The 44,625-nt window shown below is 70.1% G+C and carries 35 protein-coding genes and 3 pseudogenes; 16 read left to right on the top strand and 22 right to left on the bottom strand.

All coding sequences use genetic code 11. The features are described 5' to 3' along the window. The coding region (locus ABZV38_RS28345; RefSeq protein ID WP_356331268.1) for a Sir2 family NAD-dependent protein deacetylase at positions 1–360 on the bottom strand (360 nt) is incomplete at its 3' end. Positions 361–463: 103 nt separating this feature from the next. On the opposite strand from ABZV38_RS28345, the pseudogene ABZV38_RS28340 reads away from it, so the two are divergent. Further along, positions 464–624, top strand: a pseudogene (locus tag ABZV38_RS28340) (DUF2191 domain-containing protein); the annotation flags it as partial. 33 nt (positions 625–657) lie between these two features. Here ABZV38_RS28340 and ABZV38_RS28335 read toward each other — a convergent pair. Then, entirely contained in the window at positions 658–1,152 is a 495-nt protein-coding gene (locus tag ABZV38_RS28335; RefSeq protein WP_356331273.1) for an NUDIX hydrolase, read from the bottom strand. A 153-nt stretch (positions 1,153–1,305) separates the two neighbouring features. Here ABZV38_RS28335 and ABZV38_RS28330 point away from each other — a divergent pair, with 153 nt between their 5' ends. Continuing rightward, positions 1,306–2,421: a glycerate kinase gene (locus ABZV38_RS28330; RefSeq protein ID WP_356331272.1), complete on the top strand. Its 1,116-nt coding sequence runs from the start codon at positions 1,306–1,308 to the stop codon at positions 2,419–2,421. Between the two features lie 110 nt (positions 2,422–2,531). On the opposite strand, the pseudogene ABZV38_RS28325 reads toward ABZV38_RS28330, so the two are convergent. Further along, positions 2,532–2,966: pseudogene (locus ABZV38_RS28325) on the bottom strand (discoidin domain-containing protein); the annotation flags it as partial. Positions 2,967–3,105: 139 nt separating this feature from the next. Between ABZV38_RS28325 and ABZV38_RS28320 the strand changes: the two are divergent. Next, positions 3,106–5,529, top strand: a complete 2,424-nt coding sequence (locus ABZV38_RS28320; RefSeq protein ID WP_356331271.1) for a SpoIIE family protein phosphatase — start codon at positions 3,106–3,108, stop codon at positions 5,527–5,529. A 50-nt stretch (positions 5,530–5,579) separates the two neighbouring features. Here the strand turns inward: ABZV38_RS28320 and ABZV38_RS28315 are convergent, their stop codons facing one another. The 12 genes from ABZV38_RS28315 to ABZV38_RS28260 all read right to left on the bottom strand — a co-directional run bounded on the left by ABZV38_RS28315 (position 5,580) and on the right by ABZV38_RS28260 (position 18,344). After that, positions 5,580–5,765 (bottom strand): hypothetical protein, encoded by a 186-nt coding sequence (locus ABZV38_RS28315; protein WP_356331267.1) that lies wholly within the window; start codon positions 5,763–5,765, stop codon positions 5,580–5,582. A gap of 55 nt (positions 5,766–5,820) precedes the next feature. Next, entirely contained in the window at positions 5,821–6,237 is a 417-nt protein-coding gene (locus ABZV38_RS28310; protein ID WP_356331266.1) for a VOC family protein, read from the bottom strand. Positions 6,238–6,494: 257 nt separating this feature from the next. Continuing rightward, a complete protein-coding gene (gene pssA / locus ABZV38_RS28305) occupies positions 6,495–7,313 on the bottom strand; it encodes a CDP-diacylglycerol--serine O-phosphatidyltransferase (protein ID WP_356331270.1) in 819 nt (272 codons plus the stop codon). 22 nt (positions 7,314–7,335) lie between these two features. Beyond that, positions 7,336–7,983, bottom strand: a complete 648-nt coding sequence (locus ABZV38_RS28300; RefSeq protein ID WP_356331265.1) for a phosphatidylserine decarboxylase — start codon at positions 7,981–7,983, stop codon at positions 7,336–7,338. A gap of 181 nt (positions 7,984–8,164) precedes the next feature. Then, positions 8,165–9,370 carry an acyl-CoA dehydrogenase family protein gene (locus ABZV38_RS28295; protein ID WP_330247112.1) on the bottom strand — a complete coding sequence of 402 codons (1,206 nt, stop codon included), beginning with the start codon at positions 9,368–9,370 and terminating at the stop codon, positions 8,165–8,167. Positions 9,371–9,372: 2 nt separating this feature from the next. Then, positions 9,373–9,900, bottom strand: a complete 528-nt coding sequence (locus ABZV38_RS28290; RefSeq protein WP_356331264.1) for a MaoC family dehydratase — start codon at positions 9,898–9,900, stop codon at positions 9,373–9,375. Between the two features lie 2 nt (positions 9,901–9,902). Beyond that, positions 9,903–10,868, bottom strand: coding sequence for a CoA ester lyase (locus ABZV38_RS28285; protein ID WP_356331263.1), 966 nt, complete (start codon positions 10,866–10,868; stop codon positions 9,903–9,905). Continuing rightward, a complete protein-coding gene (locus tag ABZV38_RS28280) occupies positions 10,865–12,877 on the bottom strand; it encodes a protein meaA (RefSeq protein ID WP_356331262.1) in 2,013 nt (670 codons plus the stop codon). The genes ABZV38_RS28285 and ABZV38_RS28280 overlap by 4 nt, the downstream gene beginning before the upstream one ends. Before the next feature lies 1 nt (position 12,878). After that, positions 12,879–14,216, bottom strand: a complete 1,338-nt coding sequence (gene ccrA, locus ABZV38_RS28275; protein WP_356331261.1) for a crotonyl-CoA carboxylase/reductase — start codon at positions 14,214–14,216, stop codon at positions 12,879–12,881. Positions 14,217–14,608: 392 nt separating this feature from the next. Then, positions 14,609–15,406: a GNAT family N-acetyltransferase gene (locus ABZV38_RS28270; RefSeq protein WP_356331260.1), complete on the bottom strand. Its 798-nt coding sequence runs from the start codon at positions 15,404–15,406 to the stop codon at positions 14,609–14,611. A gap of 135 nt (positions 15,407–15,541) precedes the next feature. Next, positions 15,542–16,360, bottom strand: coding sequence for a TetR family transcriptional regulator (locus ABZV38_RS28265; protein WP_356331259.1), 819 nt, complete (start codon positions 16,358–16,360; stop codon positions 15,542–15,544). 202 nt (positions 16,361–16,562) lie between these two features. After that, positions 16,563–18,344, bottom strand: coding sequence for a 3-hydroxybutyryl-CoA dehydrogenase (locus ABZV38_RS28260; protein WP_356331258.1), 1,782 nt, complete (start codon positions 18,342–18,344; stop codon positions 16,563–16,565). Between the two features lie 332 nt (positions 18,345–18,676). Here ABZV38_RS28260 and ABZV38_RS28255 point away from each other — a divergent pair, with 332 nt between their 5' ends. Further along, positions 18,677–19,273, top strand: coding sequence for an adenylosuccinate lyase (locus ABZV38_RS28255; protein WP_356331257.1), 597 nt, complete (start codon positions 18,677–18,679; stop codon positions 19,271–19,273). On the opposite strand, the gene ABZV38_RS28250 is transcribed toward ABZV38_RS28255, so the two are convergent. The 3 genes from ABZV38_RS28250 to ABZV38_RS28240 all read right to left on the bottom strand — a co-directional run bounded on the left by ABZV38_RS28250 (position 19,251) and on the right by ABZV38_RS28240 (position 22,700). Beyond that, entirely contained in the window at positions 19,251–19,814 is a 564-nt protein-coding gene (locus ABZV38_RS28250; protein ID WP_356331256.1) for a GNAT family N-acetyltransferase, read from the bottom strand. The two genes, ABZV38_RS28255 and ABZV38_RS28250, sit on opposite strands and share 23 nt — an antisense overlap. Positions 19,815–19,881: 67 nt before the next feature. Beyond that, positions 19,882–21,483 carry an alpha/beta hydrolase gene (locus ABZV38_RS28245; RefSeq protein WP_356331255.1) on the bottom strand — a complete coding sequence of 534 codons (1,602 nt, stop codon included), beginning with the start codon at positions 21,481–21,483 and terminating at the stop codon, positions 19,882–19,884. A 176-nt stretch (positions 21,484–21,659) separates the two neighbouring features. Continuing rightward, entirely contained in the window at positions 21,660–22,700 is a 1,041-nt protein-coding gene (locus tag ABZV38_RS28240) for an Rv2578c family radical SAM protein (RefSeq protein WP_356331254.1), read from the bottom strand. A 148-nt stretch (positions 22,701–22,848) separates the two neighbouring features. Between ABZV38_RS28240 and ABZV38_RS28235 the strand changes: the two genes are divergently transcribed. The 4 genes from ABZV38_RS28235 to ABZV38_RS28220 all read left to right on the top strand — a co-directional run bounded on the left by ABZV38_RS28235 (position 22,849) and on the right by ABZV38_RS28220 (position 29,452). Beyond that, the gene (locus ABZV38_RS28235) at positions 22,849–23,292 is read left to right on the top strand and encodes an SRPBCC family protein (protein WP_356331253.1); all 444 of its coding nucleotides are present in this window, start codon (positions 22,849–22,851) and stop codon (positions 23,290–23,292) included. 186 nt (positions 23,293–23,478) lie between these two features. Then, positions 23,479–25,950, top strand: coding sequence for an MFS transporter (locus ABZV38_RS28230; RefSeq protein WP_356331252.1), 2,472 nt, complete (start codon positions 23,479–23,481; stop codon positions 25,948–25,950). Positions 25,951–26,171: 221 nt separating this feature from the next. Further along, positions 26,172–28,619, top strand: a complete 2,448-nt coding sequence (locus ABZV38_RS28225) for a SpoIIE family protein phosphatase (RefSeq protein WP_356331251.1) — start codon at positions 26,172–26,174, stop codon at positions 28,617–28,619. A 113-nt stretch (positions 28,620–28,732) separates the two neighbouring features. Continuing rightward, positions 28,733–29,452 (top strand): class I SAM-dependent methyltransferase, encoded by a 720-nt coding sequence (locus tag ABZV38_RS28220; protein WP_356331250.1) that lies wholly within the window; start codon positions 28,733–28,735, stop codon positions 29,450–29,452. 8 nt (positions 29,453–29,460) lie between these two features. Here ABZV38_RS28220 and ABZV38_RS28215 read toward each other — a convergent pair whose 3' ends face one another. Genes ABZV38_RS28215 through ABZV38_RS28205 form a run of 3 tightly spaced genes read right to left on the bottom strand, consistent with a single transcriptional unit; the run spans position 29,461 to position 33,245 of the window. Next, positions 29,461–30,522, bottom strand: coding sequence for an acyltransferase (locus ABZV38_RS28215; RefSeq protein WP_356331269.1), 1,062 nt, complete (start codon positions 30,520–30,522; stop codon positions 29,461–29,463). A gap of 44 nt (positions 30,523–30,566) precedes the next feature. Next, positions 30,567–32,846 (bottom strand): bifunctional polysaccharide deacetylase/glycosyltransferase family 2 protein, encoded by a 2,280-nt coding sequence (locus ABZV38_RS28210; protein ID WP_356331249.1) that lies wholly within the window; start codon positions 32,844–32,846, stop codon positions 30,567–30,569. 6 nt (positions 32,847–32,852) lie between these two features. Further along, positions 32,853–33,245 (bottom strand): hypothetical protein, encoded by a 393-nt coding sequence (locus ABZV38_RS28205; protein WP_356331248.1) that lies wholly within the window; start codon positions 33,243–33,245, stop codon positions 32,853–32,855. 305 nt (positions 33,246–33,550) lie between these two features. Here ABZV38_RS28205 and ABZV38_RS28200 point away from each other — a divergent pair, with 305 nt between their 5' ends. Beyond that, positions 33,551–34,600: a chitinase gene (locus tag ABZV38_RS28200; RefSeq protein ID WP_356331247.1), complete on the top strand. Its 1,050-nt coding sequence runs from the start codon at positions 33,551–33,553 to the stop codon at positions 34,598–34,600. Positions 34,601–34,606: 6 nt separating this feature from the next. On the opposite strand, the gene ABZV38_RS28195 is transcribed toward ABZV38_RS28200, so the two are convergent. After that, the gene (locus ABZV38_RS28195; RefSeq protein WP_356331246.1) at positions 34,607–35,509 is read right to left on the bottom strand and encodes a LysR family transcriptional regulator; all 903 of its coding nucleotides are present in this window, start codon (positions 35,507–35,509) and stop codon (positions 34,607–34,609) included. Positions 35,510–35,627: 118 nt separating this feature from the next. On the opposite strand from ABZV38_RS28195, the gene ABZV38_RS28190 reads away from it, so the two are divergent. The 7 genes and pseudogenes from ABZV38_RS28190 to ABZV38_RS28160 form a co-directional block, all read left to right on the top strand. Continuing rightward, positions 35,628–36,620 (top strand): aldo/keto reductase, encoded by a 993-nt coding sequence (locus ABZV38_RS28190; protein WP_356331245.1) that lies wholly within the window; start codon positions 35,628–35,630, stop codon positions 36,618–36,620. 236 nt (positions 36,621–36,856) lie between these two features. Next, positions 36,857–37,855 carry an alpha/beta hydrolase gene (locus tag ABZV38_RS28185; RefSeq protein ID WP_356331243.1) on the top strand — a complete coding sequence of 333 codons (999 nt, stop codon included), beginning with the start codon at positions 36,857–36,859 and terminating at the stop codon, positions 37,853–37,855. 241 nt (positions 37,856–38,096) lie between these two features. After that, entirely contained in the window at positions 38,097–38,930 is an 834-nt protein-coding gene (locus ABZV38_RS28180) for a M55 family metallopeptidase (protein WP_356331242.1), read from the top strand. Next, the gene (locus ABZV38_RS28175) at positions 38,923–40,266 is read left to right on the top strand and encodes a M20/M25/M40 family metallo-hydrolase (RefSeq protein WP_356331241.1); all 1,344 of its coding nucleotides are present in this window, start codon (positions 38,923–38,925) and stop codon (positions 40,264–40,266) included. The genes ABZV38_RS28180 and ABZV38_RS28175 overlap by 8 nt, the downstream gene beginning before the upstream one ends. 22 nt (positions 40,267–40,288) lie before the next feature. Next, the gene (locus ABZV38_RS28170) at positions 40,289–42,277 is read left to right on the top strand and encodes a prolyl oligopeptidase family serine peptidase (RefSeq protein WP_356331240.1); all 1,989 of its coding nucleotides are present in this window, start codon (positions 40,289–40,291) and stop codon (positions 42,275–42,277) included. Next, positions 42,274–43,218 (top strand): LD-carboxypeptidase, encoded by a 945-nt coding sequence (locus ABZV38_RS28165; protein ID WP_356331239.1) that lies wholly within the window; start codon positions 42,274–42,276, stop codon positions 43,216–43,218. Before ABZV38_RS28170 ends, ABZV38_RS28165 begins: the two co-directional genes overlap by 4 nt. A gap of 127 nt (positions 43,219–43,345) precedes the next feature. Further along, positions 43,346–44,434, top strand: a pseudogene (locus tag ABZV38_RS28160) (CocE/NonD family hydrolase); the annotation flags it as partial. Positions 44,435–44,625 lie beyond the last annotated feature (191 nt).

Here is a 44,625-nt window from a genome sequence, read left to right as displayed (position 1 = left end):
TGCGCGGCCTGCTCCGTGCCGACAGAGGTGTTCCAGAAGCCGGGCAGCGTGGTTGCCGGTGGCGAGGATCCTGGTCCTGGGACGGGTGGGGTTCTGCGTGATCACCCGCACCGGAACCCCGGCCCGCTCCAGGTCCGCCACGGCCCGGTGGGCGGCGTTCGGCTCGGCGTGCAAGGTCGCGCTGGTGCGGCGCATCTGCCAGGAGCGGCGGCGGATCTCCGGATCGGCCATGTAGAAGTCGTACGTGACGAGCTTCTCGGCCTCGGGGTCCTTCCGCCAGAGGCCGTTCGGTCCGCGGTAGTCGGGGATGCCGGAGTCCGTGGAGACGCCGGCGCCGCTGAGGATCGCGACGAGAGTCATACGGCGAGCGTACGCAGCAACGGCCGTCGCCCGCGAGGCGTTTGTCCCACGCTGCCAGGGTCCGCCCAGGGCCGACGTCACCGTCGGTCCCGACGCGGAACTCGTGGTGGAACTGATCGTCCTCGCCGGCGTCGGCAGCCCCCAGGGTGCCGTCGTACGGTCGTACACGGCTGCATCGGGCGCGGCCACCGTACGGAAGCACGGGTTGCCGCGCGCGACGAGTCGCTGCGCGGGGTGGACGCCAAGCCGCAGGACCAGCAGGGCTGGGGGGTGACTCCACTGCCGGGGCCGGGACGGTCAGGGGGTGGCCGGCCTGCCGTCCTCCAGTTCCACCGCACCGGTTCCGGAATCAAGCACCTCGAGTGCCGCCCGCACCCGGTGCCCGAGCGAGCCGAGCAGATACCGGTCGAGCGCGTCGCGTTCCACCAGTCTCCAGGACAGGAGCTCCTCCTCCTGCAGCCGGATCGCCTTCAGCTGGACATCGTCCAGGACTCCACCGTCGTACAGATACGCGGCGATCGGTGGCCGCGCGGGGCTGCGGGCCCAGTCGATCGCGAGCAGCCGTCCCGGCTCCAGATCGAGTCCGATCTCCTCGGCCGTCTCACGGCGCGCGGCCCGGCGCGGGGTCTCGCCCTGGTCGGACTCGATCGTTCCGCCGGGCAGCGCCCAGCCGTCCCGGTAGTTCGGCTCGACGAGCAGGACCCGTCCTTCCCCGTCCTGGAAGACGGTTGCCGCGGCGGCCAGCACCTTGGGCAGTCCTGCGATGTACGTGGCGTAGTCAGTGGTCGTCACGTGCGCAGCGTAGTAGGGGCGCCGGGACGCCCACCGGAGCGCCGGTCCAGGGCCCGGACACCCATGGGCAGAGGGCAGGTGCTCCGGATAGGGTCGGGGCGGCGCGACTGCCTGTTCGAAAGCAAGGGATGCAAGGTGACGGACGGAGCAGTGATGGAGACCGCCCGCGTGCTGGTCGCGGCGGACAAGTTCAAGGGCTCGCTCACCGCGGTACAGGTCGCGGAGCGGGTGACGGCCGGGCTGCGGCGCGTCGTCCCCGGGGTGCAGGTCGAGACCCTGCCCGTGGCGGACGGCGGCGACGGCACGGTGGCGGCGGCGGTGGCCGCCGGCTTCGAGCGGCGCGAGGCGCGCGTGACCGGGCCGCGCGGGGAGACCCTGACCGCGGCGTACGCGCTGCGCGACACCACCGCGGTGGTGGAGATGGCCGAGGCCTCGGGCCTCCAGCACCTTCCCGAGGGCGTCTTCGCCCCGCTCACGGCCACCACGTACGGCTCCGGCGAGCTGCTTGCCGCGGCGCTGGACGCGGGCGCCCGGACCATTGTGTTCGGCGTCGGCGGCAGCGCGACGACGGACGGCGGCGCGGGCATGCTGGCCGCGCTCGGCGCCCGCTTCCTGGACGCGGACGGCAAGCCCGTCGGCCCCGGTGGCGGCGGCCTCGCGGAGCTGGCCGAGGTGGATCTGTCCGGTCTCGACCCGCGGCTGGCGGACGTGGACCTGATCCTGGCCAGCGACGTGGACAACCCGCTGACCGGTCCGAAGGGCGCCCCAGAGGTCTACGGGCGGCAGAAGGGCGCGAACGAGGACGACATCGCGACCCTCGACGCGGCGCTCGCCCACTACGCGTCCCTCCTGGGCCCGGACCACGCGCAGCTCCCCGGAGCGGGTGCGGCGGGCGGTATCGGCTACGGGGCGCTGGTCACTCTCGGCGCCCGGTTCCGCCCCGGCATCGAGGTGATGCTCGACGTGCTCGGCTTCGCGCCGGCGTTGGCCCGCGCCACCCTGGTGATCACGGGCGAGGGCTCCCTCGACGAGCAGACCCTGCACGGCAAGGCCCCGGCGGGAGTCGCGGCAGCGGCCCGCGCGGCGGGGCTGGAGGTGGTGGCCGTCTGCGGTCGCCTGGCACTGCCTCCGGAGGCGCTGGGCAGGGCCGGCATCCGGCGCGCATACGCCCTCACGGAGCTGGAGCCGGACCTGGCCGTCTGCATGGCACAGGCGGGCCCGCTGCTGGAGCGGGTGGCAGAGGGGATCGCCCGCGACTTCCTGTCGTGAGCTGAGCTGAGCGGGATTGAGCCGCGCGAGCCGGGACGGGCCGTGGCCGGCCCGGAACGCCTGACCGGTCGCCGGACGGGCCCGAACCCGTCCGGCGACCGGGCACGTCGTCAGCTGGTGTATGCCTTCAGTTCCGAGAGCTGGCCCGCGGGCCAGCCCGTGCTCGCTGTGCATGTCAGCCGCAGATAGCGGGCCGATGTGCCGGGCAGGGTGACCGTCGCCGTATTGCCGCCGGCCGGGTCGAAGACGTAGTCGGCCGACCCCTTGAGCGAGCTGTGCGAGGAGTTGTCGGCGCTGCCCGACACGCTCAGGGTCTGCGTGCGGGTCGCCCATGCCGCGGCCGGCGGCAGCTTCAGGACCAGGCGTTTCAGGGCCCTGGGAGCGCCCAGGTCCACAGTGATGGTCTGCGGGAAGGCGTGGTTGGTGCTCTCCCAGTAGCTGTTCGCATTGCCGTCCACGGCGTTGGCCGCACCATAGACGTCCGCGTGGCCCGACTCGGTGACCGGTCGGCCCAGGGCGACGTTGCCGGGATCGGTCGGAGGGTCGTGACCGGGCCAGCGGGGCCACCGGGTGCACTGCAGGGCCGTCGGGGCGCATCCTGGCTGTGTGACCTGGTACGGAGCTACCCGGCACAACCCGCTGGATGAGGGCGGGACGGTGCCCGGGACGGCGAACGGCGGCCGAGTGCCGGACGATCTGTCCCTGGTGCTCGCGCAGGCTGCAGTGAGCGCGGTCGAGTCCGCCGGCGGGTTCGCCGGCGGTGTATATCTGCGCTCCCGGGCCCCTGAGGTGCTGCGGCTCGCCGTGCTTGCGGGGCTGCCGGGCCCACTGTTCCGTCCCTGGTGGCGCATGCATGTGAACCGGCCCTACCCGGTCTGCGAGTCCTACCGCTCGCGCCGGTCGATCATGCTCCCCGATTCCGAGGAGGCCATGCGCCGGTTCCCGCAGCTGATGGCGGGCCTGCCGTTCGCGTTCGGCTCGCTGTTCGTGCCGATCGTCGGTGACCACGAGAAGTTCGGGGTCCTGGCGGTGCTGCGCCCGGCCACCCCCGGGCAGCCGGTCTCGCGGGCCCACCGCCACAGTCTTCAGCACGTCGCCCAACAGCTCGGCACCGACCTCGCGGAGCTGGCGGGCGAGGGCGCCCCGGTCGTGTGGGACGGCGAACCGGTACCCGTCCAGCTGCCCTCGGCTGTCGCGCCACCGGCCAGGATCGGACGCTTCGACTGGGACCTCGACACCGGCGCGGTCGATGCCGACGACGAGCTGTGCGCGATCCTCGCCACGGAGCCCGCGCAGTTCGCGGGCACCATCGACGCTCTGACGGCGCTGCTGGCCCCGGAGGACGTGTGCGGGCTGTGCGCCGTTGCCCGCCGGGCAGCGAGGTCGCCCGGTCCGGTAGTACGCCAGATGCGGCTGCGCGGCTCCGACGGCCGGACGAACCTCCTCGAACTCTCCAGCCGCCGGCCCCGGGCACCCGGTGACGGCACGGCCGGCCATCTCACCGGATTCCTCGTCGACCTCGGCGCCGGACCGATCGTCGCGGAGGCGGCCGACCGACTCCCGCGCGGCATCTTCTCGCTCGACCGGCTCGGGCGGATCACCTACGTCAACCACCTGGCGGAGGAACTGCTCGACCGGGCGCGCGCCGACCTGGTCGGACGCATCCTGTGGGAGGTCCTGCCGTGGTTCGGACACCCCGCGTACGACGACCACCACCGGGCCGCGCTGCTCTCCCACGACCCGGTGCACTTCCTCGCACGGCGCGCCGCCGACGACTGGCTGTCCGTGTCCCTGTACCCGGGCCAGGACGGCGTGACGGCCATGCTCACGCCCACGGAACCGGCCTACACTCCGGCGTCCGTCGTCACACCGGGCGTCGGGCTCGGCTCCCCGGCCGACCGGGCGTCCGCGCTGTACCGGCCGGTCGCCCTCGCCATCGCGCTGACGGAGGCCGTCACGGCACGTCAGGTCTCGGTGGTGGTCACGGAGGAACTGCTGCCCGCGTTCGGCGGCAGGCAACTGGCGATCTACCTGCTGAACGAACGGCACCTCTACCTGGCCTGGGAGACCGGCTTCCCGAAGGGTTTCCTGGACCGCTTCGACGGCGTCGCTCTCGACGCCCATCTGCCCGGCGTAGAGACGCTCACCACCGGCCGCCCGATCTTCTTCGAGTCCATGCAGGACCTGGCTGCCGCCTACCCCGGCATCCCCCTGGACGCCCACGTCGGCGCCCGCGCCTTCCTGCCGCTGATCGCCTCCGGACGGCCCGTCGGTTCCTGCATCCTCGGCTTCGACCACCCGCGCGGCTTCACCCCTGAGGAACGCACGGTCCTCACCGCGCTCGCCGGACTCATCGCCCAGTCCCTCCAGCGGGCCCAGCGATACGACACGGAATCCGCCCTGGCCCGTGGCCTGCAGAACGCCCTGCTGCCGCACCGGCTGCCCGTACTCGAACACGTCGACACCGCCGGGCGGTATCTCGCCGGTACCCAGGGCATGGACGTCGGAGGCGACTGGTACGACGTCATCGAGACGGAGCGCGGCCTGGCCCTGGTCATCGGGGACGTCCAGGGGCACGGAGCCGCCGCGGCCGCGACGATGGGTCAACTACGCAGCGCCGTAAGGGCCTTCGCCCTCAGTGGACACGATCCGCAGGAGGTGGTGAGTGGCACCAACCGGTTGCTCATCGACCTCGACCCCGGCCAGATCGCCAGCTGCTGCTACATCGTCCTCGACCCCGTCACCGGCCGGACCCAGGCAGTCCGGGCCGGGCACCCGCAGCCCCTGCTGCGCCGTCCCGACCACACGACCGAGGTCCTGGACCTGCCCGGCGGCATCGTGCTCGGTGTCGCCCCCGGTGCGTCCTACCCGGTCAGCGACCTGCTCCTGGACCCCGGCGCGATTCTGGCGCTGTTCACCGACGGACTGATCGAGCACGCAGGGGCCGACATCGATCTGGGCATCGAGCGGCTGCGCTCCACGATCGAGCGAGCCGACCTGCCGTCCCTCGCGGACATGGCGGACCTGGTGATCCGGGAGGCGAAGCATGAGGCCGACCGGCCCGACGACATCGCGCTCCTGCTCGCCGCCCGCTGGGACTCCGCGTAGCAGCCGCCGACACGGGCGCAGGTGCTGGGCACGCACGAGGGCCCAGGCGGTCACCGCCGCTGCGGGCCGTATCGACGGCCATGAACGTGCAGAGCGACGCACAGCACGGCCAGGACCCGGAACCCGATCGCGGTGGTGGCTGCTCGGCACGGCACCCAGGCGGCGCGGCGCTGCTGCAGCACGCCCGCCCCCTGGGCGGTGATCCGGAAGCCGCCCGGTCGGGGCTCGCCGCCCACCCGCGGGACGTGATGCGCCGGCCACCTGGAGAAGCGGCCTGCGCGTCGCGTCCGGTCAGGTCTGCTGCTCGCTGATGTTGACAAGCCAGGTGATGCCGAAGCGGTCCGTGCACATGCCGAAGACATCGCCCCACATCTGCTTGTCCAGCGGGACCGAGACCGTGCCGCCTGCGGAGAGCTTGTCCCAGTAGCCGCGCAGTTCTCCGGCATCATCCCCGCTCAGGCTCACGGAGATGTTGTTCCCGGGCTTGTGCTCCATTCCCGGCGGGGTGTCGGCGCCCATGAGCGTGAAGCCGCTGTCGGTCTCGAGCATGCTGTGCATGATCTTGTCGGCGACGTCTCCGGCCTCCTTCTCGCCGAAGGCACCGAACGTGTTCATTGTCAGGGTGCCGCCGAAGATCTCCTTGTAGAACTCCATGGCTTGCCGGGCGTCGCCGTTGAAGCTGATGTACGGGTTGAGTCGAGAGGACACGAGATCATCCTTTCGGGATGAGACGTCGGTTCTGGCAGATTAGGCGGTGTGCCGCCGGTGACGGGGGCGACTCCCCGGCCGTCGGACGTCGGCCTGTGCTGCCGCAACGGGTCGGCGGCCGGCCCCGGCCTGACGCCGCCCACACGTGCACCGGAGGGCGGCTGCAGCGGAGACGCGCTCCCGCGACATGCACGAGGGCCCGGGTGCTGGGGAGCACCCGGGCCCTCGTGCATGTTGTTACGACGTGTTCTGTACCGCTAGGGCAGCTGAGCCGCCCGTGCCTCGCGCCGGTTGTCGCGGAAGGTGTTCACCCGCCGCGCCGTGGCGAAGAGCGGGATGACCGCTCCCAGGACCACCTGCAGCGCGCAGCCGGTCTGCAGGAGCAGCTGACCGCCGGGGGCGTCGAACGCCCAGGCGGCGAGCAGCCCCATCGCGCCGACGATCCAGCTGAGCATCGCCACAGCGAGGACACCCCGCGGCTTCGGGTACTCGACCCGGCTGACCATCAGCCACGCCACTCCCACGATCGCGAGCAGCGTCGGTACGAAGGGCAGCTCCAGAAGCACGATCGAGACGACCGTGAGCGCTCCGAAGGGGCTCGGCATGCCCTGGAACATGCCGTCCTTCATGGTCACGCAGGAGAATCTCGCCAGCCTCAGCACCACGGCCAGCAGCACGACGATCGCCGCGAGCGCCGACACCCGCTGGTGTGCGTCGTCCGCGACCATGCCGTACACGAGCACGAAGTACGCCGGGGCGAGGCCGAAGCTGATCAGGTCCGAGAGGTTGTCCAGTTCCGCGCCCATCGGCGAGCTGCGGAGCTTGCGCGCCACCAGCCCGTCGAAGAGGTCGAAGACCGCGGCGAGGAGCATCAGGATCACGGCGGTGGCCGCGGAGTGCCTGGCCATGCCGCTCTCGTCGCTGCCCGTGAGGTGCGGGATGAGGATCCCCGTGGTGGTGAAGTACACCGCCATGAAACCGCACGTGGCGTTACCGAGAGTAAGGGTGTCCGCTATCGACAGCCGCAGAGAGAGCGGCATGTCCTCGGCGTCGTCCTCGCAGTCGCCCTCCGGCACCCAGCCGGCCTGTGTGTCGGGATCAATCACGGTCAATTCGAGTCACCCCCGCGGTGGTGGCCTGGCCGACCTCGACCGCGACATCGATACCTTCCGGAAGGTAGATGTCGACCCGGGAGCCGAAGCGGATCAGGCCGATGCGCTCGCCCTGCTCCACCTTCGTGCCCTGCGGGAGGTACGGGACGATGCGACGGGCAACCGCACCCGCGATCTGCACCATCTCGATGTCGCCGAGCTCGGTGTCGAAGTGCCAGACAACGCGCTCGTTGTTCTCGCTCTCCTTGTTGAACGCCGGGACGAACCCACCCGGGATGTGCTCGACCGAGGTCACCGTGCCGGCCAGGGGCGCGCGGTTGACGTGGACATTCAGCGGGCTCATGAAGATCGCGACGCGGGTGCGTCCGTCCTTCCACGGCATGATGCTCTGCACCACACCGTCGGCCGGAGAGATGATTCGGCCCTGGGTGATCTCGCGCTCGGGGTCGCGGAAGAACCACAGCATGCCCGCCGCGAGGGCGGTGGTGGGCACGGCCACGGCGGCCCAGCGTCCGGACTTGCGGGCCCGGACGAGGCTGAGTGCCGCGGTGGCGACGGTCGGGAGGAGCCACGGCGAAGCTCCGCGCGCAAGGCGGACCCCGCCGCGTGGTGCAGAGGTTTGGCTGTCGGGCATGGATGACCTTCGTAGCGGATGATGCCGCGCTGGCAACGGGGGACGGCGGCTTTTCCGGCGATGCTATCGGTTGCTGGCCGCAACTGGGCAAGCCAGCAGCCGAGTCGGACGGCTGGAAGGCACCGGCTGAGGATGACAGGGTGTGATCTTCTTCGCGGCTAAATCACCTCGAAGGGGACAATCACCCCTGGAACCGGTACTCCTCGAGGAGTCGGCGCCCGATGATCATTTTCTGGATCTCGGCGGTACCTTCACCGATCAGCAGCATCGGAGCTTCCCGGTAGAGGCGCTCGATCTCGTACTCCTTGGAGAAGCCGTAACCGCCGTGGATACGGAAGGCGTCCTCGACGACTTCCTTGCAGTATTCGGAGGCGAGGTACTTCGCCATCCCTGCCTCCAGGTCGTTTCGTTCCCCGGAGTCCTTTTTGCGCGCTGCATTCACCATCATCGCATGGGCCGCTTCGACCTTGGTGGCCATTTCGGCCAGCTTGAACTGGATGGCCTGGTGCTGAGCGATCGGCTTTCCGAAGGTGTGGCGCTGCTGGGCGTAGGAAACGCCCAGCTCGAATGCACGTTGCGCGACACCGCAACCACGCGCGGCCACATTCACCCGGCCGACCTCGACACCGTCCATCATTTGGTAAAACCCTCGGCCGGTGGTGCCGCCGAGTACGCGATTGGCCGGAATGCGTAGTCCGTCCATGATGAGTTCCGTCGTGTCGACGCCCTTGTAACCCATCTTGTCGATCTTCCCGGGGATGGTGAGCCCCGGGAGGACCTCGCCGAAGCCCGGCTCCTTCTCCACCAGGAAGGTCGTCATCGACTTGTGCGGGGCCGTCCCTTCGGGGTGGCCTTCGTCACTTCGGCACAGCACGGCGACGAGTGAGGACGTGCCGCCGTTCGTCAGCCACATCTTCTGGCCGTTCAGGACGTACTCGTCGCCGTCCCTCACGCCCTTGGAGGTGATGGCCGAGACATCGGAGCCCAGCGCCGGCTCGGACATCGAGAACGCGCCCCGGACCTCGCCCAGCGCCATCCGCGGCAGGAACGTGTCCTTCTGCTCCTGGGTGCCGTGCTGCTTGAGCATGTACGCCACGATGAAGTGCGTGTTGATGATTCCCGACACGCTCATCCAGCCGCGGGCGATTTCCTCCACGCAGAGCGCGTATGTGAGAAGCGACTCACCCAGACCCCCGTACTCCTCGGGGATCATCAGCCCGAACAGGCCCAGTTCCTTGAGCCCCTCGACGATCTCCGTCGGGTACTCGTCGCGGTGCTCCAGCTGGGTCGCGACCGGAATGATCTCCTTGTCGACGAAATCCCGGACCGTGGAGAGGATTTCCTGCTGAATGTCGTTCAGGCCGGCAGTCTGGGCGAGTCGCGTCATGGCTACTTCTCCACGTTCTTCTGCGAAGGCTGGTTCAGCTCCGGGCGGCCGGGCTGCTCGCCGCCGCGCTGCTTGATGTACGTCTCGGTGGGGACCATCACCTTGCGGCGGAACACACAGACGAGCGTCCCGTCCTGCTTGTACCCCTTGGTCTCCACGTAGACGATTCCGCGGTCACTCTTGGACTTTGACGGAGTCTTGTCGAGAACGGTCGTCTCGCCGTAGATCGTGTCGCCGTGGAAGGTCGGCGCGACATGCTTCAGCGACTCGACCTCCAGGTTGGCGATCGCCTTTCCGGAGACGTCGGGGACGGACATGCCGAGCAGCAACGAGTAGATGTAGTTGCCCACTACAACGTTCTTGCCGAAATCGGTCGTCTTCTCCGCGTAGTTGCTGTCCATGTGTAGCGGGTGATGATTCATGGTGAGCAGACAGAAAAGGTGGTCGTCGTACTCCGTGACCGTCTTTCCGGGCCAGTGCTTGTACACCGCACCGACCTCGAACTCCTCATAGGTGCGTCCGAACTGCATGATCAGGCCTCCGGCGCTTCGAACTTGGAGGTGCGCTGCATACCGGCCGCGCGGCCCTTGCCTGCGATGACCAGGGCCATCTTCCGGCTGGCCTCGTCGATCATCTCGTCGCCGAGCATTGCCGAACCCTTCTTGCCGCCCTCCTCCGAGGTGCACCACTCGTACGCGTCGAGGATCAGCTCGGCGTGGTCGTAGTCCTCCTGCGACGGCGAGAACACCTCGTTGGCCGCGTCGACCTGACCGGGGTGCAGCACCCACTTGCCGTCGAAGCCCAGCGCCGCCGCACGGCCCGCGACCTCGCGGTACGCGTCCACGTCACGGATCTGGAGGAAGGGGCCGTCGATCGCCTGGAGGTCGTGCGTACGGGCGGCCATCAGGATGCGCATGAGGATGTAGTGGTACGCGTCCGCGCCGTAGCCGGGCGGCTGCTGACCGACGACCAGGGTCTTCATGTTGATCGACGCCATGAAGTCGGCCGGGCCGAAGATCAGCGTCTCCAGACGCGGCGAGGCGGCGGCGATGTCGTCGATGTTCACCAGGCCCTTGGCGTTCTCGATCTGCGCCTCGATGCCGATCTTCCCGACCTCGAAGCCCATCGTCTTCTCGATCTGGGTGAGCAGCAGATCGAGGGCGACGACCTGCTGGGCGTCCTGGACCTTCGGCAGCATGATGCAGTCGAGGTTCTGGCCGGCGCCCTCGACCACCGTGATCACATCGCGGTACGTCCAGTGCGTCGTCCAGTCGTTGACGCGCACGACCCGGGTCTTGCCCGTCCAGTCGCCGTTGTTCAGCGCGTCGACGATGTGGTGCCGGGCGCCTTCCTTGGCGAGCGGGGCGCAGGCGTCCTCGAGGTCCAGGAAGACCTGGTCGGCCGGGAGGCCCTGGGCCTTCTCCAGGAACCGCGGGTTCGAGCCCGGCACAGCCAGGCAGGAGCGGCGCGGACGCAGAGGGTTCACGGGCTGGGTCATGCGGGGACCTCCAGAGGGTCGAGCTTGTTCGCTTTCCGGATCTCGTCGACGATACGGCCGATGATCTCCGTGATGCCGAAGTCCTTCGGGGTGAATACGGCGGCGACGCCCGCCCCGATCAGTGCGGTGGCGTCGGCGGGCGGAATGATCCCGCCCGCGATGACCGGTATGTCGTTGGCGCCGGCCCCGCGCAGCCGGTTCAGTACATCCGGCACCAGCTCGGCGTGCGAGCCGGACAGGATCGACAGACCGACGCAGTGCACGTCCTCGGCGAGCGCGGCCGAGACGATCTGTTCGGGGGTCAGCCTGATCCCCTGGTAGACGACCTCGAACCCGGCGTCACGGGCCCGTACGGCGATCTGCTCGGCGCCGTTGGAGTGCCCGTCCAGACCCGGCTTGCCGACCAGCAGCCGCAGCCGTCCGGTACCGAGGTCGCCGGCGGTGCGGGTGACCTTCTCGCGGACCAGGGCGAGCGGCGTGCCCGCCTCCGCGGTCACCGCGACCGGTGCGGACGAGACGCCTGTCGGGGCCCGGAACTCGCCGAACACATCGCGCAGCGCCCACGACCACTCGCCGGTGGTGACACCCGCCCGGGCGCACTCCACGGTCGCTTCCATCATGTTGTCGGTGCCGGCTGCGGCCTTCTTCAGAGCCGCCAGCGCCTCGGAGGCACGGGCCTCGTCACGGTTGTCGCGCCACTCGTGGAGCGCCGCGACCACCCTGGCCTCGTTGGCGGGGTCGACCGTCATGATCGCGCCGTCGAGGTCCGCGGTGAGCGGGTTCGGCTCGGTCGTCTCGTAGATGTTGACGCCGACGATCTTCTCCTCGCCGCCCTCGATCCGGGCCCGCCGCCGTGCGTGCGAGGAGACCAGTTCCGACTTCAGGTAGCCGGACTCGACGGCGGCCATCGCGCCGCCCATCTGCTGGATCCGGTCGATCTCCGCGAGCGACTCGGTGACCAGGGCGTCCACCTTGGCCTCGATCACATGCGAACCCGCGAAGATGTCCTCGTACTCCAGTAGATCGCTCTCGTGTGCGAGGACCTGCTGGATCCGGAGCGACCACTGCTGGTCCCAGGGCCGGGGGAGTCCCAGCGCCTCGTTCCAGGCGGGCAGCTGGACGGCCCGGGCGCGGGCGTCCTTGGAGAGGGTGACGGCCAGCATCTCCAGGACGATGCGCTGGACGTTGTTCTCCGGCTGCGCCTCGGTCAGCCCGAGGGAGTTGACCTGGACGCCGTAGCGGAAGCGGCGCTGCTTGGCGTCGGTGATGCCGTACCGCTCGCGGGTGACCTGGTCCCAGATGCGCCCGAAGGCGCGCATCTTGCACATCTCCTCGATGAAGCGGACGCCCGCGTTCACGAAGAAGGAGATACGGGCGACGACATCGCCGAATTTCTCCTCGGGGACCTGTCCGGAGTCACGGACCGCGTCGAGCACGGCGATCGCCGTCGACATGGCGTACGCGATCTCCTGGACCGGGGTGGCGCCCGCCTCCTGCAGGTGGTAACTGCAGATGTTGATCGGGTTCCACTTCGGGATGCGGTTGACCGTGTACGTGATCATGTCGGTGGTCAGCCGCAGCGAGGGACCGGGCGGAAAGACATGCGTCCCGCGCGAGAGGTACTCCTTGACGATGTCGTTCTGTGTTGTTCCCTGGAGCTTCGTGGCGTCGGCGCCCTGCTCCTCGGCGACCACCTGATAGAGCGCCAGCAGCCACATCGCGGTGGCGTTGATCGTCATCGAGGTGTTCATCTGTTCCAGCGGGATGTCCTGGAACAGCCGCCGCATGTCACCGAGGTGCGAGACGGGCACACCGACCCGGCCGACCTCGCCGCGGGCGAGGATGTGGTCGGGGTCGTAACCCGTCTGGGTCGGCAGGTCGAAGGCGACCGACAGACCCGTCTGGCCCTTGGCGAGGTTGCGCCGGTAGAGCTCGTTGGACGCCTCGGCGGTCGAGTGGCCGGCGTACGTCCGCATGAGCCACGGGCGGTCCTTCTGACGCCCACTCATGTCAGACGTCCCGGAAACGGTTGATGGCGTCGATGTGCTGCTCGCGCAGCTCCTCGTTGCGCACACCCAGACCCTCGCGGGGGGCCAGTGCGAGCACGCCGACCTTGCCCTGATGGAGGTTGCGGTGCACGTCGTACGCGGCCTGGCCGGTCTCCTCCAGGGAGTAGACCTTCGACAGCGTCGGGTGGATCTTGCCCTTGGCGACCAGCCGGTTGGCCTCCCACGCCTCGCGGTAGTTGGCGAAGTGCGAGCCCACGATCTTCTTCAGCGACATCCACAGGTAGCGGTTGTCGTACTCGTGGTTGTAGCCCGACGTGGAGGCGCAGGTGACGATCGTGCCGCCCTTGCGGGTCACGTACACCGAGGCGCCGAACGTCTCGCGGCCCGGGTGCTCGAAGACGATGTCCACGTCCTCGCCGCCGGTCAGCTCACGGATGCGCTTGCCGAACCGCTTCCACTCGCGCGGGTCCTGGTTGTGCTCGTCCTTCCAGAACTTGTAGCCCTCGGCGTTGCGGTCGATGATCGCCTCTGCGCCCATCTTCCGGCAGATGTCCGCCTTCTGCTCGCTGGAGACGATGCAGATCGGGTTGGCACCACCGGCCAGTGCGAACTGCGTGGCGTACGAACCGAGTCCGCCGCTGGCGCCCCAGATCAGCACATTGTCGCCCTGCTTCATGCCGGCGCCGTTGCGCGAGACGAGCTGGCGGTACGCGGTGGAGTTGACCAGGCCCGGGGCGGCGGCCTCCTCCCAGCTGAGGTGCTGCGGCTTCGGCATCAGCTGGTTGGACTTGACGAGCGCGATCTCGGCGAGGCCGCCGAAGTTGGTCTCGAAGCCCCAGATCCGCTGCTCGGGGTCGAGCATCGTGTCGTTGTGGCCGTCCGAGGACTCCAGTTCGACAGAGAGGCAGTGCGCGACGACCTCGTCGCCGGGGTGCCAGGCGTTGACGCCGGGGCCGGTGCGCAGGACGACGCCCGCCAGGTCGGAGCCGATGACGTGGTACGGCAGGTCGTGGCGCTTGGTGAGCTCGCTGAGCCTTCCGTAGCGCTCCAGGAAGCCGAAGGTGGACATCGGCTCGAAGATCGAGGTCCAGACCGAGTTGTAATTCACCGAGCTGGCCATGACGGCGACCAGTGCTTCACCGGGCCCGAGCTCGGGCACCGGGACGTCGTCGATGTGCAGCGACTTGCGGGGGTCCTTGTCGCGGGACGAGAGCCCGGCGAACATCTCCGTCTCGTCCTTGTGCACGGTCACCGCGCGGTACGACTCAGGGATGGACAGGGCTGCGAAATCCGCGGCCGTACTGTCCTGCGATTGGATCGCGTCCAGGATTTCCTTCACGGTGTGCCTCCGGGATGGGGTCTCCCCTGCTCGGGCGGAGCCGAGAGCTCGGGGGAATGCGTCGAGGGAACGCTTGAGGCTCCCTGCCAACGGGGTGCGGTGCGATGTGGAGGTGCTGCCGTCGGTTCGGCTGGTAAGGCTTCGGCTTGCTCTGGTGGAGCAGAAGGGTTTGCCTGTGACGCAGGCGTCCGGGCGCGCAGGCACATGGCTTGCGGGGACAGCCGGCGTACGAGAGGTCTCTGCACGCCGGCCGCCCGGACAACTTCAACGTATGGCACTCCGTGACACCTGGCAAGGCACTCGGTGCCAACAATTTCTCTCACTTGTCATCCGGTCGGCACGCATGAGCAACCTGAGAGGTGGTTCGCGCTGTTCTGTCCTGCTCGGTGCGGTCAGATCGTGCGCCGGTACACCTGCGGCGTGGTGGTGCTCAGGGCGGTGAAACCGAGCCGCTGGAGGATCGGACGGCTCTGATCGGTCGCGTCGACCTGCAGATAGGTGTAACCGCGCTCGGCGGCGATCGCGGCACGGAAGGCCACCAGCGCCCGGTAGATCCCCTTCCCGCGCCACGGCTCGACCGTTCCGCCGCCCCAGAGGCCCGCGAAGCCGGTGCCGGGGTACAGCTCCATACGGGCCGAGCTCACCGGCTCGTCGCCCGCCATGGCCAGCACCCCGACGAAGCTGTCCGGGGCCTCGGTCAGCCGGGCCAGCACCTGATGTCGCAGCCCCGACCAGTCCGAGCCGAACGCCTGTTCGTGGGCCCGGGCCATCAGCTCCACATCGGCCGCATCGGTCACCGTGCGCAGCCGGACGCCCTCGGGGAGCTCCACTGCAGTCGGGAGGTCCGCGACCGGGGCGACCAGCAGGGTCTCCGGCTCCTCCGCGACGAAGCCGGCGGCCCGCAGCCGCTCACCCAGGTCCGCCGGCCGGTCGTGCGCGTACAGCTTCCACTCGAACGTGTCGAGGCCGAGCGCGGCGAATCGCTCCACCTGCGCCGCGATCGCCGCATCCGCCCGGACGGTGTCCAGATCCGGCGCCGACCAGACGACGCCGTTCCAGTCGTCGGCCGCGCCGACCTGACGTACGACATCGGCGGTGCGCTCGACGCGGACGCCGGGGCCGTCGGGGCGGGCGTGCTCGCGCAGCTCACGGTCGAAGAGGGACAGCAGGGCGTCGTGATCAGGAGTCATGCGCCCACCACAACACCGGCGGGTCCGGACGGCAACCAGGTTTCGGCGCCCGGGCACGCGAGCGCCGGACGGGCTCGGCAGCGAGCCCGTCCGGCGTGCGGAGCCGACGGAGCGGTTCGGCCAACAGGCCCCCGCTCAGCGGTCCTTGAGTGCCTGCTGGATCGTACGCATCACTTCGTCGAGCGGTGCGTCGGTGCGCGCCACGGCGACCAGCACCTCGCCCTCCGTGCTCACCGAAGCGGCGGTCGGCGGGGACGCGGGCTCGGTCCCGGCGATCCGGCCCGCGCCGATCCCGGTCCCGAACGTGTCCCGGACGATCGCGAACGCGTGGTCGAGCTGGGCCTCCACATCGCCCTGGCCGCCCGCCCGCAGCCAGCGGCGCAGCACATGGTTGTGCGCGGTGACGACGGCGGACGCCGCGACCTCCGCCAGCAGCGGATCGTCATTGCCGACCTGGTGGTCGCGCTCGTCGAAATGGCCCAGCAGATAGCGCGTGAACAGCCGCTCGTAGCGGGCCACCGAGGCGATCTCCGCCTCCCGCAGGGTGGGCACCTCACGGGTGAGCTTGTAGCGGGCCACGGAGACCGCGGGCTTCGCCGCGTACATCTTCATGACTTCCTTGATGCCGCGGCAGACGGTGTCGAGCGGGTGCTCGTGTGCGGGGGCGGCATTGAGGACGGCCTCGGCCCGGACGAGGGTGTCGTCGTGGTCCGGGAAGATCGCTTCTTCCTTGGAGCGGAAGTGCCGGAAGAAGGTCCGCCGGGCGACTCCCGCGGCGCCCGCGATCTCGTCGACCGTCGTCGCCTCGTACCCCTTCGTGGCGAAGAGCTCCATCGCCGCGGCGGCCAGTTCTCGGCGCATCTTGAGCCGTTGGGCGGCGGCGCGCGTGCCTGCGGCACTCTCCGGGGCGTCGGGTGCGGCGGAGACACGGGAGGGCCTGGCGGGGTGGGACATGGTGTGAACGTACTGCATCGGCGCAGGAGAGCGCGCCTGCGGGGGCGGTCCGCCGGGGGACACCTCCCACGCCGGAGGCGGTGGCGGCGGATCGAGCAGCCCTCCCCAGCCGGCTCCCGGACCGGGAACCGGCGGGGAGTCTCCGGCCGGGCGGCCCCGCCCGGCCGGAGACCCGCCCGGCCGGGCAGGAACCTGCCGACCCTCAGCGCCGGGCATATTCGCGGAAGCCGCGCCCCGTCTTGCGGCCGAGGCAGCCGGCGGCCACCAGATGCTCCAGCAGCGGCGCCGGGGCCAGGCCCGGGTCGCGGAATTCGCTGTGCAGCACCTTCTCGATGGCGAGCGAGACATCGAGCCCGACGACGTCGAGGAGCTCGAACGGGCCCATCGGGTAACCGCCGCCCAGCTTCATCGCGGCGTCGATGTCGTCGAGGCTCGCGTAGTGCTCCCCGACCATCTTGATCGCGTTGTTGAGGTACGGGAACAGCAGCGCGTTGACGATGAAACCGGCCCGGTCCCCGCAGTCCACCGGGTGCTTGCGGATCTTCCCGCACACCTCGCGGACGGTGGCGTGGACGTCGTCGGCGGTGAGCACCGTCCGGACCACCTCGACCAGCTTCATCGCGGGCGCCGGGTTGAAGAAGTGCATCCCGATGACGTCCTGCGGGCGCGAGGTGGCCCGTGCGCACGCCACGACCGGCAGCGACGACGTGGTGGTGGCGAGCACCGCACCCGGCTTGCAGACCTTGTCCAGCGTGGCGAACAGCTGCTGCTTGACCGCCAGGTCCTCGGCGACCGCCTCGACCGCGAGATCGACGTCGTCGAACGAGTCCAGCGAACCCGCCGCGGTGATGCGGGCGAGGCTCTCGTCCCGCGCCTCGGCCGTCAGCCGCCCCTTGGTGACGGAGCGCTCGAGCGACTTGGCGATCCGGTTCTTCGCCGTGTCCGCCTTCTCCTGGCTGCGCGCGGCGAGCACCACGTCGTAACCGGCCTTCGCGAAGACCTCCGCGATGCCCGAGGCCATCGTCCCGGACCCGGCGACACCCACCGACCGCACGGTGCGCCCGGCCGCCGCTCCGGTGCTCTCCTGCGGCGTCTTCGCGTCCGGGACCACGGTCTGGCTGCCCTGCGCGTCGTACGTGTAGAAGCCGCGGCCCGACTTGCGGCCGGTCAGCCCGGCCTCGCTGAGCTGCTTGAGGATCGGCGACGGGGCGTGCAGCCGGTCTTGCGACGCGGAGTACATCGCCTCCAGGACGGTACGGGCGGTGTCGACCCCGATCAGGTCGAGCAGGGCGAGCGGGCCCATCGGCAGACCGCAGCCCAGCTTCATGGCCGCGTCGATGTCCTCACGGGTGGCGTAGTTCGCCTCGTACATCGCGGCGGCCTGGTTGAGGTAGCCGAACAGCAGCCCGTCGGCGACGAACCCAGGCCGGTCGCCGACGGCGACCGGCTCCTTGCCCAGCTCACGGGCGAGGTGGGTGACCGCCTCGACGGTCGGCGGCGCGGTCAGCACCGAGGAGACCACCTCGACCAGCTTCATCGCGGGCGCCGGGTTGAAGAAGTGCAGACCGATCACGCGCTCGGGGTGCTGCGACTCGGCGGCCAGCCGGGTCACCGACAGGGCGTTGGTGCCGGTCGCCAGGATCGCGGTGGGGGAGGTGATCGCGTCGAGCTCCCGGAAGAGCTGCTGCTTGATGTCGTACGACTCGGGCACGACCTCGATGACGAGCTGCGCGTCCGCGGCGGCCTGGAGATCGGAGAACGTACGGAACCGGGCGAGGACGTCGTGCCGCTCGCCCTCGGTGATCCGCCCCTTCTGCACGGCGCGGGCGGTGGAGGCTTCCAGGGCGGCGACGGCCTGACGGGCGGCCGCCTCGCTGATGTCGATACCGATGACCTCGCGGCCGGCCCGGGCGAGGACCTCGGCGATGCCGGTGCCCATGGTGCCGAGACCGACGACGGCAATGGTGGAGAGCGGGGTGTCCATCACGGGACTCCAGAGAATGAGTGACGACTGTGTGGGCGCACGGCGCGCATGGATCTGGTGGGGCCGAAAGCCCGACCGGCGCATGGTGTGCGAGGCTTGCATGTCGTGGTGCTCAGGGCCGGAGGTGTACCGAACACGCCCGGACCGGGATGGGGGCGACGGACTCTGTCCCGGAGTCACGTCTCGCAAAGCTGCCGAACCGACAAGCACTCCGGGTGGCTGCGTCACCAGGCCACTGGAGTCGGCGGGGAGTGTGTCCCGCTCATATGAGGTTAACCGGCGAGTAACGAGCGCGCCAGTCCCGGGTTGCTGTGTGCCGGCTCACACCCGCCATGTCCGCCGATACGCTGACGGTCATGGACGAGGAGTTCCGGTCGCTGGCCGACCGGCTGGGGGACGAGACGGGGGAGTCGGCGGCATACCGCAGACTGCTCGCCACCGAGGACGACGAGGAGCTGGCCCGGGTCCTCGTCGAACGCGAACGCCCGCTCTGGGCGCGCGAGATTGCCGCGTTCCGGCTCGGCTGCGGCGGCGACAGACGGGCCTTCGAGGCGCTGGTCCTGCTGCTCAACCACCGCGACCCGGAGCGCTGCGTCTCCGCCGCCCACGCCCTGGTGCGCCTCGGCGACCCGCGCACGCCCCGGGCCGCCGCCGCCCTCGCGACCAACACCCTGCGCACCGCCTACGCCCTGCACCCGGTACGGCTGCTCACCGCCTTGCGGGCCCCCGAGTCCGTCCCGGCGCTGATCAGCACCCTGAAACGGCTGCTGACACCGGACGAGCCGCACTGGAGGGTCGCGCTGGCCTGCGTGGAGGGCCTGGGGCAGCTCGGCGACGCGCAGGCCCGCCCGGTCCTGGAGGCGGCGCTGCCGCACCCGAGGCTCGGCGGCGCGGCCGAGGAGGCGATCAGCCGGCTGCCGGCGGACTGAGGGGACGTACGTAACGCACCTCGGGCACGAGCACACCACCGACCTGGAAGGGTTCCTCGGCGCCGTCCGGCGCGAAGCCCGCACGCTCGTAGAAGCGGCGGGCCGGTGCGTTCTCCTTGAGGACCCAGAGCGCCAGGTCGGGGAACCCGTCCGCGGCGGAGCGCGCCAGGATCTCCGCCATCAGGGCGCGGCCCACCCCGGTACCGCGCTGTTCGGGGAGCACATAGATGGCGTACAGCTCGGCGCGGGCGAGCCGCCTGCCGTCCGCGCGGTACGGGCCGTAACAGGCCCAGCCGATCACACCCGTCCCCGGCCGCTCGGCCACCACATTGACGACCGTGTTGCGTTCGGCGAAGAAGCCGCGCCGCCGTTGCGCGTCCTCGGCGATGTCCATCGCGTCCAGATACGCCTGCGGGATCAGCCCGGCGTACGCGGCCTGCCAGCCGCGCACCCGGACCGTCGCGACGGCCTCGCAGTCGTCGACGGTCATGGACCGGACGAGCAGGTCGGGGGCGTACGCGGAGCTGGGCCGTGTCGTCATACGGACCATGGTCGCGTACGCCCCCGAGAGCGTGCGATCGGGTCTCGGGGCCCGCAGCCCCTTCCCGTCAGCCGCGGAAGCCGAGCAGCCCGTGCAACGCGCCGCCTCCGGCATCCGTCGGCGCGGGCCGCAGCGACTTCCTCGACGCCTCGGCGGCCAGCGGCTCCGGATCGGGCGACTTCGGGCAGACCGCGTCCGCGTCGGAGCTGCTGCCGTCACCGCGCGGGACGGTGCCCTTGTCGAGATAGTCCGCCAAATACCCGTCCAGACAGGTATTGCCGCTCAGGGTGATGCCGTGGTTGCCGCCGCCCTGTTCGACGACCAGGCTGGAGCCGTGGAGCCGCCGGTGCAGGGTGACCCCGCCCTCGTACGGTGTGGCCGCGTCCTCCGTGGCCTGGAAGAGCAGCACCGGCGGGAGCGCGTTGTTGGAGACCCGTACCGGGTTGAGCGGCTCCACCGGCCAGGACGCGCACGGCGCGTTGTACCAGGCGTTGTTCCAGGCGAAGAAGGGCGCCTTGTCGTGCACCTTCCAGGTGTCGTTGCGCCAGGTGTTCCAGTCGAGCGTCCACTCGGCATCGCGGCACTGCACGGCGGAGTAGACCGAGTAGCCGTTGTCGCCCTTGGCGTCGACGGCGCCGAACTTCTCGTACGCGCGGACCAGTGCGTCCTGGTCCTTGTCGTTCACGTACGAGGCGAACGCGTCGGCCAGGTAGGGCCAGTACCCGTTGTAGTAACCGCCCGGCAGGAACGTGTCCTCCAGCTCGCTCGCGCCGACCTTCTTGCCCGCGGGCTCCTTCCTGACCGCTTCGCGCATCCGGTACCAGGCGGCTTCGACCTTCGCCGGGTCGCTGCCGAGCCCGTATGCCGAGCTGTGCTTCGCGACCCAGGCGGCGAACGCCTTCTGGCGGGCGTCGAATGCGTAGTCCTGGCCGATGTTGTCGTCGTACCAGACCCCGTCCGGGTCGACGTTCGAGTCGAGCACAAGACGCCGTACCCGCTGCGGGAACAGCTTGGCGTACACCGCGCCCAGATAGGTGCCGTACGAGTACCCGAAGTAGTTGATCTGCGGGGAGCCGATGGCCTGCCGGATCACATCGAGATCCTTGGCGGCGCTCACCGTGTCCATGTACGGCAGGAGATCGGGGTACTTCGCGCCGCACGCGTCGGCGAAGGACTTGGCGCGGTCGCGGTTGGTCTGTTCGACCTGGAGGTTCAGCGGCACCGAGTCGGGGCGCAGCGGCTCGAAGTATTTCGGTACGCAGTTCAGTGCCGGGGAGCTCTTCCCGACCCCGCGTGGGTCGAACCCGATCACGTCGTACTGCGCGGCGGTCTTCTTCGGCAGCGAGGCCGCCACGAAGCCGGCCATCGTCAGCCCGCTGCCGCCGGGGCCACCGGGGTTGACGAGCAGAGGGCCCTGCGAGGTCTTCGCGGTGTGCGGGATCCGGGACAGGGCGAGGGTGATGTTCCTGCCCGACGGATCGTCATGATTGAGCGGAGTACGCACGGTTGAGCACTGCATCTTCGGATACGACTTTGTGCCGCAGTCGGTCCATGTGAGCTGCGCGGCACGCGGCGCGGCTTCATCGGCTGCCGACGGGGACGGTACGCCGGTCACCAGACCGGCGACCGTCGCACCGACGGCGAACAGAATTCCTGAACGATTCGTCATATGGCCTCCCGTGGTGGAGGGAACGCGGCTGCGGGTGGCGCAGCCCCCGCCGCATGCTGCCCACATTCGGACACGAAAGGACATATTCTGATGAGAGTTGACCCATTTGCCCGACCTGGGCCCGTGCGGGCCCACGACAGGTCCGGGGTGAGAATCGGAAAGGGTTCGGGCCGAGGTCAGAGCAGGGTCAGCTGGGTGGGGCCGGGGCCGTCGAGCGGCGACTGCTGCTCCTGCTGTACGGGGATCCGGCGGGCCTCGCCGCGACGCGCCGGACCGATGCCGTACTCGGTGGCCAGGTCGTGCACCCGGCGGGTGATGGTGCGTTGGTACCACGTGGGCGCATACGCCCCGTCCGCGTACATCCGCTCGTACCGCCGCACCAGCTGCGGGTGGTGCCGGCCGAGCCACTGCATGAACCACTCGCGGGCGCCCGGCCGCAGATGGAGCACGAGAGGAGTCACCGAGGTCGCCCCGGCGGCGGCGATCGCGCGGACCGTGGCCCGCAGCTGGTCCGGGCGGTCACCGAGGAACGGGATGACGGGCGCCATCAGTACGCCGCAGTCGATGCCGTTCTCGCTCAGCGTGCGCACGACGTCGAGGCGGCGCTCGGGGGAGGGGGTGCCGGGTTCGACCGTGCGCCACAGCTCGGGGTCGACGAAGCCGACCGAGACGCAGATGCCGACCTCGGTGACCGCCGCGGCCTGCCGCAGCAGCTCCAGATCGCGCAGGACGATCGTGCCCTTGGTGAGGATCGAGAACGGGTTCGCGTGGTCGCGCAGGGCCTCGATGATGCCGGGCATCAGCCGGTAGCGGCCCTCGGCGCGCTGGTAGCAGTCGACGTTGGTGCCCATCGCGATGTGCGCGCCGTGCCAGCGGCTGGAGGCGAGGTGGCGGCGGAGCAGCTCCGGGGCGTTGACTTTGACGACGATCTGCGAGTCGAAGCCGAGCCCGGTGTCGAGGTCCAGATAGCTGTGGGTCTTGCGGGCGAAGCAGTAGACGCAGGCATGCGTACAGCCCCGGTACGGGTTCACGGTCCATTCGAACGGCATCCGGGATGCGCCCGGCACCCGGTTCACGAGCGAGCGGGCCCGGATTTCATGGAAGGTGATCCCTCGGAATTCTGGGGTGTCGAAGGTGCGCGTGGTCACCGCGTCCGCGGCGAAGAGCGCGCCGGTCCCGGTCTCCCGGGTGTTCTCGACCAGATTGTCCCAGCGCATGGACGCCTCCTCGGTAGCACTGGGCAAAGAATAGAACACGTGTTCCCTTGATCGTTTTCTCTCCTCCGTCCCGGCGTGGATTTTGAGCGGCGTGCCGGAGGTGATTGGCTCAGCACACCCCGAACAACCGAGTGGTGGAGGAACAGCCATGGCGCAGGTCGAGGCCACGACAGAGCGGATCATCGCGGCGGACGCGGAGACGGTGTTCGACGCGCTGGCCGACTACAAGGAGGTCCGGGGCAAGGTGCTGCCCGGTCCTTTCAGCGAGTACGAGGTGCGCGAGGGCGGTGACGGCGAGGGCACCCTCGTCCACTGGAAGCTGCAGGCCACCAGCAAGCGCGTCCGCGACTGCCTGTTGGAGGTCAGCGAGCCGACCGACGGTCAGCTCGTCGAGAAGGACCGCAACTCGTCGATGGTCACCACCTGGACCGTCACCCCGGCCGGCGAGGGCAAGTCCAAGGCCGTCGTCTCGACCGTCTGGAACGGTGCGGGCGGCATCGGCGGATTCTTCGAGAGGACCTTTGCGCCCAAGGGACTTGGCCGCATCTACGACGAGCTGCTGAAGAACCTCGCGACCGAGGTCGAGAAGTAGCACCCGGCTACCCTGACCGGCCTCACCGGTTCGGGTGGTTTTTCCGGCCCGTCGGTTGCGCGCCGTAGTGGCTCCCACCGGGGGATAAGCCCCCCGAGTGCGCCGTCAGCGCCCCCGTCGCGTTTGCCTCCCTATGTCGCGCAATGCGAGAAATGGGCGGCGCAGATGCGACGAGGGGAGCGGCACGTGGTGGGTGGTATCACTCTGGTGAAGGACGAGCCGGACGGCGCGGGCAGCGCCGGGGCGCAGACAGCAGCTCCGCCCGGCGCGGCGACCGCACCCCCGTCCGCGTCCCCACCCGCATCGGCTTCACCGGCTTCCACCGCCACGGGTCCCGCCGCCCAGGAGATCAGCCCCCGTCGGATCCGGCTGGTGTTCCTCGGGCTGATGCTCACTCTGCTGCTCGCGGCGCTCGACCAGATGATCGTCGCCACCGCGCTGCCGAAGATCGTCGGTGAGCTGCACGGCCTGGAGAAGATGTCCTGGGCGGTCACCGCCTATCTCCTCGCCTCCACCATCGGACTGCCGATCTACGGCAAGCTCGGTGATCTCTTCGGCCGCAAGGGCGTCTTCCAGTTCGCGATCGTCGTCTTCGTCGTCGGCTCCGCGCTGGCCGGCTGGTCCCGCACCATGGACGAGCTGATCGCCTTCCGTGCCATCCAGGGAGTCGGCGGCGGCGGACTCATGATCGGCGTCCAGGCGATCATCGCGGATGTCGTACCGCCCCGCGAGCGCGGCCGCTTCATGGGGCTGATCGGCGCCGCGTTCGGTCTCGCGTCCGTCGCGGGTCCGTTGCTCGGCGGCTTCTTCACCGACCACGCCTCCTGGCGCTGGTGCTTCTACATCAACGTTCCGTTCGGCCTGGTGACCCTCGCCGTCATCACCGTCGTACTGAAGCTCCCCAAGCCCACGGTCCAGCCCCGCCTCGATGTGCTCGGCGCCCTGCTGCTGGCCGCCGCCTCCACCTGTGTGGTGCTGCTGACGAGCTGGGGCGGCACGGAGTACGCCTGGAGCTCGCGCACCATCCTCGGGCTGGCCGCCGGAGCTGTCGGCACGACACTGCTCTTCCTCGTGGTCGAGCACCACGCACCCGAACCCGTCATCCCGCTGCGGCTGTTCCGCGACTCGATCTTCAATGTCACCGCGCTCGTCGGCGCGGTCGTCGGCGTCGCCCTGTTCGGTGCCGCCAGCTATCTGCCGACGTTCCTGCAGATGGTCGACGGGGCCACCGCCACCGAATCGGGGCTGCTGATGCTTCCGATGATGGGCGGCATCGTCGGGGCGTCCGTCGTCTCAGGCCAGCTGATCTCCCGCACCGGCCGCTACCGCGTCTACCCGATCCTCGGCAGTGCGATCTCGGTGGTCGGCATGTGGCTGCTCTCCCGCCTCGAAACCGATACCCCGCGCCTCGAGTACAGCATCGCGCAGGCCGTGCTCGGCATCGGGATCGGCCTGGTCATGCCGGTGCTCGTGCTGGCCGTGCAGAACTCTGTACCGCCCGCCGATCTCGGTACCGCCACCAGCGCGAACAACTACTTCCGGCAGATCGGCGGCAGCGTCGGCGCCGCCGTCTTCGGGACCCTCTTCGCGGGCCGTCTCGCGGACGCCCTCGCCGTCCGCCTGCCGTCCGGAGCCGACCTTCCCGACCCCGAGTCGATCACCCCGCAGCTGGTCCACGCCATGGAGCCCGCGCTCCGTGACAGCTACATCCAGGCGTACGCCGACGCGATGCCACGGATCTTCCTCTACCTCGTGCCGGTGCTCGCGCTCGGCCTCTTCATCGCCTTCTTCCTCAAGGAGAAACCGCTGGTGTCCCACCACAGCCCCGATTCGGCCGCCGAGTCCGCCTCGATCCCCGGCGCACGTACGACCGCCGCCGCGCCGCCGTCCGTCCATCTCTCGGGCGTGCCGGTGTGCGGGAGTGTCCAGCACGCCGACGGCTCGAAGGTCCCGCGCGCTGCCCTCACCCTCATCGACGTCCAGGGACAGCAGGTCGGCAGGGGCGCGAGCGGTGACAACGGGCGGTACGCGCTGAGCGTGCCCGGCTCCGGCAGTTACGTCCTGATCGCGGCGGCCGGCGGACACCAGCCGCAGGCCGTCAGCGTCACCGTCGGCGAACGGCCCGTCGATCTCGATGTGGTGCTCGGCGGTGCGGGCAGGCTGGCCGGGACCGTCGTCACGGCCGACAGGATCCCGGTGCGGGATGCCGCCGTCACGCTCACCGATGTGCGCGGCGAGGTCGTCGCGTCCACCCGCAGCGGCCGCGAGGGCGGCTATGTGATCTCGGAGCTGGTGGCAGGGGAGTACACCCTCGCCGCCAGCGCCCCCGCCTTCCGGCCCGCAGCGCTGCCGGTCAGCGTGCAGGCGGCCAGGGAGACCCGGCAGGACATCGAACTGGCCGGTGGCGCTGTGCTGCGCGGCATCGTACGGGCGAGCGGCGGACGGCCCGTCGAGGATGCCCGGGTCACGCTCCTCGACGCGGCGGGCAATGTCGTCGACACCCTGACCACCGGGCCCGACGGGGCATTCCGCTTCGTGGACCTGTCGACCGGCGAGTACACGGTGATCGCGGCCGGGTATCCGCCGGTGGCGACCGTCCTCCAGGTCGCGGGCGGCGGACGCACCGAACGCGACCTCCAGTTGGGACACGAGGACTGACGGCCGGGGCCCTTGGCCGGAGCCCTGTGGTCGGGGTCGTGTGGCCAGGGCCGGTTCCGGTCACCCCGAGCGGCTCCCCGGCCCGGTTGTGCGCGGCGGGGCGCGCGGGGCGCACCACCCCCGGGGGCGATTCCGCCGATGACCGGCGGGCGCCGGACACGTAGCCGTACCGTGGAGTCACAAGCCGCAGAGCCTTGCGGTGGGGAAGGAGCCTTCCACCCATGGACCTTGGTGTACCGCCGCAGAGGGCACCACAGCCGCGCGACGCCACTGCGGGACGGGTGCCGCTCGCCGTGGTCGTCGTCGACGGGGCCGGACTCGTGTCGCACTGGTCGAGCGGGGCCGGACGGCTCTTCGGCGTCGCCAGGAAGGAGGCAGTCGGCTGCCCGGCCGGTGAACTCCTCCCGGTCTCCGGGGCGTTGCGACAGGACGGGGAGCCAGGGCCGGACGGTACGCACGCCGGGTTCGGCCCCGGACTCGACAGTTCGCTCAGCGGGAGCGTCGCCTACCCGGCGGCTGGACGGGCCCGTGTCGACGAGCCGCGGCGCGGCCGGATCGATGTTCTGTGGTGGGCCTACCCGCTGGTCGGCCCCGGCCCCGAGCGGCTCCTCGTGCTTGCTGCGGACGCCGGGCAGGTACGCGGCGCCGACGCGAGCGGCAGCCGGGACAGCGAGACGATCGCCCCCGGGTTCGCGCTCCACACCGACTTCCCCGGCTATCAGGACCTGGCCGGCCGGCTTCCCGAGATCCTGCCCAGCATGAGTGTCCACCAGGCGACCCGGATCGTCTCGCAGGTCCTCGAACTGGGCTACCCGATCCTGGAGTTCAGCCACCGCGACCGGGTCCCGGTCACCCCCGACTGGGGCGTGCCGCGCCGGACGCCGCGCCGTCCGGCCGGGGACCGGGAGGCCGCCGCCGACGGGTCTCTCGCACCGCGCACGGCGCCTCGCCCCGAACTGGACCTCGAATACGGCGCCGTCCGCGAACGGCTCGAGTTCCTCAACGAGGTCAGCGGCCGCATCGGCACCTCACTCGATCTCGAACGCACCATCCGCGAGGTCACCAGCGCCGCCGTCCCCCGTTTCACCGACTTCGCGGGTACGCATCTGCGCGCCGCGGTCCTCGCCGGTGAGGGCTTCCCGGCAGGGCGGCCCGATGTCACCACCGTCTGGCACCGGGTGTGGGTCGAGCACAACGACGAACCCGGCCGCTGGGACGACACCGTCCCGGTCGGCGAGTCCATCGCCTTCCCCGAGCACACACCGTTCTTCCAGTGCATGGTCACCGGCGAGCCGGTCCTCATCCCGTACGTCAGCGAGGAGATGAGCAACCGGATCTCGGGCGAGTTCGAGAAGCGCGACCTGCGCCCCCTGATCACCCACCGGTCCCTGCTCATCGTGCCGCTCAAGGCCCGTGACGTGGTGCTCGGCTTCATGGTCCTGATGCGCCGCCCCGGCCGCGAGCCCTTCGATGACATGGACCGCACCACGGGCGCCGAACTCGCGGCCCGTGCCGGGCTCGTACTCGACAACGCCCGCATGTACACGTACCAGGAGAATGTCGCCGACACCCTCCAGGACAGCATGCTGCCCCGGGTCGAACCGCGCATGGCGGGCTGCGACATCGCCACCCGCTATCTGCCCGGCGCCCGGCTCGGCCGGATCGGCGGCGACTGGTTCGACTCGGTGAAACTGCCCGGCTCCCGGACCGCGCTCGTCGTCGGCGACGTCATGGGGCACGGCCTCAACTCGGCAGCGATGATGGGCCAGTTGCGCACTGCCGTACTGACGATGGCCACCATGGAGATGCCACCCGCCCAGCTGCTGCGCAACCTCGACGACCTGGCGCAACGCCTCGGCGAACAGTACCTGGCGACCTGCCTCTACGCCGTCTACGACCCGATCCGTTCCGAGCTCCAGATCGCCAACGCCGGGCACATCCCGCCCGTACTGGTCCACGCCGAGGACGGCCGGGCCGAGCTCCTCGAGCTGCCGACCGGCGCGCCCATCGGCGTCGGCGGTGTCGCCTTCGAGACCGCGACCGTACGGGTGGGGCCCGGCGACCGGCTGGTTCTGTGCACCGACGGTCTGGTCGAGGTGCGCGGCCAGGACATCGGAGAGGGACTCGCCGCACTCTGCGCCTCCGCCGCGCACCCTGCCGCCTCCATGGACGACGCCTGCGACACGATCATCCGCGCCCTGAACCCCAAGGGTGGTCGCAAGGACGACGTGGCACTGCTGATGGCCCGGCTGAACGGCATCCCGGACGGCGACGTCGCCGAGTGGCAACTCGCCCTGGACCCGCGCGAGGTGGCCCGCGCCCGACGGCTGGTCCGCGGCAAGCTCCTCGACTGGGAGCTGCCGGAGGCGGTGGAGTCGGCTGAGCTGATGGTCAGCGAACTCGTCACCAACGCCGTGAAGCACGGGCGCACCCACCACATCGGGCTGCGCCTCGTCCGGACCGGCGCCCTGCTCTGTGAGGTCAGTGACGACGAACCGGCCCCGGCCGCGCTCCTCAACGCCTCCGCCCACGACGAGTTCGGCCGTGGCCTGCTGGTGGTGAGCGGCCTCGCACGCGAGTGGGGGACGAGCACCACGGCACGCGGCAAGACCGTCTGGTTCGAACAGGCGCTCACCCGCTTCCCGCGCCCCCGGTCGAACACCGGGTGAAAGCTGCCGCCCCGAACGACGCATGATGCGCACCCCCCTTGCCCCGGGACGCTCCGGGGCGGTAGTCCGTTGCTGAGCAGACAGCGGTGGATTCAACGGACTCGGGAGTGCGTATGGACGTGTCACAGGGCTACCGCGAGTCGTGGGAAGGCTTCTGGTCGGCCACCTCCGACGCCCCCGGCGAGGCGATCTGGGACTCCGATCCGTCCCTTGCTTCCGTACCCCACAGCGAGCTGCTGCTTCCGTACGCCGACACCTCACTGCCCGTCGTCGACCTCGGCTGCGGCAACGGCACCCAGACCCGCTACCTGGCCACCTGCTTCGCCCGCGCCATCGGCGTGGACCTCTCGTACGCGGCCATTGAGCACGCACGCCGCGCGGACACCGCGGGCGTCGCGGAGTTCGCCCAGCTCAACCTCGTCGACGGTGACGCGGTGCGGGCCCTGCACGAGCGGATCGGCGACACCAACGTCTATATGCGGGCGGTGATCCACCAGAGCGAGCCGCCGGCCCGGCCCGCCGTCGCCGCAGCCGTCGCGACGCTGATCGGGGAGCGCGGCCGGGCCTTCGTCGCCGAGCTGACCCCCGCCTCCAAGACCGTGCTCCAGCAGGCCGCCCAGGCGCCCGGCGGACCGCCCGCGAAACTGCGGCGGGTCTTCGACCACGGGCTCAAGCCGGCCGGCGCCACCGAGGAGGAGATCCCGGAGCTGCTGAAGGCGGCGGGGCTGACCACGCTGGCAACCGGCGCCACCGCACTCGCCCAGACCGAGTACCTGCCCGACGGCACCCGCATCGACCTGCCCGCGCGCTGGTTCGTCCTCGGCGGCGGCTGACACAGGGGTCACGGCAGCAGTCGTGGCCCCCGCCTGGCCGCGAGGTCCTCGACCCAGCCGAAGAGGGCCACGGCCGCCGCGGTCAGCACCCACGCGATCGTGAACTGGAACCACATGCTGTCCAGCGGCAGATCCCGTTCGAACGCGGGGACGTTCCACATCAGATCGATCAGCGGGACGCTAGCCATCAGTGCGACCTCGTGCCACAGATAGATCGTCACGGCACGGGCATTGAAGACCTTCACGATCCGGTCGGCCACGCGACGGCGGGCGAGCCCGGCGAAGTCGGGCCGGAATCGGAGCAGCAGCAGGACGAATCCCGCGGACCACAGCGCCTGGGCGAGCGGGATGTCGTCGAGGTCGTAGGAACCGTCCACCCGGTGGTGGAAGGCCCACCAGGCGCCCGCCGCCAGGAGGGCCGGCGCCACCGTGACGACGAGTGCGGGGCGCATCCGGTCGAGGACGCCGTCGCGGTGCGCGAAGCCGAGCAGCCAGCAGAAAAGGAAGACCGACAGGTCGCTGAGGGCACTGCCGAGGCGCCCGTCCGGCACACTCCCCACGGTCTCCAGGACCACGACAGGCACCAGGGACAGCGCGAGCACGGCCAGCGGGGCCCGGCGGAAGGCGCGCAGCAGCACCGGCGACAGCAGCACGAACCACAGATACGTCCGCAGGTACCAGAGCACCGCCCAGGCCTGCTCGCCCCACGCATTGCCGGGGGGATCACCGACCGGCAGCACCCAGTACAGGACATCGGGTCCCGGCAGCCAGCCGTGCAGCAGCATCGCCGTACCGAGGACCAGCGCGAACATCCACAGAGGGATCAGCAGTCTGCGCAGCCGGCCGCGGATGACGCGCAGCGCGGGCCGCTCGAGTGAACGCGCCATGAGCGATCCGGCGAGTGCGAACATCACGCCCATGGACGGGAAGACCAGCCCCAGCCAGGGCCACTCGAACGTGTGGTACGTGATGACGCGGACCAGTGCGAAGGCCCGCAGCGCGTCGAAGTAGCGGTCGCGGCCGGCCCTCGGGGCAGCCGCGACCACGGGCTCGGCGGCGACCTCTTCCATCCGGATCGCGGCCTGCGGTCCACCCTTGCGGTGTGCGCCCCCCATCAGCGCACCCCCGTGCCCGGGGCCGGTGTACCGACCTCGCCGGTGCGCTTCAGCTTCTGCCAGCGGAGCCGGCCGCCGGTCGCGGCAGTGACGCATGAGTGGATCAGCACCAGATACATCAGCTGCCGGTAGGCGATCTGCTGCAACGGCAGCATGAGCAGATACCGGTACCGCTCGCGGTCGAGACGGAACGCGTAGGCGGCGCAGACCAGTTGGACGAGCAGCACAGCCAGCCAGGCGAGCAGCGACGCCTTGAAGTCCACAAAGATCATCGCGTAGACCGTGAACACGTCGATGAGAGGCGCGAAGACGGGTGTGACGATCTGGAAGAGGACCACCAGCGGCATCCCGACCCGGCCGAAGCGGCCGGACGGCCCCCGGTCGATGACCGATCTACGGTGCTTCCAGAGCGCCTGCATCGTGCCGTAGCTCCAGCGGTAGCGCTGTCGCCACAGCTGCCCCAGCGAGGCGGGCGCCTCGGTCCAGGCGCGCGCGTGCTCGGCGTAGACGACCCGCCATCCGGCGCGGTGCAGTGCGATCGTGATGTCGGTGTCCTCGGCGAGCGTGTCCTCGCTCATCCCACCGACTCCCAGTACCGCTTCGCGGCGGAACGCCCCGATCGCGCCCGGGATGGTGGGCATGCAGCGCAGCAGGTCGTACATCCGGCGGTCGAGGTTGAAGCCCATCACGTATTCGATGTGCTGCCAGGCGCCGATCATGGTGGTGCGGTTGCCGACCTTGGCATTGCCGGCGACCGCGCCGACCTCCGGGTCGCCGAAGGGCTGCACGAGCCGCTGAACGGTGTCGGGTTCGAAGACGGTGTCGCCGTCCATCATGACCACGATGTCGTAACGCGCGTGTCGCACACCGTTGTTGAGCGCGGCGGGCTTGCCCGCGTTCGCCTGGCGGATCACCCGCACGTTCGGCAGTCCCAGGGACTCGGCGATCTCGGCGGTGCCGTCGGTCGAGCCGTCGTCGACGACCACGATCTCGATGGGGTGGGTGCTGTCGGCCAGGGAGTTGAGGGTGTTGGCGATGCACTCCTTCTCGTTGTACGCGGGAACGATCACGCTGACCGGTTCGGTGACCGCGGGCCCCCAGGAGAACCTGCGTCTGTTGCGTCGCCGGTAGTGGCGCCGGGCGAGGACGAGCATCATCGCGAATCTGCCCAGCACGGCGACGCCCACGACCGTCAGCACTGCGGCCAGGCCGGGCACGGTCCACTCCGCGACGGCGACCGCGCCGAGGAGGGCGCGGCCCTCCCAGAGCGTGGCGGTGTCGGCCGTGCGGTGCGCGGCCTGCTCGGGGTTGCTCTGCCGGGTGCTGCCCGCGGCGCCGGGGGTGCCCTGCGGTGCCTGTGCCTGCTGTCCCTGCGCCTGCCGGCTTTGTGCCTGCTGCCCCTGTGCTTGTTGCTGGGCGCCGCTGACCGTGGTGAAGGTATAGCCCTTGGCCTTCATCTTCTTGATGTACTTGGGCAGCGCTTCGAGGGTCTGCGCGCGGTTGCCGCCCGCATCGTGGAAGAGCACCGAGGCGCCCTTTCCGCTCTTCGGTGTGGCCCACTTGATGATCTTGGACGCGCCCGGCTGCTGCCAGTCCTCGCTGTCCGTGTCGATGAAGACGCTGGTGTAGCCCATCGCGCCGAGCTTCTTGTAGACGGGCCAGCTGTAGTTGTCGATCGCGTCGTTCGTCGACGAGTACGGGGCGCGGAAGAGGGTCGTCGTGATGCCCGCGGCTCCCGCCAGTGCGAGCTGTGTCTGTGCGATCTCCCGAGTGACGCGGGTCGCGCTCTGGTACGAGAGATCGACATGGGTGAAGGTGTGGATGCCCACCTCGTTGCCGTCGTCGACCATCCGGCGCACCACGTCCGGGTAGCGCGAGATCATCGAGCCGACCAGGAAGAACGTGCCGGGCACATCGTTGTCGTCCAGGATGTCGAGCACCTTCTGCGTCCACTCGGGGTCCGGGCCGTCGTCGAAGGTGAGCACGATCGTCTTGTCCGGTACGGACCGGGTCCGCGCCGTGCCGCCCTCGAAGCTGAGGAACGGTCCGCCGTCGAGGACGCTGTCCGGCACCTTGCTCGCGCTCGCGTCGGACCGGACACGCTGGTCGTTTCCGACCTCGGCCCGCAGATAGCCGTCGAGCAGCATCACGGAGACGAGGCCGAGCAGGAGCAGGAGGGCGATGATCACCCGTGGCTTGGGAACCGCCTGCCGGCGGACCCGTTCGATCCGGCCCGGCGTGGCATGCCGTCGCTGGGGCCGTACCTGATTCCGGTTCATCAAGGATCAGCCGGTCCCCGTGGTCGCGGACACGGACACCGAGGGGGACGGGCCCGGCCGGTCGGCGGGAGGGCCACCGGGTGGTGCGCCGGTGACTCCCGGAGGTGTGTTTCCGTCGGGGCCGCCCTGGGCGGAGGGCGCGCCGTCGAAGGGCAGCAGTTCCGAGGGCGACATGGAGATGCCGCCCATGAAGGCGAGGCCCAGCACGGCCGTGTAGCCGACACAGGTGATACCCAGGGCGAGGCCCGCGCGGCGGAGCAGCCGGGCCCGGCGCCCGGAGCTGTCCACGAAGACGGGACCTTCCTGTGCTTCGGCGCCGGCCCGGGCCCTGCGCATGCCGGCGTGTTTGCGCCGGCCGTGTCCGGTCGGATTGTTCTCGATGGCGGTGTCGGAATGCATGTGCGCATGCTGACGAACTGCGATGTGCGAAGTCTGAGCCATTCCTGGCCGAACGCTATGAGAATCGGAAAGGCTGTGGATGAACTGAGAGGGCGACCACTGGCCGGGCACTCTCCGGAATGCCTGAGGCATCGTCAGAGGCCTTGTGAAAATGAGGTGATGAGCAATTGCAGGACGGCTTCCCGGTAGTCCCGAAGGGAAAACCGCCGGGTTCGGGCACATGGCGATGTGTGAGAGGTTTTCGGTGTTCCCCGTTCTTCTTGTTGCTGTTTCGGGACAATTCTCACGAGAGCAGGTGCAAACTTATGCGCATTTCACCGAAGCGCTCTCCGAAGGGTGTGGCGGGCCGTGCGCGCCGGACGACCGCCGTCGTCGCAGGACTCGTCGCGCTCGGGCTTGCCTGCTCGGCCTGTACGACAGGCGCGGCGGCGAACCAGGGCGGCTACTCCCGCTCCCGCCCCGGTGGCCCCACGGCCTCCGCCGCCACGACCGCCTACACCCCGTACGTCAGCGCCACGACCGCGGCCGGCACCGACTCGGTCGGTTCCCCGGACACGTACAACCTCGCCTTCGTCGTCTCCGACGACGACACCTGCACCCCGCTCTGGGGTGGCACCGCCGAGCCCACCAGTACCGCGGTTGCCTCACGCGTCGCCGCACTCACCGCGACCGGCGCGGACATCCGCGTCTCGTTCGGCGGGGCCGCGGGGACCGAGCTGGCGCTCGCCTGCGACAGCGCCGAGGAACTGGCCGATGCCTACGCCCGGGTGCTCGACGCCGTGGGCGCCACCAAGGCCGACTTCGACATCGAGGGCGACGCGCTGACCGACCGGGCGTCGGTCACACTCCGGGACCAGGCGCTCCGCCTGCTCCAGAAGAAGCGGCACCTCGACGTCACGTACACCCTGCCCGTGATGCCGGACGGCCTGGAGACCCCTGGCACGGACCTCCTGAGCGACGCCGCCGAGCAGAAGGTCGACCTCTCCGCGGTGAACATCATGGCCATGAACTACAGCACGTCCCACGACGGCGACATGAGCGACTACGCGCAGCAGGCCGCCGAAGCCACCCACGACCAGCTCACCGACGTACTCGGTCTGTCGGACTCCGAGGCCTGGAAGGCGCTGCACATCACGGTGATGCTCGGTGTCAACGACACGGCCGGGGAGACGTTCACCCTCGCCGACGCCGCCTCCCTGCGCGCCTTCGCCCGACGGACCGGCGTCGGCGCGCTCTCCATGTGGGCCACCTTCCGCGACCGGGAATGCACCGACGAGGACACCTCGACGGCGAGCGACACGTGCAGCGGGGCCGAGCAGAAGCCGGGAGCCTTCGCGACGGCGCTGGGCGGGTGACCGCGGTCAGCGCATGGCGCCCTCGCGTACGTCGCTGCGCACCAAGGTCATCAGCGAGCGGGCGCCGGGGCTCATCGCCCCGGCGGCCGGAAGCACCACGACGCTCTCGTAGAAAGGCTGGTCCGCCCCGTCCAGCTCCAGCGCGACCAGTCCCAGGGCCTCGGGCTTGCGCGAGAAGTGGTGCGGCACCACGGCGATCCCCAGTCCCTCGTGCACCAGCTCCAGCAGACTGTGCACGTCGTTCACCTCGAGGCCCACCGTGCGGCGCACCCGCGCCGTGGCGAACGCCTCATCGGTGGCGCGGCGCGGCCCCCAGTCCGGATGGAAGTCGATGAACGACTCACCGGGAAGCTCGTCCCATGGGACGCGGACCAAGTCTGCGAACCGGTGACCCGGGGCGCACAGGACGACCATGCGCTCCCGCGCCAGCGGCATGAGCTCGCCACGCCACTCCCCGGCACGCACCGTCGCGGCGAACGCGACATCGAGCCGGCCGCCCGCCACTCCGTCCACCAGACTCGACGTGCCCTCCTGGCGGAGCCGGATCTCCATCTGCGGGTGCTTGCGGTGAAAGGCCGCGAGCAGCCGCGGAACGCGCACACCGGCCACACACTGCTCGACCCCCACCGTCAGCGTGCCGCGCAGCAGTCCCCGTACCGCATCGACGGCATCCTTCGCAGCCCGTGCGCCCGCGAGTGTGCGCTCCGCCTCCACGAGCAGTGCACGGCCCGCCTCGGTCAGCCGCACCGTGCGTGTGGTCCGGCTGAACAGCGGGGTCTTCAACTCCTGCTCCAGGGAGCGGATGGAGGCCGACAGCCCGGACTGCGAGACGGCGACCCGTTCGGCGGCACGGGTGAAGTGCTGCTCCTCGGCGACGGCGATGAAATGTTCCAGCTGGCGCAACTCCATGATTGAGAAACATAGACGATAAATCCAACCTGAATCTTCTGTTGGACTGCTGGATAGTTGTCGGGGAGCCTGGAGACCCGCGCATTCCCGCGCCCTTCCCCGCTCTGTGGAGTCCCGTATGTACCTCCCGTCGCCCGACCGCTACCAGGCCATGCCGTACCGGCGCACCGGACGCAGCGGTCTGCTGCTCCCCGCGCTCTCGCTCGGCCTCTGGCACAACTTCGGAAGCGACCGGACCGCGGAGACCCAGGGGCAGATCCTCCGCAGGGCGTTCGACCTCGGCATCACACACTTCGATCTCGCCAACAACTACGGACCGCCGCCCGGCGCCGCCGAGAGCGCGATGGGACGCGCCCTGAGGACGGACTTCGCCCGGCTCCGGGACGAGATCGTCATTTCCACCAAGGCGGGCCACCTGATGTGGGACGGGCCGTACGGGGAGTGGGGATCGCGCAAGTCAGTGCTCTCGTCGCTCGACCGGAGCCTCACCCGGCTCGGCCTCGACTACGTCGACATCTTCTACTCCCACCGGCCCGACCCGGACACCCCGCTCGAAGAGACGATGGGTGCGCTGGACTCGGCGGTACGGCAGGGCAAGGCGCTCTACGTCGGCCTCTCCAACTACTCCCCGGAGCAGACCCGGGAGGCGGCCAGGATCCTCAAGGACCTCGGCACCCCGCTGCTGATCCACCAGCCGCGCTACTCGATGCTGGACCGCTGGGTCGAGGACGGGCTGCTCACGGCGCTGGACGAGCTGGGTGTCGGCTCCATCGCCTACTCGCCGCTGGAACAGGGCATCCTCTCCGACCGCTATCTGCAGGGGATCCCGGCGGGCTCGCGCGCGGCGGGCAGCAGCCCCTTCCTGACGCCCGAGTCGGTCACCCCTGAGCTGGTCAGCCGCCTACGCGCGCTCGACCAGGTCGCCACCGAGCGCGGGCAGTCCCTGGCGCAGATGGCGCTGGCCTGGGTGCTGCGGGGCGGACGCGTCACGTCGGCCGTGGTCGGGGCGAGCAGTGTCGCCCAGTTGGAGAACAGCGTCGAGGCGGTACGGCACCTGGAGTTCAGTGACGAGGAACTGGCCCGGATCGAGGAACTTCTGAAGACCTCCTGAGGGTGCTGTCCTTCGGGAGGAGGGGGCGGAGCGGGCAACCCACCCGGTCCGCCGGGAAGGGATCCGTACCACGGGCCGGTAAGAGGTGACCCGATCCACCGGTCGTCATGCGGCCAGGAGCCCTCTTCACCCGGACGGTCGGCCGATGTCACTCCGCTGCTTCCCGGGCCGCGCCGTACCGGCCGGCTCCGGAAACGCTGAGTGCATCGTCCCCCTCCTCCCGAAGAGAGAACCGCATGACTGGGTCACCCGTTCTCGCACCGAGGCACCGGCGAATACGTCCGACACGTACGCGCCACGGGCATGCGATCGCCACGGCGCTGACCGCGACGGTCCTCGCCGCGGCCGCCGGATCGGCGGCGGCGGACACCAGTACCACTGTCGTCACCAAGCCGACCGTGGTGCTGGTGCACGGTGCGTTCGCCGACGCCTCCAGCTGGAACGCCGTCGCCGAACGACTCCAGCGCGACGGATACAGCGTCGTCGCCCCGGCCAATCCGCTCCGGGGACTTGCGGGGGACTCCGCGTACATAGCCAGCTTCCTCAAGAGCATCCAGGGGCCGATCGTGCTGGTCGGGCACTCCTACGGCGGTGCGGTGATCAGCACCGCCGCCGCCGGGAACTCCCAGGTGAAGTCGCTGGTCTTCGTCAACGCGTTCATGCCGGACAAGGGCGAGGCCCTCGGCGCACTGGGCGACAAGTTCCCGGGCAGTGAACTCGCCGCGGCCCTCAAGCCCGTACCGTTCCGGAACGCCGACGGCGCCAACGGTACCGACCTCTACCTGCAGGCCGCGAAGTTCCACCAGGCCTTCGCCGCGGACCTCCCCGCGGCCATGTCGGCCCTGATGGCCGCCACCCAACGCCCCATCTCCGCCTCCGCGTTCATGGACAAGGCCGTCGAAGCTGCGTGGAAGACCATCCCGTCCTGGGCCCTGGTCTCCACCCGGGACAAGGCCATCCCCCCGGCCCTCGAACGATTCGAGGCGAAGCGCGCCCACGCGCACACGGTCGAGATCGACGCGTCCCATGTCGCCCTGCTGTCGCACCCGGACGCCGTCACCGATCTCATCCGCCGGGCCGCCGTCGGCGGCGGGTCATCCGCACAGCCGGCCCTGGCTGCCACGGGCCGTAACGCCCTGGCCCTGGCGGGCCTCGGCGCTCTCGCGGGCGTGACCGTACTGACGGGCTACGGACTTGTCGGGGCGGCCCGCAAGCGGCGCGAACCCAGGCGCTGACCCGCACCGCCTTTCCCCGCCGCCGGCACTGCCACGCAGGCGGGGCGACGAGTCGGCAATCGGTGGGGCCTGCGGACTCCGGCAACGCCCGGACCGTCCACGACACCGGGCCCCGAGCGGCCTTGCACTGGACTGGACCTCTGGAGCTCAAAACACCTCTGGCCTGGGGCTCCACCGCCGCGTACGGTGTTGCGGCAGGAAGATCGCAACGACTTCTGACCTGTGAGAGGACCGGTACATCGTGAAGATCCTCATCAGCGCGGACATGGAAGGTGCCACAGGGGTGACCTGGCCGGCCGATGTGCTGCCCGGCACCCCGCAGTGGGAGCGCTGCCGCTCGATGTTCACCTCCGATGTGAACGCGGCGGCCCTCGGCTTTTACGACGGGGGTGCCGATGAGGTGCTCATCAACGAGGCCCACTGGTCCATGCGCAACCTCCTGCTGGAGCGGCTCGACGACCGGGTCCAGATGCTCACCGGCAAGCACAAGTCCCTGAGCATGGTGGAGGGCATCCAGCACGGGGACGTCGACGCGATGGCGTTCGTCGGCTATCACACGGGCGCCGGTACGGAGGGCGTGCTCGCGCACACCTACCTCGCCAACTCCATCACCGGCGTCTGGCTGAACGGTGTCCGCGCCAGCGAGGGGCTGCTCAACGCCCATGTCGCCGCGGAGTACGGCGTGCCCGTCGTCCTCGTCACGGGCGACAACCTGACCTGTGTGGATGCGGACGGATATGCCCCTGAAGCCCGCAAGGTCGCTGTGAAGGACTATGTGTCGCGGTATGCGGCGGTGTGCCGCACCCCGGCCCGTACCGCCGCCGACATCCGTGCGGCTGCCAAGGAGGCGACCGCGCTCGCCAGGCGCAGCGAACCGGTGCGGGGCGGCTCGTTCACCGTGGAGCTGGAGTTCGACGCCGAGCACCTGGCGGCGGCTGCGACCGTCGTCCCCGGCGTGGCGCCGAGCGGTGAGCGGCGTGTCGCCTACACCAGTACGACGATGTACGACGGTATTCGCACGTTCAAGGCGGTGACGACGATCGTGTCGTCCGCTGTGGAGGAGCAGTATGGCTGAGGTGACCACCCCCCAGGACTCCGTCGACGATCTGGCGCTCGACGAATCGGTGACGTTCACCTCCGAACTGATCCGGATCGACACGACGAACCGAGGCGACGGCGACTGCTGGGAGCGCCCTGCCGCCGAGTACGTGGCCGAACGGCTGGCCGCCGCCGGACTGACACCCGCGCTGCTGGAACGCACCCCGGGCCGCACCAACGTGGTCGCCAGGATCGAGGGCACCGACCCGTCCGCCGAGGCGCTCCTGGTGCACGGGCATCTCGACGTCGTGCCCGCCGAGGCCGACGACTGGACCGTGCACCCCTTCTCCGGGGAGATCCGCGACGGGGTCGTCTGGGGCCGTGGCGCGATTGACATGAAGAACATGGACGCGATGGTCCTTGCGGTCGTCCGGGCCTGGGCCCGGGCCGGCATCCGGCCCCGCCGGGACATCGTGATCGCGTACACCGCCGACGAGGAGGCCAGTGCCGCCGACGGCTCAGGCTTCCTCGCCGACCAGCACCCCGAACTCTTCGAAGGGTGCACGGAGGGCATCAGCGAGTCCGGTGCCTTCACCTTCCACGCCGGACCGAGGATGCCGCTCTATCCGATCGCCGCGGGTGAACGCGGCACCGGATGGCTGAAGCTCACCGCACATGGCAAGGCGGGCCACGGCTCCAAGGTCAACAAGGCGAACGCGGTCAGCACACTCGCCGCCGCCGTCGCCCGGATCGGCGCGCACGAATGGCCGGTGCGGCTCACCCCGACCGTACGCGCGGCGCTCACCGAGATCGCCGCGCTGCACGGGATCCAGGTGGATGTCGACGCTCCCGGATTCGACGTGGACGAACTCCTCGGCAAGCTCGGACCGGCCGCCGCACTGGTCGAACCCACCGTCAGGAACAGCGCCAACCCGACGATGCTGGAGGCCGGCTACAAGGTCAACGTGATCCCGGGCCGCGCCGTCGCCCACATCGACGGCCGGATGGTGCCCGGCGGCGAGGAGGAGTTCCACGCCACCCTGGACCGGCTGACCGGACCCGATGTCGACTGGGAGTTCCACCACCGTGAGGTCGCCCTGCAGGCCCCGGTCGACTCGCCGACGTACGCGAAGATGCGCGCCGCCGTCGAACGCTTCGACCCGGACGGTCATGTCGTGCCGTACTGCATGTCGGGCGGCACGGATGCCAAGCAGTTCTCCCGCCTCGGCATCACCGGCTACGGCTTCTCACCGCTGAAGCTCCCGGTGGGCTTCGACTACCAGGCGCTCTTCCACGGCGTCGACGAACGCGTGCCCGTCGAGGCGCTGCACTTCGGCGTCCGCGTACTCGACCACTATCTGCGCACGGCCTGACCCGCACGGGGGGAAATTGATCATGGTGTCCACAGGGGCCTACGGAACATGGCCGTCACCGATCGACGCACGGCTGGCCGCGTCGCACGACGGCCGCCCGGAGTATGTCGGCGTGGTCGGCGACGAGGTGTGGTGGACGGAGCCGCGCCCCGCCGAGGCGGGCCGCCGCGCCCTGGTCCGCCGCCGGGCGGACGGGACCACCGACTCCGTGCTGCCCGTTCCGTGGAACGTCCGCAGCCGTGTCATCGAGTACGGCGGACGGCCCTGGGCCGGCGCCGGGCGCGCCGGCGGCGGGCCGCTCGTCGTCTTCGTGAACTTCACCGACCAGCGGCTGTACGCGTATGCGCCGGACGGGCCCGGCGAGCCGTGGCCGCTCACCCCGCTGTCGGACGTCGGCGGTGGACTGCGCTGGGTCGACCCGCAGCTGCACCTCGACCGGGGCGAGCGGGGCGAAGTGTGGTGTGTCCTGGAGGAGTTCACCGGCGAGGCGCCCACCGAGGTGCGCCGGGTGATCGCCGCCGTGCCGCTGGACGGATCGGCGGCCGACGACCGCGGCGCGGTGCGCGAACTCTCCGACGACCGGCACCGCTTCGTCACCGGGCCGAAGCTCTCGCCCGACGGGCGGCGGGTGGCGTGGATCGCCTGGGACCATCCGCGGATGCCGTGGGACGGCACCGAAGTGATGCTTGCCGACGTCGCCGACGACGGCACGTTCCGCAACGCCTGGAGCTTCGGCGGCGGCCCCGAGGAATCGGTGCCACAGATCGAATGGACCGCCGACGGACAACTCCTCTTCGCGAGCGACCGCAACGGCTGGTGGAACCTGTACCGCGCCGATCCGCACCGGGGCACGGTGGCGCTCTGCACACGGGAGCAGGAGTTCGCCGGGCCGCTCTGGAAGATCGGGCTCGGCTGGTTCCGGCCGCTGGAGAACGGACTGATCGCCACCATCCACGGCAAGGGCACCACCACCCTCGGCATCCTCGATCCGGAGACCGGTGAGCTCGCCGACATCGCGGGGCCCTGGACCGAATGGGCCGAGACGCTCGCCGTGCACGGCAGCCGGGTCATCGGTGTCGCCGCGAGCCCGCGGAGCACGTACGAGATCGTGGAGCTGGACACCGCGACCGGCCGCACCCGGATCATCGGCGCCCGTCACCGTGACGAGGTCGATCCCGCGTACTACCCCGAACCGCACCAGCGCACCTTCACCGGGCCCGACGGCCGTGACATCCACACCCACATGTACCCGCCGCGCAACCCCGAACGGGTCGGTCCGGAAGGCGAGTTGCCACCTTATGTGGTGTGGGCTCACGGCGGTCCCACGGGGCATGCCGCGCTCGTCCTCGATCTGGAGATCGCCTACTTCACCTCGCGCGGCATCGGCGTCGCCGAGGTCAACTACGGCGGCTCCACCGGCTACGGCAGGACGTACCGCAACCGGCTGCGCCAACAGTGGGGCGTCGTCGACGTGGAGGACTGCGCCGCCGTCGCCCGGGCGTTGGCAGCCGAGGGCGCGGCCGACCCGGACCGGCTCGCCATCCGCGGCGGCAGCGCCGGCGGCTGGACCACCGCCGCCTCGCTGACCAGCACCGATGTCTACGCCTGCGGCACTGTCAGCTATCCCATCCTCGATCTGACCGGCTGGGGCACCGACGAGACCCATGACTTCGAGTCGCAGTATCTGGAGTCCCTGGTCGGCCCGCTCACCGAGGTGCCGGACCGCTACCGCGCACGGTCGCCGATCAACCGGACCGACCGGCTGACCACCCCGTTCCTGCTGCTCCAGGGGCTCGACGACGTGATCTGCCCGCCGGTCCAGTGCGAGCGGTTCCTGGCCGCGATCGAAGGCCGCGGCATCCCGCACGCCTATCTCACCTTCGAGGGGGAGAGCCATGGATTCCGGCGTGCCGACACCATGATCGCCGCGTTGGAGGCCGAACTCTCCCTCTACGCACAGACCTTCGGCATCGACCGCCCCGACGTACCGCAACTGGAGCTGAAGAAGTGACTCTGACTCCTCTGACCCGTGCCGCCCGCCTGCGACCGGGTGCCAGGGTCGCCGTCGTGTCGCCCAGCGGACCGGTGCCCGGCGACCGTCTGGAAGCGGGCCTCGATGTGCTGCGCGGCTGGGGCCTGGAGCCTGTCGAGATGCCCCATGTCCGGGCTGTCCACCCGGAGTTGGACTATCTCGCGGGTGCGGACGTGGAGCGCGCCCGGGACCTCCAGGAGGCCTGGTGCGATCCGTCGGTCGAGGCGGTGCTGTGTGCCCGAGGTGGGTACGGGGCGCACCGCATGGTCGACCTGGTCGACTGGGCGGCGATGCGTGCGGCCGGGCCCAAGGTGTTCGTCGGCTACAGCGACATCACTGTGCTGCATGAGGCATTTGCCCAGCGCCTGGGGCTTTCGACGCTGCACGGACCGATGGCCGCCACGGAGACCTTCCTCAAGGATCCGGACACCCAGGAGTCGCTCCGGGCCACCCTGTTCGAGCCGGAGTCGGTACGGACCCTCGGCCTTCGCACGGCCGGGGCGCTGGTGCCGGGCCGGGCCCGCGGCATCACGTACGGCGGTTGTGTGAGCCTGCTCGCCGCCGACATCGGCACCCCGCACGCCCGGACGTCCGCCCGGGGCGGGCTGCTGATGATCGAGGACACGACGGAGGATCCGTACCGCCTCGACCGCATCTTCACCCAGCTCCTGAGGGCCGGGGCGCTGTCCGGGATATCCGGCGTCGCCTGCGGCTCGTGGCAGGGCTGCGAACCGTACGAGGAGGTGCGTGCGGTCCTCGCCGACCGGCTCGGCGGGCTCGGCGTGCCCGTCGTGGAGGAGCTGGGCTTCGGGCACGGCCCGACGGCACTGACGATCCCACTCGGTGTGCCCGCGGTGCTCGACGCGCCGGAGGACGGCGGTCCGGGCACGCTCACGGTCGAGGTGCCCGCGCTGATCTGAACGTACTCCGGATGCGAAGAAGTTGAACATCCTTCAGGAAGCGCTGTCGCGAACGTTGACACGTCTATGACGCGTATCACAGCATGAGCGCGCCCCAGTACCTACTGGCCGGTAGGGCGCCCTCGCTGTGGAGGTCTTCGTGTCACGCGTTGTTCGCAGATCCCGGTCCCGTAAGTCTTTCGCCTACGTGGCCGGGGCGGCGCTCGTCGCACCTCTGGCCCTCACCGGCACGGCACACGCCGCCACCAAGGCCGCCGCTTCGGAATACACCGTCACCGCACTGAAGTTCACCGTCACAGCAGGCGGCCGCTCCTGCACCGTAGACGCCGACCTCTACCGCCCCGCCGGGGCCGACGCCGCTCATCCCGCCCCCGCCGGCCTTGCCACCAACGGCTTCGGCGGGAGCAAGTCGGACGGCTCGACCGACGCCATCGGCAAGGCCTTCGCCTCCCGCGGCTACGTCGGACTCGTCTACTCCGGCCTCGGCTTCGGCAAGTCCGGCTGCCTGATCACGCTCGACGACCCGGCGATCGACGGCAGGGCCGCCAGCGGGCTCATCGACTACCTCGCCGGGACCCGCGCCGCCGACGACGGGACGAAGGCCGACTTCGTCACCAAGGACGGCGAGGGCGACCCGCGGGTCGGCATGATCGGCGGCTCGTACGGCGGCGCCATCCAGATGGCCACGGCGGCCGTCGACCGCCGCGTCGACGCCCTCGTCCCGCTGATCACCTGGAACGACCTGTCGTACGCGCTCGATCCCAACAACGCGGCTACGAGCAAGGGCCTCTCCTCGGACACCCCCGGTGTCTTCAAGTGGCAGTGGACCAACGGCTTCTACCTGATGGGCGAGGGACAGACGATCCTCGCCCCCAGCCTCGACCCGTCCCGGTTCGGCAGCCTCACCTGTCTGCACTTCGCCGCCCAGGCCTGCGACACGATCCGGCTGCTCAACTCCGGCCGCTACCCGGCCGACAGGACCGGCGCGATGCTCGACTACGCGCGCAGCGTCTCCCCGGTCTCCTGCCTCGGCAAGGTCAAGGCGCCCACCCTGCTGATCCAGGGCCAGACCGACAGCCTGTTCAACCTGAACGAGGCCACCGCCACGTACCGGACACTCACGTCGCAGGGCACCACGACCAAGATGATCTGGCAGTCCTGGGGCCACAGCGGCGGCCAGGTGCCCGGTGAACTAGTGCTGCTCCGCGGAAGTTTGTGGAGGGGTGTTGGTCAGGGGGTGGGGTCGCCGAGGTAGAGGAGGCAGGCGCAGTCCAGGGCGTCTTCGGGTGAGCCGGCGGGCAGTCCGGTGGGCAGGAAGTTGTCCTCATATTTCCCTCGGCTGGCGAGGTAGATCGCGAAGCCCCAGGTGTGCAGGACACCGGTGAAGCGCAGGCGGCACAGCGGCAG

Origin of the sequence: Streptomyces sp. NPDC005181, from assembly GCF_040608395.1 — a bacterium.
In the GTDB taxonomy this organism is placed as follows: Bacteria; Actinomycetota; Actinomycetes; order Streptomycetales; family Streptomycetaceae; genus Streptomyces.
Note: the sequence above shows the minus strand (reverse complement) of the source record. Positions and strands in the feature narration are given on the sequence as shown.

Excerpts from the sequence above, each read along its gene's own strand:
- ABZV38_RS28285 (WP_356331263.1), bottom strand. The coding sequence starts at position 10,868 with ATGACCCAGCCCGTGAACCCTCTGCGTCCGCGCCGCTCCTGCCTGGCT.
- ABZV38_RS28205 (WP_356331248.1), bottom strand. The coding sequence starts at position 33,245 with ATGCATTCCGACACCGCCATCGAGAACAATCCGACCGGACACGGCCGG.
- ABZV38_RS28295 (WP_330247112.1), bottom strand. The coding sequence starts at position 9,370 with ATGACGCGACTCGCCCAGACTGCCGGCCTGAACGACATTCAGCAGGAA.
- ABZV38_RS28245 (WP_356331255.1), bottom strand. The coding sequence starts at position 21,483 with ATGACGAATCGTTCAGGAATTCTGTTCGCCGTCGGTGCGACGGTCGCC.
- ABZV38_RS28185 (WP_356331243.1), top strand. The coding sequence starts at position 36,857 with ATGACTGGGTCACCCGTTCTCGCACCGAGGCACCGGCGAATACGTCCG.
- ABZV38_RS28225 (WP_356331251.1), top strand. The coding sequence starts at position 26,172 with ATGGACCTTGGTGTACCGCCGCAGAGGGCACCACAGCCGCGCGACGCC.
- ABZV38_RS28300 (WP_356331265.1), bottom strand. The coding sequence starts at position 7,983 with ATGCCCGACAGCCAAACCTCTGCACCACGCGGCGGGGTCCGCCTTGCG.
- ABZV38_RS28200 (WP_356331247.1), top strand. The coding sequence starts at position 33,551 with ATGCGCATTTCACCGAAGCGCTCTCCGAAGGGTGTGGCGGGCCGTGCG.
- ABZV38_RS28270 (WP_356331260.1), bottom strand. The coding sequence starts at position 15,406 with ATGACTCCTGATCACGACGCCCTGCTGTCCCTCTTCGACCGTGAGCTG.
- ABZV38_RS28240 (WP_356331254.1), bottom strand. The coding sequence starts at position 22,700 with ATGCGCTGGGACAATCTGGTCGAGAACACCCGGGAGACCGGGACCGGC.
- ABZV38_RS28280 (WP_356331262.1), bottom strand. The coding sequence starts at position 12,877 with ATGAGTGGGCGTCAGAAGGACCGCCCGTGGCTCATGCGGACGTACGCC.
- ABZV38_RS28220 (WP_356331250.1), top strand. The coding sequence starts at position 28,733 with ATGGACGTGTCACAGGGCTACCGCGAGTCGTGGGAAGGCTTCTGGTCG.
- ABZV38_RS28175 (WP_356331241.1), top strand. The coding sequence starts at position 38,923 with ATGGCTGAGGTGACCACCCCCCAGGACTCCGTCGACGATCTGGCGCTC.
- ABZV38_RS28330 (WP_356331272.1), top strand. The coding sequence starts at position 1,306 with ATGGAGACCGCCCGCGTGCTGGTCGCGGCGGACAAGTTCAAGGGCTCG.
- ABZV38_RS28290 (WP_356331264.1), bottom strand. The coding sequence starts at position 9,900 with ATGCAGTTCGGACGCACCTATGAGGAGTTCGAGGTCGGTGCGGTGTAC.
- ABZV38_RS28255 (WP_356331257.1), top strand. The coding sequence starts at position 18,677 with ATGTCCGCCGATACGCTGACGGTCATGGACGAGGAGTTCCGGTCGCTG.
- ABZV38_RS28170 (WP_356331240.1), top strand. The coding sequence starts at position 40,289 with ATGGTGTCCACAGGGGCCTACGGAACATGGCCGTCACCGATCGACGCA.
- ABZV38_RS28250 (WP_356331256.1), bottom strand. The coding sequence starts at position 19,814 with ATGACGACACGGCCCAGCTCCGCGTACGCCCCCGACCTGCTCGTCCGG.
- ABZV38_RS28215 (WP_356331269.1), bottom strand. The coding sequence starts at position 30,522 with ATGGAAGAGGTCGCCGCCGAGCCCGTGGTCGCGGCTGCCCCGAGGGCC.
- ABZV38_RS28195 (WP_356331246.1), bottom strand. The coding sequence starts at position 35,509 with ATGGAGTTGCGCCAGCTGGAACATTTCATCGCCGTCGCCGAGGAGCAG.
- ABZV38_RS28190 (WP_356331245.1), top strand. The coding sequence starts at position 35,628 with ATGTACCTCCCGTCGCCCGACCGCTACCAGGCCATGCCGTACCGGCGC.
- ABZV38_RS28260 (WP_356331258.1), bottom strand. The coding sequence starts at position 18,344 with ATGGACACCCCGCTCTCCACCATTGCCGTCGTCGGTCTCGGCACCATG.
- ABZV38_RS28235 (WP_356331253.1), top strand. The coding sequence starts at position 22,849 with ATGGCGCAGGTCGAGGCCACGACAGAGCGGATCATCGCGGCGGACGCG.
- ABZV38_RS28210 (WP_356331249.1), bottom strand. The coding sequence starts at position 32,846 with ATGAACCGGAATCAGGTACGGCCCCAGCGACGGCATGCCACGCCGGGC.
- ABZV38_RS28265 (WP_356331259.1), bottom strand. The coding sequence starts at position 16,360 with ATGTCCCACCCCGCCAGGCCCTCCCGTGTCTCCGCCGCACCCGACGCC.